Annotated in this window: 39 protein-coding genes (2 of these 39 cut by a window edge); 22 read left to right on the top strand and 17 right to left on the bottom strand. The window is 44.1% G+C overall.

The window, feature by feature from the left end; genetic code table 11:
- On the bottom strand, window positions 1–2,717 hold the 5' portion of the coding sequence (locus tag ACSLP7_RS06480; RefSeq protein ID WP_435578549.1) for a T9SS type A sorting domain-containing protein. It extends 1,216 nt beyond the left edge of the window; the window shows 2,717 of its 3,933 coding nt (coding positions 1–2,717); it begins with the start codon at window positions 2,715–2,717; its stop codon lies off the left edge, out of view.
- A 174-nt stretch (window positions 2,718–2,891) separates the two neighbouring features.
- Here ACSLP7_RS06480 and radA point away from each other — a divergent pair, with 174 nt between their 5' ends.
- The 3 genes from radA to ACSLP7_RS06465 all read left to right on the top strand — a co-directional run bounded on the left by radA (window position 2,892) and on the right by ACSLP7_RS06465 (window position 16,049).
- Window positions 2,892–4,256, top strand: a complete 1,365-nt coding sequence (radA, locus tag ACSLP7_RS06475) for a DNA repair protein RadA (protein WP_435578556.1) — start codon at window positions 2,892–2,894, stop codon at window positions 4,254–4,256.
- A gap of 139 nt (window positions 4,257–4,395) precedes the next feature.
- Window positions 4,396–14,901, top strand: a complete 10,506-nt coding sequence (locus tag ACSLP7_RS06470) for a hypothetical protein (RefSeq protein ID WP_435578548.1) — start codon at window positions 4,396–4,398, stop codon at window positions 14,899–14,901.
- 5 nt (window positions 14,902–14,906) lie between these two features.
- Window positions 14,907–16,049, top strand: coding sequence for a gliding motility-associated C-terminal domain-containing protein (locus ACSLP7_RS06465; RefSeq protein WP_435578547.1), 1,143 nt, complete (start codon window positions 14,907–14,909; stop codon window positions 16,047–16,049).
- On the opposite strand, the gene ACSLP7_RS06460 is transcribed toward ACSLP7_RS06465, so the two are convergent.
- Both ACSLP7_RS06460 and ACSLP7_RS06455 read right to left on the bottom strand, forming a co-directional pair.
- On the bottom strand, window positions 16,046–17,083 hold the full coding sequence (locus tag ACSLP7_RS06460; protein WP_435578546.1) for an aldo/keto reductase: 1,038 nt from the start codon (window positions 17,081–17,083) through the stop codon (window positions 16,046–16,048). The genes ACSLP7_RS06465 and ACSLP7_RS06460 overlap by 4 nt on opposite strands.
- 18 nt (window positions 17,084–17,101) lie before the next feature.
- Window positions 17,102–17,866 (bottom strand): exodeoxyribonuclease III, encoded by a 765-nt coding sequence (locus ACSLP7_RS06455; RefSeq protein WP_435578545.1) that lies wholly within the window; start codon window positions 17,864–17,866, stop codon window positions 17,102–17,104.
- 188 nt (window positions 17,867–18,054) lie between these two features.
- Between ACSLP7_RS06455 and ACSLP7_RS06450 the strand changes: the two genes are divergently transcribed.
- Entirely contained in the window at window positions 18,055–21,462 is a 3,408-nt protein-coding gene (locus ACSLP7_RS06450; RefSeq protein WP_435578544.1) for a hypothetical protein, read from the top strand.
- Window positions 21,463–21,504: 42 nt separating this feature from the next.
- The gene (locus ACSLP7_RS06445; RefSeq protein ID WP_435578543.1) at window positions 21,505–21,846 is read left to right on the top strand and encodes a hypothetical protein; all 342 of its coding nucleotides are present in this window, start codon (window positions 21,505–21,507) and stop codon (window positions 21,844–21,846) included.
- A gap of 34 nt (window positions 21,847–21,880) precedes the next feature.
- On the opposite strand, the gene ACSLP7_RS06440 is transcribed toward ACSLP7_RS06445, so the two are convergent.
- From ACSLP7_RS06440 to ACSLP7_RS06430, 3 genes are all read right to left on the bottom strand, one after another.
- Window positions 21,881–24,823, bottom strand: coding sequence for a GEVED domain-containing protein (locus tag ACSLP7_RS06440; protein ID WP_435578542.1), 2,943 nt, complete (start codon window positions 24,821–24,823; stop codon window positions 21,881–21,883).
- Between the two features lie 225 nt (window positions 24,824–25,048).
- Window positions 25,049–26,587: a glycine--tRNA ligase gene (locus ACSLP7_RS06435; protein ID WP_435578541.1), complete on the bottom strand. Its 1,539-nt coding sequence runs from the start codon at window positions 26,585–26,587 to the stop codon at window positions 25,049–25,051.
- Between the two features lie 65 nt (window positions 26,588–26,652).
- The gene (locus tag ACSLP7_RS06430; RefSeq protein WP_435578540.1) at window positions 26,653–27,537 is read right to left on the bottom strand and encodes a hypothetical protein; all 885 of its coding nucleotides are present in this window, start codon (window positions 27,535–27,537) and stop codon (window positions 26,653–26,655) included.
- Between the two features lie 253 nt (window positions 27,538–27,790).
- On the opposite strand from ACSLP7_RS06430, the gene ACSLP7_RS06425 reads away from it, so the two are divergent.
- Together ACSLP7_RS06425 and ACSLP7_RS06420 are read left to right on the top strand one after the other, a co-directional pair.
- Window positions 27,791–28,303 carry a ComF family protein gene (locus ACSLP7_RS06425; protein WP_435578539.1) on the top strand — a complete coding sequence of 171 codons (513 nt, stop codon included), beginning with the start codon at window positions 27,791–27,793 and terminating at the stop codon, window positions 28,301–28,303.
- A 66-nt stretch (window positions 28,304–28,369) separates the two neighbouring features.
- The gene (locus tag ACSLP7_RS06420; RefSeq protein WP_435578538.1) at window positions 28,370–29,989 is read left to right on the top strand and encodes an Ig-like domain-containing protein; all 1,620 of its coding nucleotides are present in this window, start codon (window positions 28,370–28,372) and stop codon (window positions 29,987–29,989) included.
- On the opposite strand, the gene ACSLP7_RS06415 is transcribed toward ACSLP7_RS06420, so the two are convergent.
- The 3 genes from ACSLP7_RS06415 to ACSLP7_RS06405 are packed head-to-tail and all read right to left on the bottom strand — an operon-like array spanning window position 29,973 to window position 32,407.
- The gene (locus tag ACSLP7_RS06415) at window positions 29,973–30,761 is read right to left on the bottom strand and encodes an amidohydrolase (protein ID WP_435578537.1); all 789 of its coding nucleotides are present in this window, start codon (window positions 30,759–30,761) and stop codon (window positions 29,973–29,975) included. The genes ACSLP7_RS06420 and ACSLP7_RS06415 overlap by 17 nt on opposite strands.
- Window positions 30,754–31,227, bottom strand: a complete 474-nt coding sequence (locus tag ACSLP7_RS06410) for an ankyrin repeat domain-containing protein (RefSeq protein ID WP_435578536.1) — start codon at window positions 31,225–31,227, stop codon at window positions 30,754–30,756. Before ACSLP7_RS06410 ends, ACSLP7_RS06415 begins: the two co-directional genes overlap by 8 nt.
- 22 nt (window positions 31,228–31,249) lie before the next feature.
- The gene (locus ACSLP7_RS06405) at window positions 31,250–32,407 is read right to left on the bottom strand and encodes a methionine aminotransferase (protein WP_435578535.1); all 1,158 of its coding nucleotides are present in this window, start codon (window positions 32,405–32,407) and stop codon (window positions 31,250–31,252) included.
- Between the two features lie 104 nt (window positions 32,408–32,511).
- Between ACSLP7_RS06405 and ACSLP7_RS06400 the strand changes: the two genes are divergently transcribed.
- Complete coding sequence (locus tag ACSLP7_RS06400; RefSeq protein WP_435578534.1) at window positions 32,512–34,776, top strand: response regulator; 2,265 nt, start codon at window positions 32,512–32,514, stop codon at window positions 34,774–34,776.
- Window positions 34,777–34,778: 2 nt separating this feature from the next.
- Here the strand turns inward: ACSLP7_RS06400 and ACSLP7_RS06395 are convergent, their stop codons facing one another.
- The 4 genes from ACSLP7_RS06395 to ACSLP7_RS06380 all read right to left on the bottom strand — a co-directional run bounded on the left by ACSLP7_RS06395 (window position 34,779) and on the right by ACSLP7_RS06380 (window position 41,163).
- Window positions 34,779–35,525: a succinate dehydrogenase/fumarate reductase iron-sulfur subunit gene (locus ACSLP7_RS06395; protein WP_435578533.1), complete on the bottom strand. Its 747-nt coding sequence runs from the start codon at window positions 35,523–35,525 to the stop codon at window positions 34,779–34,781.
- A 6-nt stretch (window positions 35,526–35,531) separates the two neighbouring features.
- On the bottom strand, window positions 35,532–37,535 hold the full coding sequence (locus ACSLP7_RS06390) for a fumarate reductase/succinate dehydrogenase flavoprotein subunit (RefSeq protein ID WP_435578532.1): 2,004 nt from the start codon (window positions 37,533–37,535) through the stop codon (window positions 35,532–35,534).
- 11 nt (window positions 37,536–37,546) lie between these two features.
- Window positions 37,547–38,212 carry a succinate dehydrogenase cytochrome b subunit gene (locus tag ACSLP7_RS06385; protein ID WP_435578531.1) on the bottom strand — a complete coding sequence of 222 codons (666 nt, stop codon included), beginning with the start codon at window positions 38,210–38,212 and terminating at the stop codon, window positions 37,547–37,549.
- 107 nt (window positions 38,213–38,319) lie between these two features.
- A complete protein-coding gene (locus ACSLP7_RS06380) occupies window positions 38,320–41,163 on the bottom strand; it encodes a WD40/YVTN/BNR-like repeat-containing protein (protein ID WP_435578530.1) in 2,844 nt (947 codons plus the stop codon).
- A gap of 138 nt (window positions 41,164–41,301) precedes the next feature.
- On the opposite strand from ACSLP7_RS06380, the gene ACSLP7_RS06375 reads away from it, so the two are divergent.
- Window positions 41,302–42,594 carry an aminopeptidase P family protein gene (locus ACSLP7_RS06375; RefSeq protein WP_435578529.1) on the top strand — a complete coding sequence of 431 codons (1,293 nt, stop codon included), beginning with the start codon at window positions 41,302–41,304 and terminating at the stop codon, window positions 42,592–42,594.
- A 258-nt stretch (window positions 42,595–42,852) separates the two neighbouring features.
- On the opposite strand, the gene ACSLP7_RS06370 is transcribed toward ACSLP7_RS06375, so the two are convergent.
- From ACSLP7_RS06370 to brnQ, 3 genes are all read right to left on the bottom strand, one after another.
- Window positions 42,853–43,314 carry a nuclear transport factor 2 family protein gene (locus ACSLP7_RS06370; RefSeq protein WP_435578528.1) on the bottom strand — a complete coding sequence of 154 codons (462 nt, stop codon included), beginning with the start codon at window positions 43,312–43,314 and terminating at the stop codon, window positions 42,853–42,855.
- Between the two features lie 81 nt (window positions 43,315–43,395).
- On the bottom strand, window positions 43,396–43,692 hold the full coding sequence (locus ACSLP7_RS06365) for an isoamylase early set domain-containing protein (RefSeq protein WP_272831251.1): 297 nt from the start codon (window positions 43,690–43,692) through the stop codon (window positions 43,396–43,398).
- 262 nt (window positions 43,693–43,954) lie between these two features.
- Entirely contained in the window at window positions 43,955–45,247 is a 1,293-nt protein-coding gene (gene brnQ / locus ACSLP7_RS06360) for a branched-chain amino acid transport system II carrier protein (RefSeq protein ID WP_435578527.1), read from the bottom strand.
- A gap of 31 nt (window positions 45,248–45,278) precedes the next feature.
- Here brnQ and ACSLP7_RS06355 point away from each other — a divergent pair, with 31 nt between their 5' ends.
- The 3 genes from ACSLP7_RS06355 (at window position 45,279) to ACSLP7_RS06345 (ending at window position 46,598) form a co-directional block, all read left to right on the top strand.
- Window positions 45,279–46,049, top strand: a complete 771-nt coding sequence (locus ACSLP7_RS06355) for an alpha/beta fold hydrolase (RefSeq protein WP_435578526.1) — start codon at window positions 45,279–45,281, stop codon at window positions 46,047–46,049.
- Between the two features lie 80 nt (window positions 46,050–46,129).
- On the top strand, window positions 46,130–46,384 hold the full coding sequence (locus tag ACSLP7_RS06350; RefSeq protein ID WP_435578525.1) for a DUF1660 family phage protein: 255 nt from the start codon (window positions 46,130–46,132) through the stop codon (window positions 46,382–46,384).
- A 7-nt stretch (window positions 46,385–46,391) separates the two neighbouring features.
- Entirely contained in the window at window positions 46,392–46,598 is a 207-nt protein-coding gene (locus tag ACSLP7_RS06345; protein WP_435578524.1) for a hypothetical protein, read from the top strand.
- Here ACSLP7_RS06345 and thiL read toward each other — a convergent pair.
- Complete coding sequence (gene thiL, locus ACSLP7_RS06340) at window positions 46,589–47,647, bottom strand: thiamine-phosphate kinase (protein ID WP_435578523.1); 1,059 nt, start codon at window positions 47,645–47,647, stop codon at window positions 46,589–46,591. The two genes, ACSLP7_RS06345 and thiL, sit on opposite strands and share 10 nt — an antisense overlap.
- 78 nt (window positions 47,648–47,725) lie before the next feature.
- On the opposite strand from thiL, the gene ACSLP7_RS06335 reads away from it, so the two are divergent.
- The 10 genes from ACSLP7_RS06335 to sufD form a co-directional block, all read left to right on the top strand.
- Entirely contained in the window at window positions 47,726–48,967 is a 1,242-nt protein-coding gene (locus tag ACSLP7_RS06335; RefSeq protein WP_435578555.1) for a choice-of-anchor B family protein, read from the top strand.
- Between the two features lie 49 nt (window positions 48,968–49,016).
- Window positions 49,017–50,432 (top strand): choice-of-anchor B family protein, encoded by a 1,416-nt coding sequence (locus ACSLP7_RS06330; protein WP_435578522.1) that lies wholly within the window; start codon window positions 49,017–49,019, stop codon window positions 50,430–50,432.
- Window positions 50,433–51,830: a hypothetical protein gene (locus ACSLP7_RS06325; protein ID WP_435578521.1), complete on the top strand. Its 1,398-nt coding sequence runs from the start codon at window positions 50,433–50,435 to the stop codon at window positions 51,828–51,830.
- Complete coding sequence (locus tag ACSLP7_RS06320) at window positions 51,830–52,576, top strand: MbnP family protein (RefSeq protein ID WP_435578520.1); 747 nt, start codon at window positions 51,830–51,832, stop codon at window positions 52,574–52,576. Before ACSLP7_RS06325 ends, ACSLP7_RS06320 begins: the two co-directional genes overlap by 1 nt.
- 3 nt (window positions 52,577–52,579) lie before the next feature.
- A complete protein-coding gene (locus ACSLP7_RS06315; RefSeq protein ID WP_435578519.1) occupies window positions 52,580–53,659 on the top strand; it encodes a cytochrome-c peroxidase in 1,080 nt (359 codons plus the stop codon).
- A gap of 115 nt (window positions 53,660–53,774) precedes the next feature.
- A complete protein-coding gene (locus tag ACSLP7_RS06310) occupies window positions 53,775–54,104 on the top strand; it encodes a HesB/IscA family protein (RefSeq protein ID WP_272831240.1) in 330 nt (109 codons plus the stop codon).
- Between the two features lie 18 nt (window positions 54,105–54,122).
- Window positions 54,123–55,571 carry a Fe-S cluster assembly protein SufB gene (gene sufB / locus ACSLP7_RS06305; protein ID WP_272831239.1) on the top strand — a complete coding sequence of 483 codons (1,449 nt, stop codon included), beginning with the start codon at window positions 54,123–54,125 and terminating at the stop codon, window positions 55,569–55,571.
- A gap of 2 nt (window positions 55,572–55,573) precedes the next feature.
- Window positions 55,574–55,936: a hypothetical protein gene (locus ACSLP7_RS06300; protein ID WP_435578518.1), complete on the top strand. Its 363-nt coding sequence runs from the start codon at window positions 55,574–55,576 to the stop codon at window positions 55,934–55,936.
- A gap of 1 nt (window position 55,937) precedes the next feature.
- Window positions 55,938–56,693, top strand: coding sequence for a Fe-S cluster assembly ATPase SufC (sufC, locus tag ACSLP7_RS06295; RefSeq protein ID WP_272831236.1), 756 nt, complete (start codon window positions 55,938–55,940; stop codon window positions 56,691–56,693).
- Between the two features lie 2 nt (window positions 56,694–56,695).
- A protein-coding gene (gene sufD, locus ACSLP7_RS06290) for a Fe-S cluster assembly protein SufD (protein WP_435578517.1) crosses the window boundary here: on the top strand, window positions 56,696–57,671 show its 5' portion. The gene runs 338 nt beyond the window's last position; the window shows 976 of its 1,314 coding nt (coding positions 1–976); it begins with the start codon at window positions 56,696–56,698; its stop codon lies off the right edge, out of view.

The raw sequence follows: 57,671 nt of genomic DNA, 5'->3' as shown, positions 1-57,671 counted from the left end.
TCTGCATCTGGAAAGGCCAATGCCACCTCAGGGTTTGGACTGAAGTTAGCCGCATTATGTCCATAGGCACGCCAAGCCGAAATGTAAACGCCATCTCGAGTTTCTCCGCTCACGGGGCTCGACATTAGCATGAAATCCTTGGCTGCTAAGACCGGTGTGGTCTTGCGTACATTGACTGTTCCGTTATTGATGGTCTGTGCGGCAGGATCTACTTGAACCACGGAACCTTCATGAGCAACATTCAAAGTGCCGTCTACTATAATATTGTTTGTAGTTTGCAAATAATCTCCCGCGGCTACATCCAAAGTGAATCCCACATTAATTGTACAATCACAAGCTGAGATACTACCGTTGGTAGCCGTGCTGTAATTATCAGCAATCACTGCGGAGGTTGCCTTATCTGGAGCACCCGCAGACCAGCTGCCACCACTCCATGTGGTTGTACCAGAACAACTCGGACTGCTGTCAGGAGTGACCATGACATCAAAAGTTCTGCTGGTTGCAAAAAGGGCTCGCTCACGAACGCGAAGCCACAATTCTTGCCCCGCACTTAAGCCAGTGAAACTGCCGTCATTTGCAAAACAGTCCAATTCTGTTCCGCCGCATCCATCATAAAGAGCAAAAATAACGGTGCTAGGTACGCCGGTGAGATCCAAAGAGCCATCCACAGGCATCTCAAAGGTATACCACACATCTAAGTTGTCATCGACAACCGTATCGCAGCTACCGTCTAAAGATTCTGTAGCACCTCTAAATTCTATCGCATAATTGATCGGGCTAACAGTACCTACAACCAAAGGCAATGCATCTGTACAATCATCATTTACAGCCGTTTCATAGGCACGAATGTTAAAATCCTCATCAGTTGCAAATAAGGCCCGCTGAGACATACGCAATACATAGGTAGTTCCTGAACTCAGGGAATAAAAGAATCCGTCATCTGCATCGCAGGCCAATTCAACTCCGCCGCAACTATCATAAAGCGTTCTGAAGATTGTACTTGGAATCCCTGAAATCTTAATGTTCCCGTCAACCGGCATGGTAAATTCATACCAGAGGTCTAATTGATCATTGATAGCCACCTCACAAGAACCGTCAACAGATTCCATGGCAGCTCTAAAATCCAGTGCTGTTGTTGTTGAAGCATCTGTGGTAACACCGATCATTTCACGATTGGAACATTCATCATTCGCAGCCGTTTCAAAGGCACGAATGTCGAAGGATTCTTCACTGGCAAACAAGCCGCGTTCTGCCATTCGTAATACATAGGTAGTCCCAGAATTTAGGTTGTAGTAAAAGCCGTCGTCGGTATCGCAACTGATTTCTACACCGCCACAACTGTCATAAAGTGTTCTTGAAACAGTATTGGGTATTCCTGTGATGCGGACATTTCCATTGACAGGCATGGTAAATTCATACCACAGGTCCAGGTTTGCATTTACTGCTGTTTCACAAGAGGATTCCAAGGTTTCTGTTGCCGTTCTAAAATCCATAGTTGTATTGGTCTGGGCTCCCGTGATTACTGTAATTGCCGTTCTATTGGCGCATTGATCATTAATAGCCGATTCAAAAGCTTGTATGTTAAATGACTCTACACTCGCGAAAAGACTTCGCTCAGACATCCGCAATACGTAGGTAGTTCCAGAATTTAGATTGTAGAAAAAGCCGTCATCTGTATCACATTCTAACTCCACACCCCCACAAGAATCATATAAAGTTCTAGAAACAGTATTAGGTATACCTGTAATACGAATATTACCGTTTACAGGCATGGTAAATTCATACCAAAGGTCGAGGTTGTCATTAACTGCAGTTTGACAGGAAGCATCCAGAGACTCAGTTGCTGCTCTAAAATCCATAGCCGTATTGGTAGTAGATGTTGTGGTGACTACAACCGTTTCTCTATCCAGACATTCGTCATTAGTAGCTGTTTCAAAAGCTTGAATATTGAACGACTCTTCACCGGCAAAAATGCTGCGTTCAGCCATCCGAAGGACATAGGTTGTTCCAGAACTCAAGTTATAGAAGAACCCATCGTCAGTATCGCAAGCTAATTCTGTTCCGCCACAGCTATCATAGAGCGCTCGTACCACAGTGTTGGGTATTCCTGTAATGCGCACATTTCCATTGACAGGCATGGTAAACTCATACCAGAGATCTAAGTTGGCATTTGCAATAGTCTCACATGAAGAATCTAAAGATTCTGTTGCCGCTCTGTAGTCCATTGTAGTATTTGTGGTTGAGGATGTAGTAACAACTACCGTCTCTCTATCCGCACATTCATCATTAGCAGCTGTTTCAAAAGCTTCTAACCTAAAATTGACCGTTCCCGCAAAGGTGTCTCTCTCCGAAAGTCGAAACACATAAGTGGTCCCTCCAACTAAATTGTAAAAGAATCCGTCGTCTGTGATACAGTCCAATTCTGTACCTCCACAGCTGTCATAGATTACTGATCTAACCGTGTTAGGTACATTGGTAACTCTTAAGTTCCCACTTACCGGCATGGTAAACTCGTACCAAACATCAAGGTTATTTTGAGTTCCAGTATCACAGGAGGCATCCAGGGACTCTGTTGCTGTTGAAGTATCTACAGTAAATTCATTAAAATCTCCAACTCCAGGGCTGATCGTAATTCGGTCGGCGCATTCGTCATTGACGGCTTGACCAAATAAACTACTAGCGGGGAGGACTAGTAATAAAAAGAGTAGTTTTTTCATTACACGCGGTTTAATTGAGTGCTCAAGCTAGCTGAATTCCACAGGGATAGCCTCATATTTTTAGTGAAGACCACCTTTTTTTTAGTGAATTACCACTCCCGAATAAATGTGGTGGAAAAAGATGTCTTTCTCAATTTCTCCGAGCGCAGAAATATGACTATTTTCGGGATTGATATGGCCAAAACCAAAACAGCATTTTTTTGTCAGAATTGTGGCGCCCAATACGCCAAGTGGCAAGGGCAGTGTAACTCCTGTAAACAGTGGAACACCATTAATGAAGAGGTGATTCAAAAGGCCGATAAATCAAAATCCTGGGAAGCGGAAACCATCAGCAGTAAACGCGCGCCCAAACCTGTGAAGATTTCGGAGATCTCCTTAGAAGCTCAAAAACGAATTGCCACGGGGAATATGGAATTGGATCGTGTTTTAGGAGGCGGATTGGTTCCAGGATCATTAGTCCTTTTGGGTGGAGAACCTGGTATTGGTAAAAGTACGCTCATGCTTCAAGTTGCATTGCAACTCAAGGCCAAGACCTTATATGTATCCGGAGAAGAAAGTGCTCAGCAAATTAAAATGCGAGCTTCCCGCTTAGCTGAAAACACCGATCATTGTCTCATCCTGACCGAAACACAAACCCAACAGATCTTTAGACATATTGGGGAAGTACAACCAGAGATATTAGTGATTGATTCGGTACAAACCATACATACCAATCACATAGAAAGTGGTGCAGGGAGTATTTCACAGATTAGAGAAAGCACCTCAGAATTACTTCAATTTGCCAAAGAGACCAATACTCCCGTAATTCTAATTGGACACATTACTAAGGACGGGAATATAGCAGGGCCAAAGATCTTGGAGCACATGGTGGACACCGTGCTACAATTTGAAGGGGATAGAAATCATGTATACCGCTTGCTTAGAGCCCATAAGAACCGTTTCGGATCTACTAATGAGCTTGGGATTTTTGAAATGCAAAGCACAGGATTGCGTGAAGTGACCAATCCATCTGAGATCCTATTATCACAATTCACTGAACCCATGAGCGGTACCGCAGTAGCCGCTACTCTGGAAGGCATGCGACCTTTATTGATTGAAGTTCAAGCCTTAGTGAGCAGCGCTGTCTATGGCACTCCACAAAGGTCTGCAACCGGCTTTAATGTGAAAAGACTCAATATGCTCTTGGCGGTTTTAGAAAAAAGAGCCGGATTCAAACTAGGGGCAAAAGATGTGTTTTTAAACATAACTGGCGGTATTCGAGTGGAAGATCCCGCTTTAGACCTAGCACTCGCCGCTGCTATCTTGTCATCCAATGTTGATATTGCTATAGACCGATCGCAATGTTTTGCTGCCGAGGTGGGATTATCTGGAGAGGTCAGAGCAGTCACTCGCATTGAACAACGCATATCCGAAGCACAAAAACTCGGCTTTGAACGGATCGTCATTTCAGATCAGAACAAGGTCAATTCCGGGGACTATTCCATTGAAGTCCTGTCCATCTCAAAAGTTGGAGACTTAGTCAAAATATTGTTCGGTTAAGTACTTTATCCTACTAAAAAGTGTCGTTCGTCGATGTTTTAATGCATTTTGACGACATTTTTGTGCGATTAATCTGTAATTTTTCGTTAAATAAATTTCTAGACTTTATTTTCGGGACCTGACTTTTCAATCCTCAACCATGAAAAAACTGCTTCCCCCAGCATTGTTTTTATTGTTGTCTGTGACCGCTTTTGCCCAAGTGAAAGTAGGAGACAACCCTAATGTAATCAATGACAGCTCTCTACTTGAGTTAGAAAGCAGCGACCGAGTTTTGGTCGTTACGCGTATTACAACGTCTGAAATGAATGCCATTGCACCATTGAACGGTGCATTGGTCTACAATACAGACGAAGACTGTTTGTATCAATTCAACAACGACTCCTGGAACAGTTTATGTACCATGTTGCCCGATGAGACCAATACCACTTTGGTCAATAATAATGACGGTACATACACCTACACCAACGAGGAAGGCACATCAACTATAATTACCAATGCTACCTTGGTAGATAATGGGGATGGCACTTTCACCTTTAATAATGGTGATGGTGCTCCCGTGACTATAGATCTGAGTAGTGTAGAGACCTTAACTATACTTGAAGATCTTGGAGATGGTACCATTAAGTATACGGATGAAGCAGGAACGGACACACTGATTGACCTTGCAACCATTATTACCCAACACGAGACCGTAACTGTTGCGGCCTACGATGGAACAACCGGTGAGTTGACCTACACCAATGAAGCTGGAGAAGTATTTATTATAAACCTTCGCGAGCTCATTGACAATAATGAAACCCTGACTACCCTAACCGATCACGGTGATGGCACCATAACTTATACCGATGAAGATGGTGTTGATACGGTCATCAATATAAATACCATTGTCGGGAATGCTGAAACCGTAACTATAGCCGACTACAACGGAACAACCGGTGAACTTTCTTATGTAAATGAAGCAGGTGATATCTTCACCTTAAACCTAAGAGAGCTCATTGATAATAATGAGACCCTCACCACCCTAACTGATAACGGTGACGGAACCCTTACCTATACCGATGAGGATGGAGTAGATACGGTAATTGACTTAGGGACCATTGTTGGAAATGCTGAGACCGTAACTGTAGCTGCCTATGATGGAACCACGGGTGAACTTACCTATACCAATGAAGCTGGTGATATCTTCACCCTAAACCTAAGAGAGCTCATTGACAACAACGAAACGCTAACTACTTTAAGCGATAACGGAGACGGTACTTTGACCTATACCGATGAGGATGGAGCGGATACGGTAATTGACTTAGGGACCATTGTTGGAAATGCTGAGACCGTAACTGTAGCTGCCTATGATGGAACCACGGGTGAACTTACCTATACCAATGAAGCTGGTGATATCTTCACCCTAAACCTAAGAGAGCTCATTGACAACAACGAAACGCTAACTACTTTAAGCGATAACGGAGACGGTACTTTGACCTATACCGATGAGGATGGAGCGGATACGGTAATCGATCTTGCGACCATCATCGACAATTATGAAACGGTAACAATCGTTGACTTTGACGGAACCACAGGTATTTTGACTTATACCGATGAGAACGGGGATGACACTACTTTCAACGTACTGGCCGCCATCGATAACTTTGAGACGCTAACTACTTTAAGCGATAACGGCGACGGTACTTTGACCTATACCGATGAAGACGGAGCGGATACGGTAATTGATCTTGCTACAATCATTGATAACTATGAAACCGTCACTGTTGTAGCCTTTGACGGTACTACAGGTTTGTTGACCTATACCGATGAAAATGGCGATGATACTACTTTCAACGTACTGGCCGCCATCGATAACTTTGAGACGCTAACTACTTTAAGCGATAATGGAGACGGAACACTTACCTATACGGATGAAGATGGAGCGGATACGGTAATCGATCTTGCGACCATCATCGACAATTATGAAACGGTAACAATCGTTGACTTTGACGGAACCACAGGTTTGTTGACTTATACGGATGAGAACGGGGATGACACTACTTTCAACGTACTGGCCGCAATCGACAACTTCGAAACGCTGACAACTTTAAGCGATAACGGTGATGGAACACTTACCTATACGGATGAAGACGGCGCAGATACGGTAATTGATCTTGCGACCATCATCGACAATTATGAAACGGTAACAATCGTTGACTTTGACGGAACCACAGGTATTTTGACTTATACCGATGAGAACGGGGATGACACTACCTTCAATGTGTTTGCTGCCATCGATAACTTTGAGACGCTAACTACTTTAAGCGATAACGGTGATGGAACACTTACCTATACGGATGAAGACGGCGCAGATACAGTAATTGATCTAGCAACAATCATCGATAACTACGAGACCGTAACTGTCGTAGCCTTTGACGGAACCACAGGTATTTTGACTTACACCGATGAGAACGGGGATGACACTACTTTTAATCTCCTTGCCGCGATCGACAACTTTGAAACCTTAACTACTCTTTCTGATAACGGAGACGGAACACTTACCTATACTGATGAAGATGGAGCGGATACGGTAATTGACCTGGCAACGATCATCGACAATTATGAAACAGTTACAGTTGTTGACTTTGACGGAACTACTGGTTTGTTGACCTATACCGACGAGAACGGTGATGACACTACTTTCAACGTACTTGCTGCAATCGACAACTTTGAAACCTTAACTACCCTTTCTGATAACGGAGACGGAACACTTACCTATACGGATGAAGACGGCGCGGATACAGTAATTGACCTGGCAACGATCATCGATAACTACGAGACCGTAACTGTTGTTGACTTTGACGGAACTACTGGTTTGTTGACCTATACCGATGAGAACGGGGATGACACTACGTTCAACGTACTTGCAGCGATCGACAATTTTGAGACGCTAACTACCCTTTCTGATAACGGAGACGGAACCCTTACCTATACTGATGAAGACGGCGCAGATACAGTAATTGATCTAGCAACAATCATCGATAACTACGAGACCGTAACTGTTGTTGCTTTTGACGGAACCACAGGTTTGTTGACTTATACGGATGAGAACGGTGATGACACTACTTTCAACGTACTGGCCGCAATCGACAACTTCGAAACGCTGACAACTTTAAGCGATAACGGAGACGGAACCCTTACCTATACTGATGAAGACGGAGCGGATACGGTAATTGATCTTGCGACCATCATCGACAATTATGAAACGGTAACAGTCGTTGACTTTGACGGAACTACAGGCCTTCTGACTTATACTGACGAGAACGGGGATGACACTACTTTCAACGTACTGGCCGCCATCGATAACTTTGAGACGCTAACTACTTTAAGCGATAACGGTGATGGAACACTTACCTATACGGATGAAGACGGTGCAGATACGGTAATTGATCTAGCAACGATCATCGACAATTATGAAACCGTAACTGTTGTTGCCTTTGACGGAACTACAGGTCTTTTGACCTATACCGACGAGAACGGGGATGACACTACTTTCAACGTACTGGCCGCAATCGACAACTTCGAAACGCTGACAACTTTAAGCGATAACGGTGATGGAACACTTACCTATACGGATGAAGACGGCGCAGATACAGTAATTGATCTAGCAACAATCATCGATAACTATGAGACGGTAACTGTTGTTGACTTTGACGGAACTACTGGTTTGTTGACTTATACTGACGAGAACGGGGATGACACTACTTTCAATGTACTTGCCGCGATCGACAACTTCGAAACGCTGACTACGTTAAGCGACAACGGTGATGGAACTTTGACCTATACCGATGAAGATGGAGCGGATACAGTAATTGACTTGGCAACGATCATCGATAACTACGAAACCGTAACAGTCGTTGACTTTGACGGAACCACAGGTATTTTGACTTATACCGATGAGAACGGTGATGACACTACATTCAACGTACTGGCCGCCATCGACAACTTTGAGACACTGACTACCCTTTCTGATAACGGAGACGGTACTTTGACTTATACCGATGAAGACGGAGCAGATACTGTAATTGATCTAGCTACGATCATTGATAACTACGAGACAGTTACCGACTTAGAGTTCAATCCGACCACTGGAATTTTAACTTATACTGATGAAAATGGAGTCACCACTGACTTAGATATCGTTGGGGCTGTTGACGGATCAGAAACTATTTTAGTCGATGGTCAGAATACTACTGTCAACGGAACTGGGACAGCCGCAGACCCTTACAGTGTAGATGTTCCAGACAATTTAGACAACGATTCAACTAACGAATTCAACACCGGAATCGCTTTTGATGGAACCACCCTTACCGTAACTGACGCAGGTGGCGATCAGTCTATCGATATCTCAGGAGTAAGTACTGATGACCAGGAGATCTCAACCGATGGAACCGCTGGTAATATTGAGATCGAAGATGGAAATACCATCACACTTAATGTGGATGATGCGGATGCCGATGCAACGAACGAATTCAACACCGGAATCGCTTTTGATGGCACCACACTAACCGTTACTGACGGAGGTGGCGATCAGTCTATCGATATCTCAGGAGTAAGTACTGATGACCAGGAGATCTCAACCGATGGAACCGCTGGTAATATTGAGATCGAAGATGGAAATACCATCACACTTAATGTGGATGATGCGGATGCTGATGCGACCAACGAATTTAACACAGGTATCGCTTTTGATGGAACCACACTGACCGTAACTGACGGCGGTGGTGATCAGACTATCGATATCTCTGGTGTTAGCACTGACGATCAGGAAATCTCTACAGACGGAACGGCTGGTAATATCGAGATCGAGGATGGTAATACCATTACTTTGAATGTAGACGATGCGGATGCCGACGCGACAAACGAATTTAACACCGGTATCGCGTTTGATGGAACGACTCTAACCGTTACTGACGGTGGTGGCGATCAGTCTATCGATATCTCAGGAGTAAGTACTGATGACCAGGAGATCTCAACCAACGGAACTGCTGGTAATATCGAGATTGAAGATGGTAACACCATTACTTTGAACGTAGACGATGCCGATGCCGATGCGACAAACGAATTTAACACCGGAATCGCCTTTGATGGAACTACTCTTACCGTTACTGACGGCGGTGGAGATCAATCCATCGACATCTCAGGAGTGAGTACGGACGACCAGGAAATCTCTACAGACGGTACTGCCGGTAATATCGAGATCGAAGATGGAAATACTATCACTTTGAACGTGGATGATGCCGATGCCGATGCGACGAACGAATTCAACACAGGTATTGCTTTTGATGGAACCACACTTACCGTTACTGACGGTGGTGGAGATCAGTCTATCGACATCTCAGGGGTAAGTACTGACGACCAGGAAATTTCAACTGATGGAACGGCTGGTAATATCGAGATCGAAGACGGAAACACCATTACTTTAAACGTAGATGATGCGGATGCCGATGCAACGAACGAATTCAACACCGGAATCGCTTTTGACGGAACTACTCTTACTGTAACTGACGGCGGCGGAGATCAGTCTATCGACATCTCAGGCGTAAGTACTGACGACCAGGAAATTTCAACTGATGGAACGGCTGGTAATATCGAAATCGAAGATGGAAATACCATTACTTTAAACGTTGATGATGCGGATGCCGATGCAACGAACGAATTCAACACCGGAATCGCTTTTGACGGAACCACACTGACCGTTACTGACGGAGGTGGCGATCAGTCTATCGATATCTCAGGAGTAAGTACTGATGACCAGGAGATCTCAACCGATGGAACCGCTGGTAATATTGAGATCGAAGATGGAAATACCATCACACTTAATGTGGATGATGCGGATGCGGATGCGACCAACGAATTCAACACCGGAATCGCTTTTGATGGGACTACTTTGACTGTTACTGACGGTGGCGGAGATCAATCTATCGACATCTCTGGAGTGAGTACTGATGATCAGGAGATCTCAACTGATGGTACGGCTGGTAATATCGAAATCGAGGATGGAAACTCCATCACCCTTAATGTAGACGATGCCGATGCGGATGCAACGAACGAATTCAACACAGGTATTGCTTTTGATGGAACTACTCTTACTGTAACTGACGGCGGCGGAGATCAGTCTATCGACATCTCTGGTGTTAGCACGGACGACCAGGAAATTTCAACTGATGGAACGGCCGGTAATATTGAGATCGAAGATGGAAATACCATTACTTTAAACGTTGATGATGCGGATGCCGATGCAACGAACGAATTCAACACCGGAATCGCTTTTGATGGCACCACACTAACCGTTACTGACGGAGGTGGCGATCAGTCTATCGATATCTCAGGAGTAAGTACTGATGACCAGGAGATCTCAACCGATGGAACCGCTGGTAATATTGAGATCGAAGATGGAAATACCATCACACTTAATGTGGATGATGCGGATGCCGATGCAACGAACGAATTCAACACCGGAATCGCTTTTGATGGCACCACACTAACCGTTACTGACGGAGGTGGCGATCAGTCTATCGATATCTCAGGAGTAAGTACTGATGACCAGGAGATCTCAACCGATGGAACCGCTGGTAATATTGAGATCGAAGATGGAAATACCATCACACTTAATGTGGATGATGCGGATGCTGATGCGACCAACGAATTTAACACAGGTATCGCTTTTGATGGAACCACACTGACCGTAACTGACGGCGGTGGTGATCAGACTATCGATATCTCTGGTGTTAGCACGGACGATCAGGAAATCTCTACAGACGGAACGGCTGGTAATATCGAGATCGAGGATGGTAATACCATTACTTTGAATGTAGACGATGCGGATGCCGACGCGACAAACGAATTTAACACCGGTATCGCGTTTGATGGAACGACTCTAACCGTTACTGACGGTGGTGGCGATCAGTCTATCGATATCTCAGGAGTAAGTACTGATGACCAGGAGATCTCAACCAACGGAACTGCTGGTAATATCGAGATTGAAGATGGTAACACCATTACTTTGAACGTAGACGATGCCGATGCCGATGCGACAAACGAATTTAACACCGGAATCGCCTTTGATGGAACTACTCTTACCGTTACTGACGGCGGTGGAGATCAATCCATCGACATCTCAGGAGTGAGTACGGACGACCAGGAAATCTCTACAGACGGTACTGCCGGTAATATCGAGATCGAAGATGGAAATACTATCACTTTGAACGTGGATGATGCCGATGCCGATGCAACGAACGAATTCAACACCGGAATCGCTTTTGATGGCACTACTCTTACCGTTACTGACGGCGGTGGAGATCAATCTATCGACATCTCAGGAGTAAGTACTGACGATCAGGAAATCTCTACAGACGGTACTGCCGGTAATATCGAGATTGAAGATGGTAACACCATTACTTTGAACGTAGACGATGCCGATGCCGATGCGACAAACGAATTTAACACCGGAATCGCCTTTGATGGAACTACTCTTACCGTTACTGACGGCGGTGGAGATCAGTCTATCGATATCTCTGGAGTAAGTACTGATGATCAGGAAATCTCTACAGACGGTACTGCGGGTAATATCGAAATCGAAGATGGAAACACCATCACGCTTAATGTAGACGATGCCGATGCCGATGCAACAAACGAATTCAACACTGGAATCGCATTTGATGGAACCACTCTTACTGTAACTGACGGTGGTGGCGATCAGTCCATCGACATCTCAGGTGTTAGCACCGATGATCAGGAAATTTCAACTGATGGTACTGCTGGTAATATCGAAATCGAAGATGGAAACACCATTACTTTGAACGTAGATGATGCGGATGCGGATGCCACGAACGAATTCAACACAGGTATTGCCTTTGACGGAACTACCCTGACCGTAACTGACGGTGGCGGTGATCAGACTATTGATATCTCTGGTGTTAGCACGGACGATCAAGAGATCTCTACAGATGGAACCGCCGGTAATATTGAGATAGAGGATGGAAATACCATCACACTTAATGTGGATGATGCGGATGCGGATGCCACGAACGAATTCAACACCGGAATTGCCTTTGATGGAACCACACTAACCGTTACTGACGGAGGTGGCGATCAGTCTATCGACATCTCAGGTGTGAGCACGGACGACCAGGAAATCTCTACAGACGGAACCGCTGGTAATATCGAGATCGAAGATGGAAACACCATTACTTTGAACGTAGATGATGCGGATGCCGATGCAACTAACGAATTCAACACTGGGATCGCATTTGACGGAACTACCCTTACTGTAACTGACGGCGGTGGTGATCAGTCTATCGACATCTCAGGCGTAAGCACGGACGATCAGGAGATCTCAACTGATGGAACAGCTGGTAATATCGAGATCGAAGATGGAAACACCATTACTTTGAACGTAGATGATGCGGATGCGGATGCAACGAACGAATTCAACACTGGAATCGCTTTTGATGGCACTACTCTTACCGTTACTGACGGCGGTGGAGATCAATCTATCGACATCTCAGGAGTAAGTACTGACGATCAGGAAATCTCTACAGACGGAACGGCTGGTAATATTGAGATTGAAGATGGGAACACCATCACCCTTAATGTAGACGATGCGGATGCCGATGCAACAAACGAGTTTAACACCGGAATCGCTTTTGATGGCACTACTCTTACCGTTACTGACGGCGGTGGAGATCAATCCATCGACATCTCAGGAGTGAGTACGGACGACCAGGAAATCTCTACAGACGGTACTGCCGGTAATATCGAGATTGAAGATGGTAACACCATTACTTTGAACGTAGACGATGCCGATGCCGATGCGACAAACGAATTTAACACCGGAATCGCCTTTGATGGAACTACTCTTACCGTTACTGACGGCGGTGGAGATCAATCCATCGACATCTCAGGAGTGAGTACGGACGACCAGGAAATCTCTACAGACGGTACTGCCGGTAATATCGAGATTGAAGATGGTAACACCATTACTTTGAACGTAGACGATGCCGATGCCGATGCGACAAACGAATTTAACACCGGAATCGCCTTTGATGGAACTACTCTTACCGTTACTGACGGCGGTGGAGATCAATCCATCGACATCTCAGGAGTGAGTACGGACGACCAGGAAATCTCTACAGACGGTACTGCCGGTAATATCGAGATCGAAGATGGAAATACTATCACTTTGAACGTGGATGATGCCGATGCCGATGCAACGAACGAATTCAACACCGGAATCGCTTTTGATGGCACTACCCTTACCGTTACTGACGGTGGCGGAGATCAGTCTATCGATATCTCTGGAGTAAGTACTGATGATCAGGAAATCTCTACAGACGGTACTGCGGGTAATATCGAAATCGAGGATGGGAACACCATCACACTTAACGTAGATGATGCGGATGCGGATGCGACCAACGAGTTTAACACTGGAATCGCATTTGATGGAACCACTCTTACTGTAACTGACGGCGGAGGTGATCAATCCATCGATATCTCAGGCGTAAGCACGGACGATCAAGAAATTTCAACTGATGGTACTGCAGGTAATATCGAAATCGAAGATGGAAACACCATTACATTAAACGTGGATGATGCTGATGCGGATGCGACCAACGAGTTTAACACTGGAATCGCATTTGATGGAACCACTCTTACTGTAACTGACGGCGGAGGTGATCAATCCATCGATATCTCAGGCGTAAGCACGGACGATCAAGAAATTTCAACTGATGGTACTGCAGGTAATATCGAAATCGAAGATGGAAACACCATTACATTAAACGTGGATGATGCTGATGCGGATGCGACCAACGAGTTTAACACTGGAATCGCATTTGATGGCACTACCCTTACCGTTACTGACGGTGGAGGTGATCAGTCTATCGACATCTCTGGAGTAAGTACGGACGATCAGGAAATCTCAACCGACGGAACTGCAGGTAATATTGAAATCGAGGATGGGAACACCATTACTCTAAACGTTGATGATGCCGATGCCGATGCAACAAACGAATTGCAAACCATCACCTCAACAGACGGTTCGGTTACAGTTACTGCATCTGGGAATGATTATGATCTATCCGTTACTCCAGCTGATGATGGACCAACTGTTTACACAGGAATGTTTATCATCTCTGCTTCTGGTACAACTACAGTAGACGGCCTACCCTTTGAGCCTTCTCAAGTGACTTTTGTAGCACACGCAAACATAGAAAGCCTGGATATTGACACTGACAATGGAGTTGGAAACAACGCACGTGGTATTAGCAATTCCTTCGGAACCATGAACGGGTTTGCTCGTAACGATTCCGGAGGCATTACGCAACAAGTAATCTATGTTGGTGGAAGTGGTAATTCGATCAACGACATCTCTAGATTCTCATCGAGCTCAAACTGTATTGGTTTACGCTATGGGAATCAAAATGGTGACTCTCTTGGTAAGATCACTGCTAGCCTCTCAACATTTAACACTGACGGGTTTGACTTGACGGTAACCTATACCTTAGGAACGGTAACAGCAAGTAGTGGAAACCCAGTGAACAATGTACAACCCACAGACATCAATAGCGAAAGCGTAGTTGTCTTGTTCACCGCTTACAAATAAGAGCCATGCGTAGTTTATATATACTTTTATTAAGCACTGCGCTTGGGTTTGCCCAAGATGGCTTTCATAATTTTGGTAATGTGAAGGTGCATGAAGAAGCCGCTATTGGATTTCACACCGATGTGATCAACGACGGAAATTTTGATGACAATCCTGGCTTTGCTGGATTCTACCATCAAGACCGCACTTTACAGGTCTCCGGTTTCAACCCAGTGATCTTCAATACAGTGGAAGTTGATGTACTCAACGACCTTTCTTTACAAGTTAACCTCGGTATTGCAGAACTGCTGGAGTTTACCAATGGACGCATTCTCACGCCTAGAGACACGCCTGGAATAAGCTTGGATTTTGGCCCAGACAGCGTCTATTTAGGAGAATCTGATGAGAACCATATTGACGGTTATTCTACATACACGGGTGATCTTGATTTTGTATTTCCTGTTGGAGATGATTTTAAGCTGAGAAGTTTACGTGTAAGCCCTGAAGAATTCACCACTACGGTTTATCGAGCGGCCTACTTTTTTGAAGATCCGAACTTCCCAACAACGCTCAGCGGCAACTTTGACACAGACAATTTTGTTCCGAGTTTGGCCGTGATCAACGTTGAGGAATATTGGGATTTGAATGCATCTACGGAAACAACCGCGACTTTAAGTTGGGATGATGAAAGTGGTGCGGATGCTATCGCAGCAGAAGTTGAGAATTTGCGTGTTGTAGGTTTTGATCCTTCTTTAGAAAAGTGGATTGACTTGGGTAACACCAATGTAAGCGGCGACCTCAATAACGGTACCATTACCTCAGAACCCTTCAAACCGGACAACTACGCGGCCTTGACCTTAGGTTCTGTTCAAAAGGCAGACGGTAGTGTGCTTGTTTATCAAGCGCTCTCCCCTAACGGTGATGGCTTGAACGACTTTCTAGTGATAGAAGGCGTAGAAGGATTACCGACAAATGAATTGGTTATATTCAATCGTTGGGGTGTTGAAGTATTCCGCAAAAGAAACTATGATAACTCTTTTGATGGAATCTCCCGCGGACGAACTACTTTGGGCAACCGCGGCGAACCACTACCTGTTGGAACCTATTATTACGTGTTTAAAATAGAAGGCCGAAAAGACCTTTCTGGATATATCTATATAACGTACTAAGCTGCAGGATTCGGCATTTTGCTATGTACCTCGTTGATGGCTCGGATAACCTCATCGGAAAGTTGAATATCGATACTTTCAATATTCTCCTTTAGCTGACTCAAACTAGTCGCACCAATGATGTTAGAGGTCATAAACGGTCTATCGTTTACAAATGCAAGCGCCATTTGGGTTAGGCTCATTCCGTGTTGTTCTGCAATGTTTTTGTACTCTTGAGTTGCTGCTAGAGAAGCGTCTCCATTGTATCGGTTGTAATTAGGAAACAAGGTAACTCGAGCTCCTGCTGGCATGGCTCCATTCAAATATTTCCCAGACAACACTCCAAAGGCCAATGGCGAATACGCCAAATAACCAATGTCTTCCATTTGCAAAACTTCAGAGAGGCCAATCTCATCTCTGCGCTGCAGTAAACTGTAAGCATTCTGAGTAGAGACAATTTTGAGTTTGCCCTTGCGGTGCTCTTCCATATAGCGCATCAATCCAAAGGGTGTTTCGTTACTCACGGCGATATGTCTGATCTTCCCAGACTTTACATGCCCTTCCAATCGATCTAAGATCTCTCCAATATTGTCTTCCCAACGCGCATTGGGCGTGTGGTTGTAATCGCGAACTCCAAAGATATTGACCGCTCTTTCCGGCCAATGGAGTTGATAGAGGTCGATATAATCCGTCTTTAAACGCATCAAAGATTTATGTAAGGCGTCCTCTAAAGCATCCGCAGAAAAACCAAGATTGGGTCGAATATGTTTAAAAGTAGGACTCGGCCCGGCAATCTTGGTAGCCAAGATCACTTGATCACGATTCCCGCGCTCGGCGAACCAATTACCAATGATGGTCTCTGTGCTTCCCTGAGTTTCTGCTCGGCCCGGCACGGAATACATCTCCGCAGTATCAATGAAGTTAACACCCATATCCAAGGCCATATCCATCTGTGCAAAACCTTCTTCTTGGGAATTTTGCTCCCCCCAGGTCATGCTGCCAAGGCAAATTTTACTCACTTCAATTCCAGTTCCAGGAAGTTCTTTATATCTCATTCAATATCTTTTTAAAATTTAAAATACAAGCTCCACCATATGCGGACAGTGATCACTGTGCACCGCTTCTGATAAAATCACAGCCCGTTTAATATTCTCTTTCAAGGGTTCTGAAACCAGATTGTAGTCAATACGCCAGCCCTTGTTATTGGCTCTTGAATTGGCGCGATAGCTCCACCAGGTATAGTTATGCGGTTCTTTATTGAGGTGTCTGAATGAATCTACAAAGCCGCTTTTCATAAAAGCATCCAGCCACGCGCGTTCTTCTGGCAAGAACCCAGAAACCTTTTTGTTGCGCACCGGATCGTGGATATCAATGGCTTCGTGACAGATGTTGTAGTCCCCTCCAATCACCAAGTTGGGAACTTCTTGTCGCAACCCATCAATATAGGCTTTAAAATCATCCATATACTTGAACTTAAATCCAAGACGGGCATCATTGGTTCCGCTAGGCAAATAAAGACTCATCACAGAAACATCCTCAAAATCCACACGCAGGTTACGCCCTTCACTATCCATATAATCGATCCCGGTTCCATAGACCACATTCTTGGGCTCTTCTTTGCAAAGCACCGCTACTCCACTGTAGCCTTTCTTTTCTGCACTGAACCAATAGTGATAGGGATAACCCGCAGCTTCTATAGCAGCAGTGTCTACCTGCTCTTGCATGGCCTTGGTTTCTTGGATTAAAAACACATCCGGATTCGCAGCTTGCAACCAGTCCGTAAGACCTTTGTTCATAGCTGCTCGGATACCGTTGACGTTATAGGAGATGATCTTCATAAAATAAGTTGTTATCGCCAGCGCAGAAGAGCGACTATCCTTGAAAAATAGTCCGGCTGGCCAATATGCTAAGTTAAGACAGTATTGTACATTTACTGAAGCAGTAAGTCATAAATTTTCATTAACAAATCAACAAAATAATTCCAGTTCCTTTCAGTTTTATATATAGCTTGATTAAATGCCTTAGGGTGCGCCAAACTATACTTGTAATCGTACTGCTGATCTGCCAGGGAACTTTTGCCCAGGACGGCTTGCGTCGTAGTATCCGTGTGGCAAAAAGTGACAGTGTTGCCGTTGATTCTGTGAGTATAAACCCAAGTTATTTTGAGGTGTTTACTGCGGATGGAACTCGGCTAGATCTAACCGAATATGAAATAGACTTTACTCGCGCCACCCTGCGATTCAACAGCAGCGTTCAAACAGACAGTATTGAGATCAGATATCAACGCTATCCAGAGTTTCTGACGCGCAGATACGCCAACCTGGACCCGAACTTGATTGTGAGTAGTTCGGGTAATATTGATCGATTATACAGCTTACAGCAGGCCACAACCCGGCGCAACAGCACGCCCTTTCAAGGCTTGAATGCTAACGGTAGTATAACCCGAGGCGTCACTATAGGGAACAATCAAAATGCCGTGGTTAATTCCGAATTGGATTTACAGATTACGGGACGTTTGAGTGAAAAGGTGTCCATTCGCGCCTCTATTCAAGATGCAAATATTCCTACTCAAGAGGGAGGTTACTCCCAAAATCTAGACGAGTTTGACCAGATCTTCGTAGAGCTTTACGGTAAGAATTGGAACATTCGCGCCGGAGATATCAATCTGAATCAAAGCGGAACCTATTTTGGAAATTTTACCAAAAAAATCCAAGGGATCTCCATTGGCGGAACACTAACTCACAAAGACAGCAGTGAGACTCATTTTGGAGTTGCTGGAGCCTTAGTTAGGGGAGTTTTTAGCAGAAGCACCTTTGCGGGACAAGAAGGCAACCAAGGACCCTATAAACTGGTTGGTCCAAACGGGGAATTGTTCATTTTGATCATTTCTGGCAGTGAGCGCGTCTTTGTGAACGGACTCCTTTTGGAGCGTGGAGAGAACAAAGACTACGTGATTGATTACAATGCCGGAGAGATTAGATTCAACCCTACATTCCCTATCAATGCGTCCATGCGGATCGTAGTGGAATACCAATTTACGGACAGAAACTACACCCGTTTTATCGGCTATGGAAACGGCGGTTATAAGAATGACAACTTTCAGATCAGCGCATATGCCTACAGCGAATCCGACGCTAAAAACCAGCCACTCCAACAGAATTTAACGGAAGAACAAGTAGGCGTGCTGCAAAATGCAGGAGACGATCTGAGCCTGATGAACGCACCTTCTGCAGTTCCCGATACCTTCTCAGAAAACAAGATTCTCTACAGAAGAGAAACCATTGCTGGCATTGAGGCTTTTGTGTTCTCAGACAATCCGGATGATGAGCTCTTCAATGTGCGTTTTTCATTTGTGGGAGCCAATAACGGGAACTACGTGATCCAATCAGAAAATACCATCAGCAGGATCTTTGAATTTGTGCCGCCCGTTGGAGGAGTGCCTCAGGGAGACTATGAACCTGTAGTGCCTTTGGTAGCTCCAACCCTACTGCAAGTTGGCGGGATTCACGGAAGCTATAGCCCTACTGAAAAGACGCAAATCGGTTTTGAACTCAGCGCCAGTAGAAACGACCGCAACCTCTTTTCCGATATTGATGACAACGATAATAATGGACTTGCCGCTCGAATCACCTTGGCCCAAGCTCTAGTGCGCAAAGACAGTCTGGCCACGCGCTTGGATGCCTTTGCCAATATCAACTACCTCCAAGAGGAATATCAGTCCATTGAGCGCTTGTTTAATGTGGAATTTACCCGAGACTGGAACTTGCTAATGCCCACAGGAGATCAAACCTATGCCATTGGGGGTCTTGAAGGAGCGTTAAAGAAATGGGGAGCTGCCCGTTACGAATTTCAATATTTAGATTTTGACGGAAGCTTTAACGGTTCACGCCACGTGCTGAATAGCAATCTACAACACAAAAACACTCAAGCCTTTATCAATGCGAGTGTTTTGAGTAGTTCTGGAGATAGTTTAAAGTCTGATTTTGCTCGTGTTTTTGTCAATACACGTCAAAATTTAGGAGCCTATTGGGTGGGTGGTAAGTTTAATTTTGAGGACAACCAACAACGAGCCACGCCCAACGATTCCCTCACTCCCTTGAGTCAAAAATTCACGGAATATCAAGCCTATGCGGGGGTTGGAGACTCTACCAAGGTCTATGTGGAGATTGGTTATATCAATCGCGTAACTGACAGTGTAGTGAGCAATCAATTACAACGTGTAGCCAGTGCAGAATCCTATTATGCAAAAACCAAGATCTTCAACACACAAGCTACGCAATTAAGCCTGATTGCCAATTACCGACGCACGCGCTTCGATCAGACTGACATGCCCGATGAACAAGTGCTCAATGGGCGTTTGAGTTACAATCAACGCCTATGGAAAGGTGCAGTAGTAGGGACCACGCTTTTCGAATCCAACAGCGGTGTGATTCCGCAGCAGGAATTCACTTATGTAGCCGTTGAACCTGGACAAGGAATCTATACTTGGAACGATTATAATGAGAACGGAATTCAGGAATTGGATGAATTTGAGATCGCACAATTTCAAGATGAAGCCGAATATGTACGCGTACTGCTACCCAATAGAACCTTTGTGCCCATCAACCAAAACGCTTTTAGTCAAAGCATCACCTTGCAACCCAAGCAATGGGCCAACAGTGAGAACAAGTTCAAAAAAATCCTTTCTCAGTTCTATAATCAAGCCTCTTATTTGATTGATCGCAGTGTGCGTAGAAATGAAGGTCGATTCAAGATCAACCCTTTTGAAGATGCTGGAGATGATCAATTAGGGCTTCAACTCAACTTTAAAAACGTGCTGTTCTTCAATCGCGGGAAACAACGTTATACCACAAGTTATACCTACCTCAGCACAGCAAACAAGAACTTACTGGCCACAGGATTGCAAGAAAATAGACTCAGTAGTCATCAGCTTAACTTCAATCATAAGATCGGAACTTTCTTTTTACTCAACGCGAGAAGCACTTGGTCTGACAGTGAGAGTTTGGCGGAAAACTTCCCCAGTAGAAATTTTGAAATTCAAACGGAAACCTACAACCCAAAACTTTCCTATTTGTGGAATAAGACCACGCGTCTGGACGTTGGCTACACCTTTACAGGCAAATCCAATGCCTTGGGAGAGGAGGCTCTTGACCAACATCGATTCACGGTGCTTTTCGCCTATAATAAGTCACAAAATTCATCCATTACCGCAGAATTCAATTATATCGATAACAGCTACAGCGGTAGCGCATTCTCTCCAGTGGCTTATCAAATTCTTGAAGGCCTACAACCGGGAACCAACTTTACTTGGAACCTTTTACTCCAACAAAAGATCACCAAATACCTAGATGCAAACCTTTCCTACTTTGGGAGAAAAAGTGAGCAAAGTAAAGCAATCCATACAGGCAGCGTGCAATTGAGAGCCTTTTTCTAGTTCGGTACGTTCTTTGTACTTTGCATTTGAAAACCACCGCATATGAAACCATTACTTGCGCTTTTTGCCTTAGCCTTTTGCCTATCTGCCTCTTGTAATTCAAGTCAGCAGGCTACAACTTCTGAGGCCGACAAAGCCGCTAAAACACAAATGATGACCGAAGCAGGATTTACCGCCGCCACTGTAATTGTACAACCTCAAGAAGCAGGTTGTCCTGTGGTGATCAAATTAGAAAACGAATACCTTGACCCTATTGACCTGAAGGAAGAATTCAAAGTAGATCAATTGGAAGTTTGGGTAAAATTCAGTCGCCTAAGACGTATGAACCGCTGTGATATGGCGGGTCCAGTCAGTATTTCTGAGATACAAAAAAAGGCGGAATAAAAATTCCGCCTTCTAGGGTTGGTTGGTTAGTTAATTACTTAACTATAATACGCTTAACTTTTCCGTAGTTGGCATTACCAACACGAACTAAGTAAACGCCTGAAGATACGTAAGACATATCTAATGTGTAGGTGAAAGTTCCTCCTTGATTAGCAATCATATTAGAAAGAATCTTTTGACCCATTACGTTGTGTACCTGAATGTTTAGGTCGCTAGTAATTTGAGGGTTACTCAAAGTAATTTCAAATACTTCTTGGTCTGTACTAGTGATGATCAAGTCTGCATCAGCAATACCTTGCTCATCTACACCCAATACTCCAGTTACGTTTGCAGTAAAGTCGTTTGTTCTACCAAATGCAAGATCGTCACAAGGATCCAATACGTTACCAGCTTGGTCAGTATCTTCTCCACGAACACGCATCAAGTGCTCACCAGTATTTAAACCAGGGAATACGGATAGATCAATATTGAATGGGAAGTCAGTATCTGCGTTTGGTACGCTTCCAGTCTCAACGATTTCAGTTGGCTCAAAAACGAAGTTATCGTTCCAGTCAATCCACATTGCGTAAGATGAATCTGGCCATCCCATTTGAAGAACTCCATCATATGGGTTGTCTTCTAGCACGAAGTTAAATACGATATCTGTGTTGTCCGTGTATCCAGAAGAGCTACAGTCAACCATAAGGTCTTGATCTGCCAATTGAAGCATAGTCACACCATCGTTGAATCCTTCACAGTTACTTTCTGGTTGACAAACAGTGTTTTCAACCTCAACAGTGATGGCATCATTAGTCGTGTCAGCATCACCAGCCAAAGAAGTTCCTACTACGAATTCGTAAACAGCAAGTGCAGATAGATCTGCAGTAACTGTAAAGGTGTAAGTGTCTGATTCACCCGTGGCGATAGAACCCGTCCAAGTCTCTGAAATTGGAGCACTTCCATCAATCGAATAAGATACTGGGATAGAAGTTTGTGTCTCTCCACCAAAGTTGGTTATAGTCACAGTCACATCTTCAGTAGCAGTTAGACCTGATCCAGAAGTTGGGCTGTTCAATGCAGTTACACCAACATCATTTGGCTCTAGGTAGGTAACCTCTTTAGATACCCCATCGTTGTCTGGGAATTCATCACCAACAAGAGCAGTGCTTGCGTTGATGGTATATGTTGTTCCAACAGTTCCAAGATCTGCAGTAGCTGTAAAGGTATAGTTTACATTAGTTGCTGGAGCGATAGGACCAGGAATGATCTCTGTCACATCAGGCCCACCGTCTACGTTGAATGTAACTGGTACATCAGTTTGAGCAACCAATCCGAAGTTACGTACAATAACCTCTACTGTTTCTGTAGTAGAAAGCGTTCCACTTTCAGGTTGAACAATGGCAATAACACCCGTATCGTTGTCTAGGTCTGCAGCTAATTTGAAAACTCCAACCACATTTGCACGACCTCCTGAGATCACTTGCTCATTAACAAAGTAGAAGGTTTGATCGTCTAGTGGATCAACGTCGATCTTGCTGTAGTCTCCCGCACGTAAGTTTGGAAGGTTACCTGTACCAGGCTCGATCAAAGTTTCTGCAACAGTCATATCTCCTAAATCATCTGAAGCAAAGCGTCCAGTGTAGAATGAACTCACACGAACCGTAGTAGGTGTCGTTGGTCCTGACATACCCATATAACCCATGGCGATGTTACCTGCGTTATCCATGATCATAGATCCCATCCAAGCGTGTTTCCCGTCTGGTGCAATGTATGTTCCTTCTTGGTAAAGTGTCCACGGAGCACCATCTCCAGTTTGTCTTAGCTCTACCCAACGGATTGCAGCAAGCTTACCAGCAGTAGGATCTGCATCTTCTACAAAGTTAAATACTGCAGAATTATGAGATCCAAACTTTCTAAACTGCGCTTGGTTCATAATGGTGGACTGGATCGCATCGATCACAGCGCCACCTCCTGGTTGAGGCAAGTTAGAGAAAGATCCCCCATCAAAAACAGATGTAAATGGATCAAGTGGGATTTCCTGCGGAGCAGAAATAGTTGAACTCGTGGCAGCTGCCCAGTTCATATCGATCTCCCAAAGCTTAACGTGATCGTTCCCTGGGTCAACACCAGCGAAAGCATCATCTTGCAAGAAAACTACCGGCATAGAACCAGCTGCAGGGAAATCTCCGTTAGAGATATTAAAGGCCTGAGGGCTGTAGAAACCGTTGGTAGCGTTATCGTCTAAAGCAAAGGTACAGATCTGCGCAGGATCACCATTAAGCATGGCCTCACGCTCCAGTGCATAAACAGCAAAGTCGTCGTTACCACCACCACCGTTGGTGTTGTCTGTCATATAGTAACCGTCACTCCAAACAGATAGCTTTTGGTAATCTGTAATAGTTGGGATATTGTATACATACCACTCACTTGTCAATGGATCTGTTCCGGAAGATACCGCAACCTGAGCTCCTGCGCCCAAGAAGGTAACAACCCAACGTTCGGCGTCATTATCCCAAGAAACAGTCAAGTCACAACAACCTGAAGCTGGGAAGATGTTATCTGGCGAAAGTTGCCCTGTAAGTGGTGTTCCGTCTTTCTCAAAAATTCGGAATCCAGTGTTAAAAACCGCGAAATAGAAATCCGGGCTCAAAGCACCAGCAGGATCCGTTGGTGAAGAAGAAGTAAAAGCAGATGTAAAAGAAAATCCTGTTCCGCGCGATGGGATTTTACCAGCTACAGAATATGGACTCTTAGATTGAGCACTTGGGTCGTACCCAAAGCCTTTTCCAGGTACGGATTTGATCCAGCTTGACCGAACACGTCCGTCTTGAGCCTCTCTTGGACTCGTGTCAGCAGGGATTAATGAGGTACGAGCTGCTAGAGAAGGTACCGTAGTTACTGCTGTAACGGTATTACAGCCAGTAGGGTTGGCCTGACCAAAGGTCAAGGCGATTCCGAACAGCATTACCGCTACTGAAAGATAATTTTTCAGTTTCATGTTAAAGTTTAGTTTTTAGTCAGCACATTAGTTAAAAAGTCATCTAATGTAAGGGCTTTCCACTAAAACAGCAACGAATTTGACCAATAATTTCGGCTCAAAATGACAAATATCATCTTGATAATCAGCACTCTAATTCAAATGCCTACATCAATTCTGAAGCAGTCATCTCTCTAAGAGCTTGAAAGTAAAGTTGTTAAAAATAGCCTACTAAATAGCTAGGGATTACTTATCCAACCAGGTCTTTACAGCAACAGCCTGACCAATAATTTTTGAGACTGCTGAGATCGCAACACGTTCTTGTTGCATAGAATCTCGATGTCTGATGGTTACGGTCTGATCTTCTAGGGATTGATGATCTACTGTAATACAGAAAGGAGTCCCCAAAGCATCTTGCCTGCGGTAGCGGCGCCCAACGGCGTCTTTTTCATCGTAAAGCACGTTGAAATCCCACTGCAAGTCTTGGATTATGGACTTAGCCAAGTCTGGTAAACCGTCCTTTTTAACTAAGGGAAGTACCGCGGCTTTAACTGGAGCTAGGACTGCTGGTAACTTTAGGACTGTTCTTGAATTGCCGTCTTCTAATTGCTCTTCTTCCAAACTGTGTGAAAGCACGGCCAGGAACATTCGATCCAATCCAATAGAAGTCTCCACCACATAAGGCACGTAGTTTTCTCCTAATTCCGGATCAAAGAACTGCAACTTCTTACCTGAATGTTGCTCGTGAGCTTTAAGGTCAAAGTCTGTTCTCGAGTGAATTCCTTCCAACTCTTTGAAACCAAACGGGAAGTTGAATTCTATATCTGCTGCTGCATTGGCATAGTGAGCGAGCTTTTCATGATCGTGGAAACGATAATTCTCTTCTCCCATTCCTAAGGAAAGGTGCCATTTTAGGCGGGTCTCCTTCCAGTACTCATACCATTTGAGTTCTTCTCCTGGGCGCACAAAGAATTGCATCTCCATCTGTTCAAACTCACGCATTCTAAAGATAAATTGACGCGCAACGATCTCGTTTCTAAAGGCCTTTCCGGTTTGAGCAATTCCAAAAGGAATCTTCATACGACCCGTTTTCTGCACGTTCAAGAAATTCACAAAGATCCCTTGAGCCGTCTCTGGACGCAAATAAAGATCTGTTGCTGATTCTGCAGAGGCACCCAACTTAGTTCCAAACATCAAATTGAATTGCTTCACGTCCGTCCAGTTCTTAGAACCAGAAACAGGATCTGCAATACCGAGTTCTTCAATCAAAGCTTTGACATCTGCCAAGTCTTCATTATCCAAGGAACGCGCCATACGCTCCAAGATCTCTTTCTGTTGGGTCTTGTATTTGATCACTCGCGGATTGGTCTCCACAAATTGTTGCTCATCAAAACTATCTCCAAAGCGCTTTCGGGCTTTAGTGATCTCTTTTTGTGCTTTTTGATTGAGTTTCTCACAATAGTCTTCAATCAAAACATCGGCACGATAACGCTTCTTAGAATCTTTGTTATCAATAAGCGGATCGTTAAAGGCATCGACGTGACCCGAAGCCTTCCATGTGGTTGGATGCATTAAAATTGCCGCATCGATCCCCACTATGTTCTGATGCATTTGCACCATGGATTTCCACCAGTATTCCCGGATGTTCTTTTTGAGTTCGACTCCGTTTTGCGCGTAGTCATAGACTGCGCTCAGTCCGTCATAGATCTCACTGGATCCGAAGATATAACCGTACTCTTTCGCGTGTGATACAACGCGCTTGAATTGATCGTCGTTTTGTGCCATGGCGCAAAAATAAAAAAAGCCACTACGATAGCATCGCAGTGGCTCTGTTTTTTTATGGATCTTATTTACTTGAGCGTAAGGGTAGTTGAAGCTACTTGCTTAGCACCGTCAAAAACATTGATGGTGTACAATCCGCTTACCAAATCTTCCTCGGCAGCATTGACCATTACGCAGACATCCAACTCCTCATTCTCATAGAACACCTTAGTAGTGGCACTGTAGGTTAAAGAAGTGTCGTCTTCAAAGTTCATTACAGCTTTATCTCCTAACACGTTGTTCTTAGGGTTGATCACCTGAACCAATAGCAAACGATCTCCTGGGCTAGCAATAGCGTTCTCTGTTAAAGTAAAACAAGAGCGTACTTTGTCCGCACGACTTGCTCTGCGCGTGTCGACAATACGTCCGCTGTTTCTAACGATTACAGCCTCAGCAGCCAGATCAGCAACCTTTACTTCTGCTCCTTTCGCAACAGTCTCCGCTAAAGTTTGATTTTCAATAGCTACGGAATCAACGGTTCTTAGCGTCTGTGATAGGATAGTCGCGGTACTGTCTCTTTCTGTCAAAAGCACTTGATTTAGCGCGATAAGGCTGTCGGCACGCTTAAAGAGTTCCAGACGTTCCTTTTTAAGGCGTCCAATCTCTGAACGATAACGACGGATCAAGGCCATATTGGCTTCGGAATCCTTTACCGAATCCAAAAGCACCTCAATGCGCTGCTTGGCAGCCAAAAGGTCTTTGTCTTTAATATCGTTCTCTTGGATCACTACGTCGTACTCTTTGATGAGTGATTCCAATTCTGTCTCGATCTTTACTTTGTCCTCGGTCAGACTGTTGGTAGTTTCTCGGCTGCTGTTATACAAGCTTACCGTGTAGATACCCAATGCGATCAGTAAAAAGGCCAATACACCAATTAGCACTTTAAATTTCGTTGTGCTGTTTTCTGTACTCATGATATAATTATTTGTTATATTTCATTGATTGTGAGAATGCAAATGTAGCAGTCACTTCCCATATAACGCCTCTTTTTGGCGAATAATCCTTTCTAAAATGTTAAAGCTGTTTTTTCCGCACCTGTGTTGCGGTTGTGACCGTAGACTGCCTGATGGTTCACAGGTGTTGTGTGTCAATTGCCTAAATGAACTGCCTCTTTGCTTCCCCCTGAATATCAATGAAAATGCCTTTATCAGGCAATTTTATGGCCGATTGTCACTTGAAAGTGCATTCAGTTTATTGCGCTTTGAACAAACAAACCTCACCCAACGTCTCTTGCATCAATTGAAATACAAAGGTCAACAACAATTAGGAGCCTTTTTTGCACTGCGGATGGCGGAAGCGCTAAATTCCATTCAATCCCCACCAAAATTTGATCTTATCATTCCGGTTCCAATCAGCAGTATAAGAAAAAGCAAACGCGGCTACAATCAAGTGGATCGTTTTGCGCGTAGTTTGGGCAAACAACTTCAGGTGCCCGTATTTCTTGAGGCATTGATCCGTAAAGACGGCAAGCGGTCTCTGGTTAAACTCGGACGTAAAAGTCGATTTCAAAGAGCGCATCACTTTGAGATCAATAAAAACTTTGAACTCGCCGACGGCTCACACATTCTGCTAGTGGATGATATTATTACTACTGGCGCCACCCTAGAGGCCTGTGCAAAAGTGCTGTTAAACACAGGGGATATAAAACTGAGTTTTGCTACTATTGCTATCTCTGAATAAAACGGATGCCAAAAAAGTAGCTGTTTTGTCCCTGTAAAAAGCCAGATAGTTGTTAATTTGCCAATTATGAACATGCCCGCTTTCTTTAAAGCCTTTCTTATTCTGATTTGTGCAGGTCTGTTGGCCTTAAGCCCTGCCTCATGCGCAAAGAAAGGAAGTCCAGAAGGTGGCCCGAGAGATACCATCCCTCCTGTAGTGGTGCGTACCGTGCCTGAAAATTACAGCGTAAATTTTGACGCCAAGGAGATTCGTATCTACTTTGATGAATACGTGAGACTCAACAATGCTTCGCGGCAAATGATTGTCTCTCCTCCGTTTGATAATCCGCCAGACATTTCTCCTTTAGGCGCGGCCAAATTCATTAAGATCAAGATCAACGATACGCTCAAGCCCAACACGACCTATGCGATCAACTTTGGGAAGAGTATCGCAGATAATAATGAGAACAACGAATATCCTTATTATCGCTACGTCTTTTCAACGGGTTCTTATATAGATAGTCTTTCTGTAAGCGGACGAGTCAAAGATGCTTTTTTGCGCGAGCCTGAAAAGGAGTTGACCGTAATGCTCTACCAAATAGACTCTACCTACACAGACTCTGTGGTCTTTTTGGAAAAACCTTATTATATCGCCAACGTCACAGACAGTACCTCAGGATTCTCTTTGGAGAACCTAAAGGCGGGACGCTATTTATTGACCGCCATGAAGGATTCCAACTTCAATTACACTTTTGAACCTGGTCAGGATAAGATCGGTTATTTGGAAGAGTATATTGAAGTTCCAACAGACACCACTTATGAACTGACCCTTTTCAAGGAGGTTTTGGAATACAATTTAGAACGACCTGTTCAGGTTTCTGGTGGACAAGTTTTGTTTGGATATCGCGGCGAAGCAGACAGTTTACAGATCTCAATGGTTGAACCTGCAACTGGTTTTGAGACCTTACAGACCAAGGACAGAGAACGAGACAGTCTACGTTTGTGGATACGCCCAAAAATAAAAGCAGACAGTATGGTATTCCACGCTTACAATCAAACTTATTTAGACACCTTAGTGCTGCGCTGGCGTGATTTTAATATGGACACCTTAAATGTCCGCGCTGAAAAGTCTGGCCGTGTGGATTTTGATCAGACCTTTGCTTTAGTTAGTGATACGCCTATAGATAGTGTTTTGACAGAGCGCATCAAGATCACCAACAAGGATTCCATGCAAATTCCTTTTGATTACACCATTGACAGCTTGTACAACCGTGTAGAATTTCCTTTCGATTACGGAGAATCTCAAACCTACAATATCGAGATGCTTCCGGGTGCTTTAACGGATTATTTTGGAAACAAGAACGACACCTTGAGCTTTAGGGTAGGCACTCAGAATTACAGTGATTTTGGAACCTTGACCGTTAATGTAGCCAACGCCAAGTCCTATCCACTCATTATTGATTTGGTTAAATCGAACGGAGAACTCGATGACTCCTACTACATCACCGAGGCTAAGCCGGTCAGATTCCAATATATTGCTCCTGGGGAATACTACATCCGGGTCATTTATGATCTCAATGGCAATGGCCGCTGGGATCCAGGTAATTTCTTAGATAAAACTCAGGCAGAACCCGTTTTCTATACCGAAGGTGCTGAAGAAATGAACTCCAATTGGGTTCGAGAGGTAACCTTTAGACTTCCAGAGTAAAAGAATCCCGATCGTTTAAAAAGCGTAATTTGTCCCGAACCTTATCCTGATAAGCTGCATCTAAACTGACGATTTCCGCTATTGGTGATTCAAAATCCGCCGTAGATATTCGTTCCCCTAAAGGATCATAAACAGCAGTGTGTCCTATATAGGGATAGCCGTTGCCGTCATCACCAATCCGATTCACTCCTACACAATAACTCATATTCTCGATGGCCCTTGCTTGCAACAAGGTATCCCAAGCTTTGATGCGCGTTTTGGGCCAATTAGCCACATAAAGTAGTAAATCATAATTGGAAGTATTGCGCGCCCAAACTGGGAAACGCAGGTCATAACAGATTAGCGGGCAGATCTGCCAACCGTGTAATTCAACCTGCAAACGCTGGGTTCCTGCTCTATATACCTCATGCTCTCCTGCCAAAGTGAAGCAGTGGCGTTTGTCATAGGTTTTATACTGCCCATCAGGGTAAACAAAAAGCAGTCGGTTGTAATAATGATCATCCTGCTTAATGATAATGCTTCCAGTAATTGCCGAATTGTATTTGGCAGCCATTTGTTGCATCCATTGAGTAGTAGGCCCGTCAACAGCTTCCCACAAATCCGCAGCATTCATACTAAAACCAGTAGTGAACATCTCCGGCAAAACAACCAGATCACATTGAGATGCTATGCCATCAAGAACTGTTTCAAACTGTTCCCGATTGGCCTGTTGATCCTCCCAAACAAGATCTTGCTGAAGGATTCCGACATTCAATTGGCTTTTCTTACTCATGAGAGGCAATTAGAGTCACGATTTCTTGATAGCCCTGACTTTTTGCGTGATCTGCAGCAGTGAATCCACGTTCATCCTTTTGGGTGGTATCTGCTTTGTGTTTTAATAACAGCGCCACTAAGTCAAGTTTATTGAACATACTGGCATAGATCAATGCCGAGGCTCCATTAAAATTGGTTACATTCACATTGGCACCAGCAGCTACGAGTTTTTCTGCAATGGGATAATAACCCTTAAAACAAACCCCCATCAAAGCGGTATTCCCTGCTTGATCTTGCGCATCCAACTCAGGATTCAAGCTGAGTAAATAATCTACCACAGCCTCATGCCCGTAATAGGTGGCCAAAAGCAAGGCAGTAGACCCGCGTTGGTCTTTCCCATTGAGTAAATTGGGTTGTTTGTCCAAGTAAGACTTGATGTCCTCCAAACGGGCTTCCCTAACGGCATTTATAAATTCGGCTTGCATGTGGTCTTATGTGTTTAGTGAGTTAACGCGAGGCCAACTGGGGTTGTATTTTTTGAATGATCTCTGTGGCTTGTTCCAAAGTCTCTTCTGTTTTGGCAAAGCAAAATCGCAGCATAAAGTGGTTTTTCTTTTCCAGATTGAACACGGAAGTTGGAATCGCGGCAAGGCCGTACTCCTCCGTTAAAAAACGAGCAAAATCTACATCGTATTGCCTAGAGACCTCGCTGTAATCCACCATTTGAAAATAAGTACCTCCACTGGGAATGGCCTTAAAATCTGTGCCTTCTAAGCCTTGAAGGAAAAGGTCTCGCTTCTTTTGATAGAATGCTCCCAAGCTGGTATAACGGGACGGCTCTTCTAGATAAGTAGCTAAAGCTTGCTGCATGGGGTGATTGACACTAAAAACCAGATACTGATGCACTTTTCGGAATTCATCCATGAGTGCTTTGGGTGCCAGACAATAGCCCATTTTCCAGCCCGTAGTGTGAAAAGTTTTCCCAAACGAAGCTGTAATAATACTTCGGTTGGCCAGGCCTTCAAATGCGGCAGCACTGTAATGTGCTTGTCCGTCAAAGACAATGTGTTCATAAACCTCATCAGAAAGTACCCAAAGGTTATGCGCTAAGGCTATTCTTTCCAATTGCTTCATGTCTGATTCGCTCATCAAAGTCCCACTTGGATTGTGGGGCGTATTAACCACGATCATTCGTGTTTTGGAAGTGATATGTTGCTGAACTTGCTCCCAATTGATCCGATACTCGGGAGCCTCTAGCTGTACCGCGACTGCCTTTGCTCCTTGTAGAATTATAGCAGGTTCATAACAATCATAGGCCGGTGCAAATATGAGCACCTCATCTCCTGAATGAACAAGTGCCGTTATTGCCGTATAAATAGCTTGTGTTGCCCCAGCAGTTACGGTGATCTCTGAGGTTGGATCATAAGTTCGACCGGATGAATTAAATACCTTTTCTGAAATTCGCTCCCGAAGCCTCAGCAGTCCTGGCATTGGAGCATATTGGTTGTCTCCGCGCCGCATAGCATCACTCACCAACTCGTGTAATTCTGGATCTATATCAAAGTTCGGAAAGCCCTGTGACAGGTTTAGCGCGTTGTTTTCACGAGCCATAGCAGACATTACACTAAAGATACTGACGGGGGTATTGGGCAGTTTGGAATTCATCAATATAAAGATAAAACAATTCCAAGAGGCCTCAAAAAAGGCTGACTGTTAGGTTTTTACAATGTTTTTACTATATTTGATATGCCCAAATTTATCGAAAACCTATGCTTAAGTGGTACCCCGTATTACGCTACTTCGCGTCTTTTATTCTGCTTTTTAGCCTCACTCAGGCCACTGCTCAGAATTTGACAGATGGAAAGAAACACCTTTCAGAAAGGGAGTTTCGCGCGTTGATTGATACTTCTGATCTCTATTATTTTAACGGACAATACAAGGAGTCTTTAAAGCTCAACATATCCCTATTGTCAGCTGCGAACTACTTGAAAAAGCCTGAACTTTTACACCTGGCTTATCGCAATCTGGCTTACGATTATCTGGTGATTACCGATACCGTGAACGCCAAAGAAAGCTTTCTCAAGTCTCAAAAGTATGCCATGGAGGCCAAGAACGATACGGCCGTAGCGCTTTCGTATATGGATTTGGCTAATATGTATTCCACCGTAAATGTCAACTACAAATTGGCTATGGACTTTCACAAAAAAGCCATAGATGGTTTTACGCTGATCAAAGATTCGTTGCGTTTGGCTAAAGCACATTACAATGCTGCATTAACTGCGATGGATCTACAAAAGTATCAAGCAGCTTATTTACACATTGTTAAATCAAAAGCACTTCATAAACATCACGACCATGAATCTTTCGGTATTGGGCTCGACGGATTAACTGCAAGCTATTATTTGGTCAAAGAAGATTATGAAAGCGCTGATATCTACTATAAAAAGGTCATAGAAGACGCCACAGCCGCCGATCTTCCTATAGAATTAGAATCTGCTTACTTTGGGTATAGCGAAAGTCTCTTTGCTCAAGAAAAGTACAAGGAAGCTTTTGAAATGCAAGAGCAGTATACCAACTACCTCAGACAAAATTTGAATGATATTGCTTCCACCGAAACTGAAATGATGGTGGCAAAATTCCAGGTAGACGAGTATAAACGAGACATGGCTGCGGCTCAAAAAGAAAAAGATCTGCAAACCCAGAACTTGAAAGATAAAAGCCGTTGGAACAATTATCTGCTAACGCTTTCCGTGTTCTTCTTACTGTCTATGATCTTACTTTATTTGGCGTATCGCAATAGAAAGAAGCTCGTTCAGGAATTAAAGATCAAAAACCGCGAGTACAAGAAAGCCAAGGAAGAATCCGAGCGCATGAGCAAGGCCAAGACCAAGTTCTTCTCCACGGTAAGTCATGAGCTGCGCACGCCACTTTATGGGGTGATTGGACTGAGTACGCTTTTAATGGAAGACAAGACTTTGAGCAAACACAAAAAAGATTTGAGCTTGCTTAAATTCTCAGCAGATTATCTATTGGCGCTAATCAACGATGTACTTCAGATCAACAAACTCGACTCAAAAAGTCAAGATGAAGACGATCACTCAGTCTTTAAACTTCGTGAGCTCATCACAACTATTTCGGGTTCGTTTGAGTATTTATTGATTCAAAACAAGAACACCTTCCGTTTGGAAGTAGATCACGAACTCCCTACTACAGTGCGCGGAAATGCCATGCAAGTAGCTCAAGTGCTGATGAACTTGATCAGTAACGCTTGTAAATTCACAGAGAATGGTACCATTACAGTTAAGGTCATTAAAGAGTCTCTTTCTGGTGAAGCAGTGAAAGTGCGCTTCAGTGTTATTGATACAGGACTCGGTATCGCCAAAGACAAACAAGCCGACATCTTTGATGAATTCTTGCAGATAGGACAAGAAGACAATTACAATTATCAAGGCACAGGATTGGGGCTACCAATTGTAAAAAAGCTTCTGGACAAATCCAATGCGACAATTAGTTTAGAGAGTGAGGCTGGCAAAGGATCAACCTTTAGTTTCTCCTTAGGCTTTGAAGTGGTTAATGAAGCTCCAGAGGAGCAGTCTACCGCAATGATCGACACCAAGAACCTGATCGGGAAGTCTATTTTGGTAGTAGAAGACAATCGAATCAACCAAAAGGTTACCCAAAAGATCTTAGAAAAGCATCAAGTAAATTGTATGATCGCAGAAAACGGACAACAAGCCGTAGACCTAGCAAAGACCCATACTTTTGATTTGATTCTAATGGACATCAATATGCCAGTAAAAGATGGGATTCAGGCTACTAAAGAGATTCGACTGTTCAATAAGAACATTCCTATTTTGGCCTTAACCGCTGTGGAAATTGAAGAGGTGCGATTTACAATCTTTGAGGCCGGTATGAATGATATCATCGTGAAGCCTTATGACATCACCAAGTTCAAACAGACCATCCTCAAAAATATCTTTTTACAGCGCATTCAGAATCCTGGTTCAGACAACCAGCATTTGCGCGCTATGTAAGTTTATCCTTTAACGCTTGCAGCAAGGTATTCACGGTTCATGCGGGCAATGTTCTCTAAAGAAATTCCTTTAGGACATTCTACCTCGCAAGCCCCAGTATTGGTACAGTTACCAAAACCTTCCTTGTCCATTTGCTCCACCATGTTTAAAACACGGCGTGTTGCCTCTACTTTCCCTTGAGGTAGAAGTGCAAACTGACTCACCTTAGCAGAAGTAAAGAGCATGGCACTGGCGTTCTTACACGCCGCCACACAAGCTCCACAACCAATACAAGCCGCAGCCATAAAGGAAGCGTCCGCATCTGCCTTCTCAACTGGAATAGCGTTAGCGTCAATAGTGTTTCCTGAGGTGTTTACAGAAATATATCCTCCAGCGTGCTGAATGCGATCAAAAGCAGAGCGATCTACCATAAGGTCTTTGATCACTGGGAATGCTTTAGCGCGGAACGGCTCAATAACAATGGTATCACCGTCCTTGAATTTACGCATGTGCAACTGGCAAGTAGTCACCAAGCGGTCTGGCCCGTGAGGCTCTCCGTTGATCATTAGTGAACAAGATCCGCAGATACCTTCACGACAGTCGTGATCAAATACTACAGGCTCTTCACCTTTTTCTATAAGTTCTGTATTGAGTACGTCCAGCATTTCCAAGAAAGACATATCGCCTTCAACTCCAGAAATGGAATAGGTTTGCATAGAACCCTTGGACTGGGCATCTTTTTGTCTCCAGATTTTAAGTGTTAAGTTCATAACGGTTTATTTATAACTTCTGGTTTTTACTTCTATATTATCGTAGTCAAGCGACTCTTTGTGCAGCACTGCGTCTGCAGGTTCGCCTTTATACTCCCAAGCTGCTACGTACATATAATTTTCATCGTCTCTGAGTGCTTCACCTTCTTCGGTTTGATATTCCTCTCTAAAATGACCTCCACAAGATTCGTTGCGATCTAAAGCGTCTTTTGCGAACAACTCTCCAAGTTCTAAAAAGTCAGCAACACGCATGGCTTTTTCTAACTCCGGATTCATGCTGTCCATCTCTCCCGGTACGCGAACTTCTTTCCAGAACTCTTCGCGTAGGGCTTTGATATCGGCCATGGCCTTTTTAAGCCCTTCAGCGTTACGAGACATTCCTACCTCGTTCCACATGATCTTCCCCAGACGTTTGTGGAAGTAATCCACAGATTTGGTTCCGTTGTTGTTAACCAACTTCTCTAGGGTTGTTCTCACATTGTTCTCCGCTTCTTCAAACTCAGGAGTCTCTGTGCTGATTGGTCCAGTACGGATATCATCAGCTAGATAATCTCCAATAGTATACGGCAACACAAAGTAACCGTCTGCCAAACCTTGCATCAAAGCAGAAGCTCCTAAACGGTTGGCACCGTGATCTGAGAAGTTAGCTTCTCCAGCGGCATAACAACCAGGAATTGTGGTTTGCAAATTATAATCAACCCAAATTCCACCCATGGTATAGTGTACCGCAGGATAGATCATCATTGGGGTTTTATACGGGTTCTCATCCACGATCTTTTCATACATCTGGAAGAGGTTTCCGTATTTAGTTTCAATTACCTTTTCTCCAAGAGCAAGCCATTCTTCTTTGGTCGGATTGTGATTTCCTTGGATGGCTGCCTGCTCTTTTCCGTAACGCTCTATTGCCGCGGCAAAGTCCAAATAAACAGCCTCTCCTGTTTTGTTCACTCCAAATCCAGCATCACAACGCTCCTTAGCTGCACGCGAGGCAACATCACGAGGTACTAGGTTACCAAATGAAGGGTATCTGCGCTCTAGGTAGTAATCGCGATCTTCTTCTTTTAATGCTGTTGGCTTAAGCTTTCCTGCGCGAATAGCTTCAGCGTCTTCTTTCTTAGCAGGCACCCAGATACGTCCGTCGTTTCTCAAAGATTCTGACATCAAGGTCAATTTGGACTGATGGTCTCCAGAAACAGGAATACAAGTTGGGTGAATCTGCGTAAAACATGGGTTTGCAAAATAAGCTCCGCGTCTGTGGATCTTCCAAGAAGCAGTCACGTTACTTCCCATTGCGTTAGTGGATAGGTAAAATACGTTCCCATATCCTCCTGAGGCAATCACAACAGCGTGTGCAGAGTGACGCTCTAATTCACCAGTTACTAAGTTTCTAGCAATGATTCCACGCGCCTTTCCGCCCACGATAACTAAGTCTAGCATCTCGTGACGGTTAAACGCCTTGATCTTTCCACGATTGATCTGGCGGTTCATTGCTGAATAAGCTCCGAGCAACAACTGCTGTCCAGTTTGTCCTTTAGCGTAAAAGGTTCTCGATACCAATACCCCTCCAAAAGAGCGGTTGTCTAGAAGGCCACCATACTCTCGTGCAAATGGAACTCCCTGAGCAACACATTGGTCAATGATGTTACTAGAAACCTCTGCCAAACGGTAAACGTTAGACTCTCGAGAGCGGTAATCTCCTCCTTTGATGGTATCGTAAAAAAGGCGGTAGGTAGAGTCACCATCACCTTGATAATTCTTTGCTGCATTGATCCCTCCTTGCGCTGCAATTGAGTGCGCGCGTCTTGGTGAATCTTGATAGCAGAAGGTCTTGACATTGTAACCAAGTTCTGCCAAGGTTGCGGCGGCAGATCCTCCGGCCAAACCAGTACCCACAACAATTACGTCAATATTACGCTTGTTGGCTGGGTTTACTAGGTCAATGTCGTTTTTATGTTTCGTCCACTTATCGGCTAGTGGTCCTGCAGGTGCATTTGAATTTAGAACTGACATATGCGATAGTATTAATGTGGAATTTGATTAAAGTGGTGGTAAAGCGCAATCACAGCAAACAACAATGGGATCACAACAGCGAAAGCTTTGGTAAAGCCTTTAAGCGCTTTGGAGTATTTGTTGTTGAATCCAACCGATTGGAAACTGGAAGAAAATCCATGCCAAAGGTGCACTGCTAACAAACCAAAAGCTAGAACATACAGTCCTACACGAACTGGACTTTCAAACTTGTGAACTGTTTCTGCGTAGTAACGTGTTGGATCCTCCGGATGCGTTTCAATGTACTTGTGTACAATTTCTGGAACCCAGAAATCGTAAAAGTGAAGCCCTAAGAAAGCCAAAACTACAATTCCAGAAATGATCATATTTCTAGAAGCCCATGAGGCATTGGCACTGCCCTTATACATGGCGTATTTATGCGCTCTTGCACTTCTGTTTTTCAGCTCGAGAGCAAATCCCATCACAAAGTGAAAAACTACCCCAAAGATCAAAACTGGCTGCAAAGCAAACTGCACCAAACCGTTGGTTCCCATGAAATGAGACCAGCTGTTAAAGGTATCTGGATCGAGTACTGAGGTCAAATTGATCACACAGTGTTGGGTCAAGAAAACTACAAGAAACAATCCCGAAAGCGCCATAGCGACTTTACGGGCAATTGAAGAGGATAAAATTCCCATAGGATTGCGATTACTTTTTAGTGGTACAAATTTACGACACAAGGGAATCAAACCCAAGAATTAAAGTTTGATTCCCTTGTTATTTAGATTTATTATAAATACGCTATCTATTTGATGCTTAAGCCCGAACTGGCGGAGCTTCCCCCGACAGCTACAGTCACTTTGTAATCGCCTTTTGGTAGATAGTATTTTCCATTTTGTCCTGGATAGATTCCTGCGGATTTGTCTTTGCTCATTGCCTTTTGCGCTTTGCTGCTCATTGCCAGATCATAAGCAACCGCGTTGAAGCCTTTGTCGGCGTCCAATTGCATGCTTTGAACCTCAACACCGCTGGCATTGGTAATGGTTACTGTAGCTTTACCAGAAGCCGGGCTGTAGAACTCTAAAGACACCTCTGGCTCAAAGGCATCATACCACTGCCCAAAGGAAGCACCCCATCTTCTGGAATGATTCACAGGCTCCATCGCCTTTACAACAACACTATTCATCACATCGGCATTCATCGCTTGAAGCATTGAAATGTCGGCTTTATAAATAGAACGACCGTGTGTTCCCAAGATAAGTTCAGAAGCTTCTGGGTGAATGATCAGATCATGCACCGCCACGTTTGGCAAGCCTTCGCTAAAGGGATGCCAGCTTTCTCCACGATCCATAGAAACATAGGCTCCGTTGTCTGTACCTACGTACAACACGTTCATGTTCGTTGGATCTTCTTTGATCACATTTACTGCAGATGCAGGCAAATTGCTGCTGATGTTCTTCCAAGTCGCTCCAAAATCATCACTCATATACACGTAAGCCGTGAAATCGTCCCATCGGTATCCGTTCAATGAAGCGTAAACGCGAGCCTTTTTATGCTTGGACGCCTCTACACGAGAAACCCAAAGATCGTTCGGTAATCCTGAAGAAATGTTAGACCAAGAAGCGCCACCGTCACGGGTCAAATGGATGAGTCCATCATCACTGCCGGTATAGATCATCCCAAATTGGAAGGTAGACTCGCTAATTGTGGTCAAGGTTCCGTAAGCGACATTTCCTTTCTTTCCGCCAGTGGTCAAGTCACCAGAAATGGCCTCAAAATCGTCACCTTGATTCATGGAACGCATCAGTTTGTTTCCACCTAAATACAAAATGTCTTGATTGTGCGGAGACAGTAAAATTGGCGTTTGCCAGTTGAATCGATACGGACGCTCACCCAATTTGTGTCTAACCGAAAGACGCTTTTGATCTCCCGTTCCTAGATTGAGTCTAAAGTAATTTCCAAACTGGAATCCGGTGTAAACTATATCCGTATTGCGATTGTCTACCTGGATTTGCATCCCATCACCACCCATGATCATCTCATAACCGTAGTCGCCGCTAGAATGCCAACGTGTGGACTCTGTATTATTGCTGGATCCTTTCCAAACTCCATTGTCCTGCAGACCTCCATAAACGTTGTACGGTGTTTCATTATCCACTTGAATTGCATAGAACTGTCCCACAGAAGGCGTGTTGTTCTTCATCCAAGTTTTACCGTCATCATAGGTAATGTTCACACCTCCGTCGTTACCGTTGATCAAGTGCCCCGGCATATTTGGATTGATCCAAAGCGCGTGGTGATCTGAGTGTACATTGTCCCCTACAATAGATTTAAAAGTCTTTCCGCCGTCCTTTGAATTTAAGATTGGCACGCCGTAGATGTATATATTATCTGAATTGCTCGGATCTGCATGAATCATTCCGAAGTAATATCCATAGGAATAATATAAGTCCTCTAAATACCCATCGTGCGTCTTTTTCCAAGTCTTTCCGCCATTAGTACTTTTATAGACCTCAGCACCAATTACTGGTGTATCAAATAAAAGACTGTTGGCATCTTCTAAATACAAAGCGAGGTCTTTAGGCTCTAAGCTTCCAGCGCGAACCATCTGCTTTACATTGCTTGCTTGATACTGCTGCGGAAAGCGATTCTCTCTAAGGAACCCATTGAGCTTACTGTCATCAAGCTGAAGGAAAACCGCTTTTTGCATCCCTTTAAAATCGTTTTTGGTCAAACCCGCACGAGCACGTCTACCACCAGTGTCTGGTCTCCGTGCTTGGTTATCGTGTATGGCGTAAACCGTGTTTCCATCCACTACAGATAAACCAATTCTACCCACGCCTTCTCCCGTAGGGAAACCGCTGTTCGGAACACTTACTTTGGTCCAAGTATTTCCAGCGTCCGTGGATTTATAAATTGCACTTCCGTCTCCACTTCCTCTAAAATTCCAAGCCTTGCGGTCTTTATCCCAAGAAGAAGCGTACATATTGTTGAAGTTATTTGGATCAACCGCTACGTCAATAATCCCCGTCTGGTCATTGACAAAAAGCACCTTGTTCCAAGTCTTCCCACCATTCATGGTTTTGAAAACACCGCGCTCCGCATTGGTAGAGTACAAGTGACCAGCTACACCAACCACAACCTCATCTGGGTTGTTTGGGTTGATCAAAATTCTACTGATGTGATGCGAATCTTTCAAACCTACATTAGTCCAAGTTTCCCCCATATCATCAGATCGGAGCAAACCAATACCAGCATAAGAAGAGCGAGAGGCATTGACCTCTCCAGTTCCTACCCAAAGAGTACCGTTTTTCCAGTCTACCGCAATATCTCCCACGTTTTGAGTAGGACTGCTGTCAAGCACTGGAGTAAAGGAAATTCCATTATTATTGGTGTACCAAACACCACCACTAGCATAACCTACGTAGAATTCTGTGGGATTATCTGGGTTAACGGCTAAGTCTACCACGCGCCCACTCATGACCGTCGGGCCAATGTTGGTAAAGGGTAAATTTTTGACAATTGATGATTCTGTAAGTTGAGCTTTGGCTTGGATACCGGCTTCTACTTGAGACGCAGAAGTAGCTGGAGTTTGCGCGTTTAGAAAACTAAAACTGAGCATTCCCAGCGCGAGAAGGTAGTGTCGCATTTTAATCAATGGTTGGTTTAACTGCGTTAAAGTACGACTTAGGCCCTCCAAGGCAAAAATTTTTAATGAAGTTTAACATCAATCCTAAGCCTTTTAAACGGTGAGTTTTTGCTACTTTTAAGGCTCAATTTGAAGATCATGAAATACCATCCAATAGACAACAGCTTATACATCTATAACCGTAAGAACTTTATGGAGGCCATGAAGCCTAAAAGCATTGCGGTGTTCAATAGTAACGACATCTATCCTGTGAGTGCGGACAGCACCATGCCTTTCAATCAGCACAGAGACATCTTGTTTTTAAGCGGAGTGGATCAGGAAGAAAGCATTTTGTTGTTGTTTCCGGATGCGGTAGAAGAAAAGCACCGGGAGGTTTTGTTCTTGCGTGAGACCAATGAGTATATTGCTATTTGGGAGGGCGAGAAACTGACCAAGGAAAAGGCATTTGAAACTTCAGGCGTGAAGACCGTTTATTGGTTACAAGACTTTGACAAGATCTTCTTTGAACTGATGACTCAGGCAGAAATGATCTACTTCAACACCAACGAGCATTATCGTCAGGCTGTGGAAACACAGACGCGCGAAGACAGATTCATTGCCAAGACTAAAGCACAATTCCCGGCGCACAGCTGGGCTAAGGCTAACCCTATTTTACAACGCTTACGTTCGGTAAAACATCAGATTGAATTGGACTTGATGCAAACTGCATGCAATATCACTGAAAAAGGATTCCGGCGTGTATTGGATTTTGTAAAACCTGGAGTTTGGGAATATGAGATCGAGGCGGAATATATGCACGAGTTCCTCAGAAACCGATCCAAAGGATTTGCATATACCCCTATTATTGCCAGTGGAAATAACGCCAATGTGTTGCACTATATTGAGAACAATCAACAATGTAAGGACGGCGATCTGATCTTAATGGATGTAGGTGCAGAATACGCCAATTACAGCAGCGATATGACCAGAACCATACCTGTAAGTGGACGTTTTACAGACCGTCAAAAAGCGGTTTATAATGCTGTGAATAGAGTTAAGGATGAGGCAACGGCTATGCTTGTACCAGGAACGCTCTGGAAAGAGTATCACGTCGAGGTTGGTAAACTCATGACCTCAGAACTTTTAGGCTTAGGGCTTATTGACAAGGCCGCTGTGCAAAACGAAGATCCGAACTGGCCTGCCTACAAAAAGTATTTTATGCACGGAACCTCACATCACATTGGTTTAGATACGCATGATTATGGAATCCTTTGGGAGCCTATGACTGCAAATATGGTCTTTACTGTGGAGCCGGGAATCTATATTCCGGAAGAAGGTTTTGGCGTACGTTTGGAAGACGATGTTGTTGTCCAAGAAAGCGGCGCTCCGCATAATCTGATGGGCAATATTCCAATTGAAGTTGAGGAGATCGAGGAGATTATGAATTCTTAATTTCTCTTCACGCTTCTCTCTTTTATCATGGAGTTGGGCATATTTTTATAAGGCCCCTGGATTCGGGGTCAATTTTCTATTTCTTTCAATAATCGGAATTGAAATAAAAAGTGGATTTTGTCCTTAGGGGTCCAAACCCCTCCCCACAATAAATTACCAATTGTTTGAGGTTTTTCAAACGGTCAGCAACTCAGATTTATAAATCTGGGCGAATTTCGGCTCACTATTTAAATAGCCGTAATAACGTATTGTCTTCAATTAATCCTCTGGCCTGTACGTCCACTGCGGTGCCGATTGCCAAATAATATTGATGATCTTCCATTTGCCGTCCTTTTTGACTAGATTGAGATAATCTATCCCCCAAGCTGCAGTTACCTTAGTGATGGCAATTTTGTCATTTACTTCTAAAACCTCGACAGCTCGTGTTGCTTGGGCGTCTTGCGGAATAGGTCTTTCCTTTAAACGCTTGGAGAGGTCAATTACCGCGTCAAAAGGCAGTTCACGGTTGTTTGAATAATTTTTTGAATCAGGGTTGTATCTCCATCCAACCTTGCGCAAACTCTTGTCAATATAGGTATAAGCCAAGGCCGTGTCACCTTTATAAAAAATGTCAATATACCCTTCAGAAGCTGCAATAACTGCATCCAGATCTTTCTTATAATCTTGAGCGTAAGTAATGGAGCAAAAGCAAAATGCGAAAAGAAAGAGTAGTTTTTTCATGACCTTGAGTTTAAAAACTAAAAGGTACAAAAAAAGCCCATCCTAATCGGATGGGCCATCTGAACTAAATACTACCAGACCTTAGAGGTTCAAGACACAGTTGTCTGCACCTGCAAAGTCGTTCCACTGGTATGCATCTGCTTGTTCGTCGTTGGCGTATGCGCCATCGATCCAATAACGAAACTCGTATGAGGCACCTTTATCTAGATTCACAGTTCCTTTAAAGGTTCCGTTCTTTAGTTTCTTTAGCGGAGTGGCTTTTTGATCCCACTCGTTGAAGGAACCAACTACTTTTACTTCGTTGGCCTCTTCCGCAGGTACGGTAAAGGTTACTTTACATACCGGCTTCGTCTTTAAAAATTGCTTTGTAATAGCCATAATCAGTGTTTTTACTAACGAGGTAAATGTAGCCAAGGACAACTATGTTCCAAATGAAAACTAAGGGTAATTCCAAAGAATTATCAGATTCCCAATTTTAGGCGCACCTTAAGTGAATATTTGAAATTTTGAGCGAGGAAAAATGTGATATCCGCAGCTTTTAAAGCCCAATTTAAAGGCTGATTTTTAACGGATTAACTACTACAACGATTTCGAAAAATCACCAAAATGTTAAGAAAGTATTGATTTAAGCAGATGGACGTCAATTCGCCGCTGTCTTGAATAAAAAGTTGGCCAAAATAAAGGTGAGTAATGCAGGCAAAACCCAACCTAAACTAAACTCAGTTAGTGGCAACCAAGAAAGTGAATTCCCCAAAAGATCAGACCCCCAAATTCCGGAGATCACATCCGGAAGGCTAAACAAAAAGGTTACAATAGCAACTGCCTTAAAAACTCTAGCAGAGGCCCATCGGTCTGGAAGGGCATTGAGCAGAATCAAAACAATGGTTAGCGGATAGATAAAAGCCAGCACTGGAATCGCCACTACTATGATGGAATGAAAATCCAATTGGCCAATTACCACTCCAAGCACACAACCAATAACAGCGGTGAGTTTATAAACTTGATTGGAATTATTAAAGACCCCTTTAAAGTAATCAGCGGCCCCAGCAATGATTCCAACTGCGGTTGTAAAACAGGCCAAAGCTAAAAGCAAACTCAGCAAAGTATTGGCCTGAGTCCCTAAGGTACCTTGAATAATTCCGCGCAAAAGCGTAGCGCGTTGCATGGTGCTGCTCATTCCCTCAGCTCCAAGGATATCGTTCCCATAGTAAGCTCCGGAGGCAATAAGTCCCGCGTACATGATCAAGAGGCCAAGGCCCGCAATGAGCCCAGCCTTCCAGATGAGTTCTTTTTTGTAGTGATAATCAGTATGCCCGCGAAGGTTCAAAGAGATAATGATCACCGCACCAACAACTGCAGCACCAATGGCATCAAAGGTCTGATAACCTTCTAGCACTCCTGTGGTTAAAGGTGACAGGTCTGTGGCTTCATGCACAATCGCTTCACTAGCAAACATTCCGATTCCAATAACCGCCAAAAGCATGATCACAATAAGTGGAGTCAAATACTTACCTATAATACTCATGATCTTGGATCGGTTCAAGACAAAAACCAACACTAAAGCAAAGTATATGGTACTGGTTAACCAAGAAGGAGTTTCCAACAAAGGATAAACGGCGATCTCATGAGTGGCCGCCGCAGTCCTAGGCGCGGGAATTGCAATTGATATTGCGTAGACCACAATGCAAAATATAGAACTGAAAAGCGGAGATACCTTCTTCCCAAAGTCAAACATGGTACCCTGCAGCTTAGCATGAGCGTAAATACCGATTATAGGAATGATAACTGCTGTAATCGCAAATCCGGCCACAACAATTGGCCAATTGTCTGCCGCCTTATATCCCAAAAGTGGTGGAAGCAGTAAATTTCCCGCTCCAAAAAAGAGGGCGAAAAGTGCAAAGGCGGTAAGGAGTAATTCTTTAGATTTGCTCATCGTTTAGCTAGCGCACCCCAAGATACACATTATGACCAAGCTCCAAAATTCGGACAGGCTTTTTTACACCGTGCAAGGCGAAGGACCAAACCTGGTGCTCTTGCATGGCTTTTTGGAAGACCACAGCATGTGGGATGCTTTGGTAAATGATTTCGCGGAGCACGCACGGGTTATCTGTATTGATCTCCCTGGACATGGCAAATCAGCTCTTAGTGAATCAGCTACTATGGAATCTTTTGCTCGGGACGTCCTTAAAGTATTGGACTTGCTTCAAGCCGATCAAATAAGTCTGGTCGGACATTCCATGGGTGGTTATGTCGCTTTGGCATTGACTGAAATGGCTCCTGAGCGCGTGGATAAGTTGTGCTTGCTCAACAGTACGTTTTACCCGGACACTGAAGATCGGAAACAAAAAAGACGCCAAGCTATTGGCGTAATTAAAGAAGATCCACAACTTTTTGTGCGGACAGTTATTCCAAGTCTTTTCCCCATCTCGGTAAGGAAAACAATGAAACCCGTAATTGATGACCTAATTAATAAGGCGAGCCAAATGACTGCGGAGGCCATCATTGCAGCGACAGAAGCTATGATCCACAGGCCTGACAGATCCGCCCTTTTCTTTAATAGAAAGCAAAAGAGTTATTTGGTCATCGGCAAGCAAGATCCTCTAGTAAATATTCCCGCACTGACTGAGGCTGTAGATCAGCATCAAAATCAAAAATTAATTCTTGAAGGTGGACACATGAGTCCCTTTGAAAACATCGATAAAGTACGAATTTTCTTAACAAAATTCATTTTCTAGTGCATTTCATCGATTTTTTATAGCTTTTTATCGTCTTTTTTGCTTTTATTTCTATCTTTCTGATCCCCAACGCAGAAACTATGAAATCAACTACCGCAAAACCTAGCTCAATTGGAAAGCTTCAGTGTAAATTATTCGGACACAAACTCATACTGCAACAAAAAGTAACAGATTCTGTCAGTGAATACTGTTGTACAAGATGTGGCGGAGAATTTAGCACAAATCCTCAAGGTAAATTGGAACGCCTCACCAATAAAACAAAAGAGATCAACGAATGCTTACGCGATCTTTTTATCAGACGCGCCAAACACAGAGTCCCTAACGTAACGCCTTAACCTACTTATGTTTTTCAAAATCCTCCGCTGTAAAATATTCGGTCACAATTACGAACTGATCGAAAAACATCACTTTCAAATTAACGAATACCGCTGCAGTTGCTGTAAAAAGGAATTTACAGATGACGGTTACGGAAGAAAGGTTCCATTAAACGAATATTGGAGACAGACCAACAACCGTTTCAGAACCTACCTCAACGAGATTTATTCTTGATCCTCTTCTTTGTTGAATGCATTCCAACCTCGAGCGACAATTGGAATTTTTGTATTGGCTCGAGTGATTAGGTGTACTCCTTCATTTTCTGGAGTCATATGCCCAACCACCGTTAAGTTTGGATTCCCTTTGATCTTGTCAAAGTCTGAAGTACTAATGGTAAAGAGCAATTCATAGTCTTCTCCTCCGTTGAGCGCCATAGTTGTGCTATCAACTTCAAACTCTTCACAGACAGAAATAAACTGAGGATCCAAGGGTAATTTAACTTCATAAAGATTACAACCTACTTGGCTTTGTTTACAGAGGTGTAAGATCTCAGAGGACAACCCATCACTCACATCAATCATAGCCGTTGGCTTTACCTCAAGGGCTTTGAGCAACTCACGAATGTCTTTTCGCGCTTCTGGCTTAAGCTGACGCTCCAAGAGATAGGTGTATTCTTCCAAGTCAGGTTGCATGTTCGGATTTACCTTGTAAACCTCTTTTTCACGCTCCAAAACTTGCAATCCCATATAGGCCGCACCGATATCCCCTGTAACCACCAACAGATCATTGGCCTGAGCTCCACTGCGAAGCACAACCTCTTCCGCAGCAACACTTCCAATAGCAGTAACTGAAATGATCAGTCCCGTCATAGAACTGGTCGTATCGCCACCAATAAGATCTACCTTATATATATCACAAGCCGTTTTGATACCCGCATAAAGTTCTTCCAAGGCCTCCACTGGGAAGCGGTTAGATACCGCTATGGAAACGGTGATCTGTTTGGCCTCGGCATTCATGGCGTAGACATCAGATAAATTCACCACGACGGCCTTATAGCCTAAATGCTTTAAGGGCATATAACTCAGGTCAAAATGAACCCCTTCTACCAAGAGATCGGTAGTGACTACCAGTTGCCGATCTTCTTGAACAATGGCGGCATCATCACCAATACCTTTTACAGTAGTTTCGTGTTTGATCTCAAAGTGTTTAGTGAGGTGATCAATCAGTCCAAATTCACCAAATTCAGACAGCGGAGTGCGTGATTCGTCCTTGTTTTTTAACATGCCAGATACCCTTAAGTATGTTGATAATCTTTAATTTGCAAAGGTATGGTAACTTTAAAGACTAAACTAGTAATTGGGATGCTAATGGCGTCTCTCAGCCTTGTTGGACTCAGCAGTTGTTCTTCGGATGACAGCCGTCCCACAGACCCAGTAACCAATGATGACGACAACTCAGGTGGTGATCCTGTTGACGATGGCCCAAGCATCATCGGATTTTTAGCTTGTGAAGGTGGACAAGCCGGAGTTTATCCCTGTTCTGGAATGAATTTGATGAGCCAGATTCCCATCGAACTTTTTGAAGCTACTCGCGGGAATGATTCCTGGGGTTGGGTGGATCCAACCACAGGTAGGGAATACGCTTTAATGGGTCTGAATAACGGTACTGCTTTTGTGGACATCACCAGTCCTTCCAATCCGCTCTATTTAGGAAAATTACCCACAGCCTCAACCTCGAGCAATTGGCGCGATATCAAAGTATTCAACAACCATGCTTTTATTGTGGCAGAAGCGTCTGGTCACGGCATGCAAGTTTTTGATCTGACCAAACTCCGCGATGTCAGCAACCCACCGGAGACCTTTAGTGCAGACGCATTATTGACGGAATTTGGAAGCGCTCATAATATTGTGATCAATGAAGATACAGGTTACGCCTATGCGGTTGGAGCCAGTGATTTTGAGGGAGGACCGCTGTTTATCAATATTCAAGATCCTATTAACCCTGTGGTTGAAGGCGGATATGCAGACGGCAATTATACCCATGACGCTCAAGTAGTGACTTACAATGGCCCGGATACCGAACATTTAGGCAAAGAAATATTTATAGGCAGTAATGAAGACGAGATTGTTATTGTGGACATTACGGACAAAACCAATCCAATTGCCTTATCTACAATAGCATACACCAATGTCGGTTATACGCATCAAGGTTGGTTTACAGAAGATCAACGCTACTTCTTACTGGGCGATGAACTAGACGAAGTTCAAATTGGCACCAGAAGCAGAACTATTGTTTTTGATTTTTCTGATCTGGACACTCCCGCGGTTCACACTACATATTTGGGACCAACCTTCGCCATTGACCACAACGGCTATGTACTGAACAACGATTTCTACCTGGCCAATTATACGGCGGGAATCCGACAAATTGATCTCAGCGATATAGCCTCAGCTTCAATGACTGAGCTCGCTTTTTTTGATACCTATCCAGACAACGACGACGCCTCCTTTAACGGAGTTTGGAGTGTCTATCCATACCTGCCCAGCGGTAATATCATAGTCAGTGACATATCTGGCGGGCTATTTATCGTTGCAAGGCAGTAGGGTAAGACCCGACTAAATTGTTTTAAATTAGCATACTAATTGCTATTTCATGAAAAAGACATTACTCGCGCTGCTTTTTATAAGCACTAATCTGGTCATGGGCCAGATCCCTTGTGAATCTGGTTCCGCCGATGGTTTTCCTTGTGAAGGCCTTGATTTGATGGACCGAATTCCTTTAGCTGATTTCGATGCCAGTTTGGCTAATGATAATTGGGGGTGGACCGATCCAGAAACCGGGGGCGAATACGCCATTATTGGCCTCAGTAACGGAACCGCCTTTGTAGATGTGACCGATCCCTTGGATGTAGTTTACTTAGGAAAGCTTCCCACCTTTACGGACCCGAGCATTTGGCGCGATATTAAAGTCTACGACAACCACGCCTTTATTGTAAGTGAAGCAGACGGTCACGGGATGCAGGTATTTGATTTGACTCGACTTAGAACTGTAAGCAGTCCTCCTGTGACTTTTGATGAAGATGCTCATTACTCTGGTTTCGGAAGCGCACACAATATTGCTATCAATGAAGACACTGGATTTGCCTACGCCATTGGTACGGACACTTTTAGTGGTGGAATTCATATGGTAAATATTCAATCTCCATTAAGTCCTCAGTTTGCGGGAGGTTATGCTGATAGTGGTTACACCCATGATGCGCAAATTGTGACCTATAGCGGACCTGACGGTACACACACAGGAAAAGAACTCTTCTTTGGTAGCAATGAAGACGTAGTTGTTATTGTTGATGTGACTGACAAGGACAATCCAATCTTGCTTTCGGCAGTGAACTACAGTGATATTGGATATACGCACCAGGGCTGGCTGACTGAAGATCAACGTTATTTCTTGTTGGCGGATGAGGTAGATGAGATCATCTTCGGATTTGAAACCAAAACCATCATTTTTGATGTTTCTGATATTGACAATCCGGAATTCGCCTTTAATTACTTCAGTCAAAATCCATCCACAGACCACAACGGTTATGTAGTGGGAGATCAATTCTATTTAGCCAGTTACCGCGCAGGATTGCGTATTCTAGACTTGACCGGGATTGACTCCGGAACGATAGTAGAATCACACTATTTTGACACTTGGCCGAGCAGCGACAATGCAGGTACTGGAAATGGGTCTTGGAACGTCTATCCCTTCTTTGAAAGTGGAAACATTGTGGTTTCTGACCAAGACAATGGATTCTTTTTAGTTCGAGACAATAGCGTTTTAAGCACTGTTGACCAAGAGATCTTAGAGGCTATGGCTTATCCGAATCCAATGCAAGAACAGCTAACGGTTCAATACGGCGCTCCAATTGAGCATGTTCAGATCTTCAACTTAACAGGACAATTGGTTAAAGACTTAGAATTCACAAATGGCCTAGACGCGATCAATATAGACGTTAGTGGTCTTTCTGCTGGATTTTACGTGCTTCAGGTAAATGATGCAGCGGTTCAAAAACTGATGAAACGATAGATGATTCACAAATATTGGTACATATTATTGTTGGTTTTTGTCTTGGGCGGCTGTTCTGAGAGCGATCTGCCTGCGGACAATACAGACGACAGCGGACAAACGGATGACACCACTGACGACAGTGGACAGACCGCCGACTTCGAAGGTGTGGTTGACTGGCAATTCACCTATGGTGGCTCCGGAGACGATATTGCTAATGCCGTAGTAACCACCACAGATGGAGGCTTTGCCGTTTTGGGATACACCCAAAGCAATGACGGCGATATAACCGATAAAACTGCAACAGACAGTGATTATTGGGTCCTGAAACTCGATGCCAACGGCGCTATAGTGTGGAGCCGAACTTATGGTGGTTCTGCCGATGATCGCGGTGCGGATATCATTGAAACTGCCGATGGTGGTTTTGCTGTAGCTGGGTTTAGCCGATCTTCTGATGGTGATGCCACCGAAAATGCAGGCTTTCAAGACTATTGGATCGTAAAACTTTCAGCTTCCGGCGATGTGCAATGGCAGCAGAGTTATGGTTTCGCGGGTAGCGACCAGGCCAGTTCCGTGATTCAAACTACGGACGGCGGCTACTTCGTGAGCGGATTTTTAGACATTACTGCCAGCGGTGGCGCCGGAAACGATGGCTTTGCAAGCGCTCCTTCTGCAGCACCAAAGCACGGTGTGGGAGAGTTCTGGGGCATGCGATTGGACGCTAACGGCCAACTCATTTGGAGACGATTCTTTGGCGGAACAAATAACGACAGAAGCTATCAAGTGTTGCAAACGCAAGACGGAGGATTTCTGATGACTGGAGCCTCTGAAAGCGATGATTTTGACATCTCTAGCCCTAAAGGCAGTTATGATTATTGGGCCGTGAAGATCAACAATAGCGGAGATCTGGTTTGGGAAAAATCCTTTGGCGGCTCTGAAATTGACATTGCCTATGGCTTGGTAGAATCTGCTCCTGGAACCTACGTAATGGTTGGTGATAGCCGCAGTGCTGATGGTGACGTTTCTTCTCCCAAAGGCAATGCAGATCTTTGGGCGGTGGCCTTTGACAGTAGCGGGAACTTCCTCTGGGAGGAAAGCTATGGAGGCAGCTTATTTGAGTCAGCTCGTGCTGTAAATCAAATGAGTACAGGAGAGCTCATTATGGCCGGTACTACCAGAAGTAATGATGGTCAAGTCGGAACGAATCAAGGCCAAAATGACGCTTGGGTTATTATGACCACGGCCTCAGGAAATTTGGTATGGCAAGACAGCAGAGGCGGCTCTGGAGTTGAACTCTTTAACGACTGCGCTCCTATTGGCGCCAATGCACTAATTGTTGTTGGTGATACAGACAGCTCCGACGGTGATATTAGTTTGAATAAAGGCGGGAAAGACGCCTTGATTGTAAAGTATAAATAATGAAAAAGATATTCCTTTTAACCTTTGCTGTTGCAGCTTTAATTAGCTGTAAATCAGATGACAATCAGGCTGCCCCTGGGGAGGTTAATCTCGTTTTTAAAAATCAAGTTGCGGGCAATGATCTGATCTTGTCCTCACAAACCTATTCCAATGCTTCTGGCGAATCTTATCGCGTAAACGAGTTAAAGTACATCATCAGTGACATTGTGCTTATTGGCGCCAATGGACAAGAGTTTGTTGTACCTCAAAGTGAAAGCTATTTTGTTGTAAACGAAGCTGATAACGGCAGCAAGACCTTAAGCATACCAGAAGTAGAAGGGCGCAAATACTCCAAGATCCGTTTTGGTTTTGGGGTGGATCAATCCAACTATCCGCTTAACGGAGTAAACAATTTTATTCCAACGGCAGAAGAAACTGGAATGCTGTGGAGCTGGTCAGCAGGTTATAAATTCATCAAATTTGAAGGGGATTATGATACCGACACCACTACCGATGCGCCTTTCATTATACATGTAGGTTCTCATGGAACCACTTTGGACAATTACAAGACCATTGAGTTGGATCTGACCACAGACATCTCTGTGAACGATAACACCAGCAATGTGAATCTGATCTTTGACGTTGCCCGAATTTTTGATGCGGGACTTCAGAGTTTTTCGTTGCAAGAGAAGGACGATATTCAGGTAGACCCTGTTTATGCACCGATCATTGCCAGCAATATTTCAACAGCATTTTCTGCGGAGTAACTCATGATCAAACAGTTTTACATATTATTTCTAGTTGTGCTTTTGAGCGCCTGCGGGGAGAACGAACCCTATGAGGATGCACCAGTGGCCGAAGATCCCTTGGAGGAGACCTTAGAAGTAGATGTAGCGCTGACTTTGGAGATCCCGGATTACTTCCCGGACCTGACTTACGACCTGAGCCAAAACCCTCCTACTCAAAACGGTTTTGTCTTGGGTAAAAAGTTATTTTATGACGGCCGTCTGGCCTCTGATGGTGTGGTTTCCTGCGGGTTTTGCCACATCCAAGCCTTTGCTTTTACCCACCATACTCACATTACGAGTCACGGCGTTAATGGCGCCATTGGCAAGCGCAATGCGCAACCGCTTCACAATTTGGCTTTTATGCAAGAGTTCACCTGGGATGGCGCTGCTGGGCACTTGGATGCTCAGCCTATTATACCCATCACTGCTGAGGTCGAAATGAACAATACCTTCAACAATATTGTGACCACTTTGAGTCAAGATCCCGAGTATGTTGAAATGTTTGCAGCGGCCTTTGATAACGGGCAAATAGACCCAGATAATATTTTAAAAGCGTTGTCTCAATTCATGCTGATGATGGTTTCTGCGGATAGTAAGTACGACCGCTTTTTACGCAATGATGGCACCACCCTCACCGCCGACGAAACAGCCGGTTTAGGCCTCTTTGAAGCCAAGTGTTCCAGTTGTCATTCTGGAGTATTACAAACGGATCAGACCTATAGAAACAATGGCCTCAATATTGACCCTGAGTTCAATGATATCGGGCGTTTTCGCGTTACAGGACAGCCAAGCGATAGCCTAAAGTTTAAAGTACCTAGCCTCCGTAATATTGAGGCGACTTTCCCCTATATGCATGACGGTCGGATTCCAGATCTGGAGGCTGTTTTAGATCATTATTCCGACGGAATTGTGGATAGCCCAACATTAGATCCGCTGCTACGCAACGCTGACGGCAGTTTGGGAATCCCTTTGACTGAGGCTGAAAAAGCCCAGATCATCGCCTTTCTAAAAACCCTGACAGACGACAATTTTATCTTCGACGATCGCTTCGCGGAATTCTAGGTCAGAATCATCGAAAACCCTTATTATTCCATGCGTTTTAATAATATGTTAAAACGTTAAACACAGCGCGTTTTGCCGTATATTTGCATACAATTTACAATCAGTCTATAGAGGAATGATCAAGGTAAGTGATATCGCAAAAACCAAACTAGCCCAACTCATGCAAGAAGAGGGCTTTAATGCTACTACAGATTTTGTGCGCGTAGGCGTCAAAAGTGGTGGCTGTTCTGGCTTGTCCTATGAACTCAAATTTGACAACAGCAAAGCGGATGAAGACAAGATCTTTGAAGACAACGCTGTTCGCATATTGGTAGACAAGCGCAGCTTCCTGTACTTGGTGGGAACCACCTTGGAATACAGTGGAGGACTCAACGGCAAAGGCTTTGTATTCAATAACCCCAACGCTAACAGAACCTGTGGCTGCGGAGAAAGCTTTTCGCTCTAATTTTTAAGCAATCAATCCATGAATAAGTTTACTGAAGACGATTTAAAAAAGGAACTCGAGACCAAAGAGTACGAGTATGGATTCTATACCGATATTGAGTCCGATACCTTTCCTGTGGGATTGAACGAAGATATTGTTCGCGCCATTTCTAAAAAGAAGGAAGAGCCCGAATGGATGACCGAATGGCGTCTAGAGGCTTTCCGTTACTGGCAGGAAATGGAAGAGCCAGAATGGGCCAATGTGAACTACGACAAACCCGATTTTCAAGCCATTTCTTATTATTCGGCTCCTGCAAAGAAGGCCAAATATGAGAGCTTGGATGAAGTAGATCCAGAATTGTTGGAGACTTTCAACAAACTGGGAATCTCCTTAGAGGAGCAAAAGAAGCTTGCCGGAGTTGCCGTAGACATCGTGATGGACTCCGTTTCTGTTGCAACAACCTTTAAAGAGACTTTGGCAGAGAAGGGAATCATATTCTGTTCCATCTCAGAAGCCATCCAAGAACATCCGGAACTAGTAAAGAAGTATATCGGGTCTGTGGTACCACAGCGGGACAACTTTTACGCCGCTTTAAATTCGGCAGTATTTAGTGACGGATCGTTCTGTTATATCCCAAAGGGAGTAAGATGCCCCATGGAGCTTTCCACGTATTTTAGAATCAATCAGGCCGGAACCGGACAGTTTGAAAGAACTTTGGTAATCGCTGATGAAGGTTCTTACGTAAGCTACTTAGAAGGATGTACCGCACCATCGCGTGATGAGAACCAATTGCACGCCGCAGTGGTAGAACTCATTGCTTTGGATGATGCAGAGATCAAATACAGCACCGTACAGAACTGGTACCCTGGTGGAAAAGACGGAAAAGGTGGAGTTTTCAACTTTGTAACCAAGCGTGGACTTTGTGAGACCAATGCCAAGATCAGCTGGACACAAGTAGAAACTGGATCCGCAGTAACCTGGAAATACCCAAGCTGTGTACTTAAAGGAAACAACTCGATCGGAGAATTCTACTCCATCGCCGTGACCAACAACTACCAGCAGGCAGATACAGGAACCAAAATGATCCACCTCGGGAAGAACACCCGCAGTACGATTATCTCCAAGGGAATCTCTGCCGGGAAATCGCAGAACTCGTATCGCGGATTGGTGCAGATCAATTCTAGAGCTGAGAACGCGCGTAACTTCTCGCAGTGTGATTCACTATTGATGGGTAACGAGTGTGGGGCACATACCTTCCCATACATTGAGGCGAAAAATAAATCAGCAACCATCGAACACGAAGCAACTACGAGTAAAATCGGGGAAGACCAGATCTTCTACTGCAACCAACGCGGTATTGATACCGAAAAGGCGATCGCGCTTATCGTGAACGGATTCAGCAAAGAAGTTTTGAATAAACTCCCGATGGAATTCGCCGTGGAAGCTCAGAAACTATTAGAAATCAGCCTGGAAGGCTCAGTAGGATAAGCATGAGAAAACTAGCGACTCTATTTTTCATTTTTGCCCTAATGGCAAGCTGTGCAGAAGAACAATCTGCAGACACTAAAAAATACAAAGGCAACTTTTTGCTTTTTGAAGACAATGCAGTACTCGAAGTGAATGAAGTCATGTATACGGTCAAAAACGATGCAATGACTCAAGAACTAGCCACTAAGGCTGCGAGCTGGCAGAAGACGCCTTTTGACATGGTTCCGGTAACCCTGGAAGCTGTTGTAGAGGCAAAACCTGCCAATGCAGAAGGTTGGGATTCCATCCTAACTATCAAGAGAATTGTAGAAGTAAGCCCGACAGCTGTCGGACCGGATATAGAAATTGAAGAAACAAATCAGTAAGATGTTACAGATAGAAAATTTGCACGCAAGTGTAGAAGACAAAGACATTCTAAAAGGAATTGACCTGCAAATCGGTGCCGGAGAGGTACACGCCATCATGGGTCCAAACGGTTCTGGTAAAAGTACCTTGGCCTCTGTGATCGCAGGAAACGAGGACTATGAAATGACAGAAGGCAACTTACTGTTAGAAGGAGAAGATATTTCAGAATTGGATCCGGAAGAGCGCGCTCATCACGGCGTATTCCTTTCTTTCCAGTATCCAGTGGAGATCCCGGGAGTATCGGTAACCAACTTTGTAAAGACCGCCATCAATGAAACGCGCAAAGCTCAAGGCATGGAAGAAATGCCAGCTGCCGAGATGTTGAAAAAGATCCGCGAAAAAGCTGCTTTGTTAGAAATTGATCGCAAGTTCTTATCCCGTTCCTTGAATGAAGGATTCTCCGGAGGTGAGAAAAAGCGTAACGAGATCTTCCAAATGGCTATGCTTGAACCTAAGTTGGCTATTTTGGATGAGACTGACTCTGGTTTGGATATTGACGCCTTACGTATTGTTGCAAACGGAGTGAATAAACTCCGCAGTGAAAACAATGCCGTTTTGGTCATTACGCACTACCAACGTCTTTTGGATTACATCGTTCCAGATAAAGTACACGTACTTATGGATGGGAAGATCGTAAAGTCAGGAGACAAGGATTTAGCGCTTAAGCTAGAAGAGAAAGGATACGACTGGATCAAAGAAGAAGTTAAAACGGCTTAAAGATGAGTTTAAAAGATAAATTGATCTCTTCTTATATGGCCTACGAGGACTCGTTGGATCAAGAGCACTTGATTCACGACATCCGCTCTGCTGCCATTAAGAACTTTGAGAATACCGGCTTCCCAACGCGAAAGCATGAGGCTTGGAAATACACGCCGCTCGACAAAATGCTTAAAGCGGATTACACGGTTTTTCCAAAGAAGTCAAACACTTTGGAATACAAGAATGTAAAGCAATACTTCTTGCATGATGTAGACACCTACAAAATTGTTTTTGTAGACGGCGTTTACTCTTCTTTCTTGTCTGAAACGACGCATGAGGGCATTGATGTTTGCTTACTGTCTTCCGCATTGAGCAAAGACAAATACCGTCCGGTGATTGAAGCTTATTTCAACAAAGCTGCGGAAACGGACAGCATCACCTCACTCAATACGGCCTTTGCCAAAGAAGGTGCTTACATCTTTATTCCAGCGCACAAGGAAGTAGAAAAGCCTATTGAGATCATCAACTTTGCTACAGGTAGTGAAGCGGCACTGATGATCCAACCGCGCAACTTAGTGGTTGTTGGTGAGAACGCACATGTGCAGATCATTGAACGTCACCAAAGCTTGGCAGAGCACCCGATCTTGACCAATTCGGTTACGGAGATCTTTGCTGAAAAGCGCGCTTATATTGATTATTACAAAGTACAGAACGATGTAGAGACTGCTTCTTTAATTGATAGTACTTATATCAAGCAAGAGCGTGATAGCAATTGCCGTGTGCATACCTTCTCTTTTGGCGGAAAACTGATCAGAAACAATCTGAACTTCTACCAACAAGGACAGCACTGCGATTCTACCTTGAAAGGGGTGACCATTATTGAGAAGAAGCAACACGTGGACCACTCTACTTTGGTACATCACCAATCACCAAACTGTAAGAGTCATCAGGACTACAAAGGAATCTATGACGATTCTGCAGTTGGAGTATTCAACG

The sequence above is a fragment of the Gilvibacter sp. genome, from assembly GCF_965601605.1.
Taxonomy (GTDB): domain Bacteria; phylum Bacteroidota; class Bacteroidia; order Flavobacteriales; family Flavobacteriaceae; genus Gilvibacter.
Note: the sequence above shows the minus strand (reverse complement) of the source record. Positions and strands in the feature narration are given on the sequence as shown.

Excerpts from the sequence above, each read along its gene's own strand:
- ACSLP7_RS06345 (WP_435578524.1), top strand. The coding sequence starts at position 46,392 with ATGTTTTTCAAAATCCTCCGCTGTAAAATATTCGGTCACAATTACGAA.
- ACSLP7_RS06430 (WP_435578540.1), bottom strand. The coding sequence starts at position 27,537 with ATGAGTACAGAAAACAGCACAACGAAATTTAAAGTGCTAATTGGTGTA.
- ACSLP7_RS06410 (WP_435578536.1), bottom strand. The coding sequence starts at position 31,227 with ATGCAAGCCGAATTTATAAATGCCGTTAGGGAAGCCCGTTTGGAGGAC.
- ACSLP7_RS06405 (WP_435578535.1), bottom strand. The coding sequence starts at position 32,407 with ATGAATTCCAAACTGCCCAATACCCCCGTCAGTATCTTTAGTGTAATG.
- ACSLP7_RS06310 (WP_272831240.1), top strand. The coding sequence starts at position 53,775 with ATGATCAAGGTAAGTGATATCGCAAAAACCAAACTAGCCCAACTCATG.
- sufB (WP_272831239.1), top strand. The coding sequence starts at position 54,123 with ATGAATAAGTTTACTGAAGACGATTTAAAAAAGGAACTCGAGACCAAA.
- ACSLP7_RS06320 (WP_435578520.1), top strand. The coding sequence starts at position 51,830 with ATGAAAAAGATATTCCTTTTAACCTTTGCTGTTGCAGCTTTAATTAGC.
- ACSLP7_RS06470 (WP_435578548.1), top strand. The coding sequence starts at position 4,396 with ATGAAAAAACTGCTTCCCCCAGCATTGTTTTTATTGTTGTCTGTGACC.
- ACSLP7_RS06355 (WP_435578526.1), top strand. The coding sequence starts at position 45,279 with ATGACCAAGCTCCAAAATTCGGACAGGCTTTTTTACACCGTGCAAGGC.
- ACSLP7_RS06455 (WP_435578545.1), bottom strand. The coding sequence starts at position 17,866 with ATGAAGATCATCTCCTATAACGTCAACGGTATCCGAGCAGCTATGAAC.
- ACSLP7_RS06385 (WP_435578531.1), bottom strand. The coding sequence starts at position 38,212 with ATGGGAATTTTATCCTCTTCAATTGCCCGTAAAGTCGCTATGGCGCTT.
- ACSLP7_RS06315 (WP_435578519.1), top strand. The coding sequence starts at position 52,580 with ATGATCAAACAGTTTTACATATTATTTCTAGTTGTGCTTTTGAGCGCC.
- ACSLP7_RS06325 (WP_435578521.1), top strand. The coding sequence starts at position 50,433 with ATGATTCACAAATATTGGTACATATTATTGTTGGTTTTTGTCTTGGGC.
- ACSLP7_RS06415 (WP_435578537.1), bottom strand. The coding sequence starts at position 30,761 with ATGAGTAAGAAAAGCCAATTGAATGTCGGAATCCTTCAGCAAGATCTT.
- ACSLP7_RS06400 (WP_435578534.1), top strand. The coding sequence starts at position 32,512 with ATGCTTAAGTGGTACCCCGTATTACGCTACTTCGCGTCTTTTATTCTG.
- ACSLP7_RS06435 (WP_435578541.1), bottom strand. The coding sequence starts at position 26,587 with ATGGCACAAAACGACGATCAATTCAAGCGCGTTGTATCACACGCGAAA.
- brnQ (WP_435578527.1), bottom strand. The coding sequence starts at position 45,247 with ATGAGCAAATCTAAAGAATTACTCCTTACCGCCTTTGCACTTTTCGCC.
- ACSLP7_RS06375 (WP_435578529.1), top strand. The coding sequence starts at position 41,302 with ATGAAATACCATCCAATAGACAACAGCTTATACATCTATAACCGTAAG.
- ACSLP7_RS06395 (WP_435578533.1), bottom strand. The coding sequence starts at position 35,525 with ATGAACTTAACACTTAAAATCTGGAGACAAAAAGATGCCCAGTCCAAG.
- ACSLP7_RS06350 (WP_435578525.1), top strand. The coding sequence starts at position 46,130 with ATGAAATCAACTACCGCAAAACCTAGCTCAATTGGAAAGCTTCAGTGT.
- sufC (WP_272831236.1), top strand. The coding sequence starts at position 55,938 with ATGTTACAGATAGAAAATTTGCACGCAAGTGTAGAAGACAAAGACATT.
- ACSLP7_RS06390 (WP_435578532.1), bottom strand. The coding sequence starts at position 37,535 with ATGTCAGTTCTAAATTCAAATGCACCTGCAGGACCACTAGCCGATAAG.
- ACSLP7_RS06335 (WP_435578555.1), top strand. The coding sequence starts at position 47,726 with ATGCTAATGGCGTCTCTCAGCCTTGTTGGACTCAGCAGTTGTTCTTCG.
- ACSLP7_RS06440 (WP_435578542.1), bottom strand. The coding sequence starts at position 24,823 with ATGAAACTGAAAAATTATCTTTCAGTAGCGGTAATGCTGTTCGGAATC.
- thiL (WP_435578523.1), bottom strand. The coding sequence starts at position 47,647 with ATGTTAAAAAACAAGGACGAATCACGCACTCCGCTGTCTGAATTTGGT.
- ACSLP7_RS06460 (WP_435578546.1), bottom strand. The coding sequence starts at position 17,083 with ATGAGATATAAAGAACTTCCTGGAACTGGAATTGAAGTGAGTAAAATT.
- ACSLP7_RS06370 (WP_435578528.1), bottom strand. The coding sequence starts at position 43,314 with ATGAAAAAACTACTCTTTCTTTTCGCATTTTGCTTTTGCTCCATTACT.
- ACSLP7_RS06380 (WP_435578530.1), bottom strand. The coding sequence starts at position 41,163 with ATGCGACACTACCTTCTCGCGCTGGGAATGCTCAGTTTTAGTTTTCTA.
- ACSLP7_RS06445 (WP_435578543.1), top strand. The coding sequence starts at position 21,505 with ATGAAACCATTACTTGCGCTTTTTGCCTTAGCCTTTTGCCTATCTGCC.
- ACSLP7_RS06330 (WP_435578522.1), top strand. The coding sequence starts at position 49,017 with ATGAAAAAGACATTACTCGCGCTGCTTTTTATAAGCACTAATCTGGTC.
- ACSLP7_RS06365 (WP_272831251.1), bottom strand. The coding sequence starts at position 43,692 with ATGGCTATTACAAAGCAATTTTTAAAGACGAAGCCGGTATGTAAAGTA.
- ACSLP7_RS06465 (WP_435578547.1), top strand. The coding sequence starts at position 14,907 with ATGCGTAGTTTATATATACTTTTATTAAGCACTGCGCTTGGGTTTGCC.
- ACSLP7_RS06300 (WP_435578518.1), top strand. The coding sequence starts at position 55,574 with ATGAGAAAACTAGCGACTCTATTTTTCATTTTTGCCCTAATGGCAAGC.
- ACSLP7_RS06420 (WP_435578538.1), top strand. The coding sequence starts at position 28,370 with ATGAACATGCCCGCTTTCTTTAAAGCCTTTCTTATTCTGATTTGTGCA.
- radA (WP_435578556.1), top strand. The coding sequence starts at position 2,892 with ATGGCCAAAACCAAAACAGCATTTTTTTGTCAGAATTGTGGCGCCCAA.